The sequence below is a fragment of the Microbacterium sp. ARD31 genome, assembly GCF_031844425.1.
The window spans coordinates 1-48,495 of record NZ_JAUZVE010000051.1; the positions used below are offsets into that span (position 1 = coordinate 1).

54 protein-coding genes are annotated in these 48,495 nt (G+C 72.7%); 31 read left to right on the forward strand and 23 right to left on the reverse strand.

What is annotated here, in order from left to right; all coding sequences use genetic code 11:
* From Q9S36_RS43750 to rsgA, 4 genes are all read left to right on the forward strand, one after another.
* The coding region (locus Q9S36_RS43750) for a hypothetical protein (RefSeq protein WP_311291021.1) at positions 1-384 on the forward strand (384 nt) is incomplete at its 5' end.
* 63 nt (positions 385-447) lie between these two features.
* Positions 448-978 carry a DoxX family membrane protein gene (locus Q9S36_RS43755; RefSeq protein WP_311291022.1) on the forward strand — a complete coding sequence of 177 codons (531 nt, stop codon included), beginning with the start codon at positions 448-450 and terminating at the stop codon, positions 976-978.
* 31 nt (positions 979-1,009) lie between these two features.
* Positions 1,010-2,314: a 3-phosphoshikimate 1-carboxyvinyltransferase gene (gene aroA, locus Q9S36_RS43760; protein ID WP_311291023.1), complete on the forward strand. Its 1,305-nt coding sequence runs from the start codon at positions 1,010-1,012 to the stop codon at positions 2,312-2,314.
* Complete coding sequence (gene rsgA, locus Q9S36_RS43765) at positions 2,311-3,327, forward strand: ribosome small subunit-dependent GTPase A (protein ID WP_311291024.1); 1,017 nt, start codon at positions 2,311-2,313, stop codon at positions 3,325-3,327. Before aroA ends, rsgA begins: the two co-directional genes overlap by 4 nt.
* A 17-nt stretch (positions 3,328-3,344) precedes the next feature.
* On the opposite strand, the gene Q9S36_RS43770 is transcribed toward rsgA, so the two are convergent.
* Positions 3,345-3,806 carry a DUF2231 domain-containing protein gene (locus Q9S36_RS43770; RefSeq protein ID WP_311291025.1) on the reverse strand — a complete coding sequence of 154 codons (462 nt, stop codon included), beginning with the start codon at positions 3,804-3,806 and terminating at the stop codon, positions 3,345-3,347.
* A gap of 41 nt (positions 3,807-3,847) precedes the next feature.
* Between Q9S36_RS43770 and Q9S36_RS43775 the strand changes: the two genes are divergently transcribed.
* From Q9S36_RS43775 to Q9S36_RS43785, 3 genes are all read left to right on the forward strand, one after another.
* Entirely contained in the window at positions 3,848-4,741 is an 894-nt protein-coding gene (locus tag Q9S36_RS43775; protein WP_311291026.1) for an inositol monophosphatase family protein, read from the forward strand.
* A gap of 89 nt (positions 4,742-4,830) precedes the next feature.
* Positions 4,831-5,262, forward strand: coding sequence for a CBS domain-containing protein (locus Q9S36_RS43780; RefSeq protein WP_311291027.1), 432 nt, complete (start codon positions 4,831-4,833; stop codon positions 5,260-5,262).
* A gap of 51 nt (positions 5,263-5,313) precedes the next feature.
* Positions 5,314-5,655: an FKBP-type peptidyl-prolyl cis-trans isomerase gene (locus tag Q9S36_RS43785; protein WP_311291071.1), complete on the forward strand. Its 342-nt coding sequence runs from the start codon at positions 5,314-5,316 to the stop codon at positions 5,653-5,655.
* Between the two features lie 61 nt (positions 5,656-5,716).
* On the opposite strand, the gene Q9S36_RS43790 is transcribed toward Q9S36_RS43785, so the two are convergent.
* Together Q9S36_RS43790 and Q9S36_RS43795 are read right to left on the reverse strand one after the other, a co-directional pair.
* On the reverse strand, positions 5,717-6,442 hold the full coding sequence (locus Q9S36_RS43790) for a response regulator (protein WP_396653960.1): 726 nt from the start codon (positions 6,440-6,442) through the stop codon (positions 5,717-5,719).
* Positions 6,421-7,623: a histidine kinase gene (locus tag Q9S36_RS43795; RefSeq protein ID WP_311291029.1), complete on the reverse strand. Its 1,203-nt coding sequence runs from the start codon at positions 7,621-7,623 to the stop codon at positions 6,421-6,423. Before Q9S36_RS43795 ends, Q9S36_RS43790 begins: the two co-directional genes overlap by 22 nt.
* 141 nt (positions 7,624-7,764) lie before the next feature.
* On the opposite strand from Q9S36_RS43795, the gene Q9S36_RS43800 reads away from it, so the two are divergent.
* On the forward strand, positions 7,765-8,661 hold the full coding sequence (locus tag Q9S36_RS43800; protein WP_311291030.1) for an ABC transporter ATP-binding protein: 897 nt from the start codon (positions 7,765-7,767) through the stop codon (positions 8,659-8,661).
* Positions 8,658-9,467, forward strand: a complete 810-nt coding sequence (locus Q9S36_RS43805) for an ABC transporter permease (protein WP_311291031.1) — start codon at positions 8,658-8,660, stop codon at positions 9,465-9,467. Before Q9S36_RS43800 ends, Q9S36_RS43805 begins: the two co-directional genes overlap by 4 nt.
* 12 nt (positions 9,468-9,479) lie before the next feature.
* Here the strand turns inward: Q9S36_RS43805 and Q9S36_RS43810 are convergent, their stop codons facing one another.
* Positions 9,480-9,734, reverse strand: a complete 255-nt coding sequence (locus tag Q9S36_RS43810) for an RNA-binding S4 domain-containing protein (protein WP_311291032.1) — start codon at positions 9,732-9,734, stop codon at positions 9,480-9,482.
* Positions 9,735-9,828: 94 nt separating this feature from the next.
* On the opposite strand from Q9S36_RS43810, the gene Q9S36_RS43815 reads away from it, so the two are divergent.
* A complete protein-coding gene (locus Q9S36_RS43815; protein ID WP_311291033.1) occupies positions 9,829-11,016 on the forward strand; it encodes a phospholipase D-like domain-containing protein in 1,188 nt (395 codons plus the stop codon).
* Positions 11,017-11,031: 15 nt separating this feature from the next.
* Here Q9S36_RS43815 and Q9S36_RS43820 read toward each other — a convergent pair whose 3' ends face one another.
* Positions 11,032-12,318 (reverse strand): DUF445 domain-containing protein, encoded by a 1,287-nt coding sequence (locus tag Q9S36_RS43820; protein ID WP_311291034.1) that lies wholly within the window; start codon positions 12,316-12,318, stop codon positions 11,032-11,034.
* A 37-nt stretch (positions 12,319-12,355) separates the two neighbouring features.
* On the opposite strand from Q9S36_RS43820, the gene Q9S36_RS43825 reads away from it, so the two are divergent.
* Both Q9S36_RS43825 and Q9S36_RS43830 read left to right on the forward strand, forming a co-directional pair.
* On the forward strand, positions 12,356-12,751 hold the full coding sequence (locus Q9S36_RS43825; protein WP_311291035.1) for an adenylyltransferase/cytidyltransferase family protein: 396 nt from the start codon (positions 12,356-12,358) through the stop codon (positions 12,749-12,751).
* 74 nt (positions 12,752-12,825) lie between these two features.
* Entirely contained in the window at positions 12,826-14,418 is a 1,593-nt protein-coding gene (locus tag Q9S36_RS43830) for an MXAN_6640 family putative metalloprotease (protein ID WP_311291036.1), read from the forward strand.
* A gap of 15 nt (positions 14,419-14,433) precedes the next feature.
* Here Q9S36_RS43830 and Q9S36_RS43835 read toward each other — a convergent pair whose 3' ends face one another.
* Positions 14,434-15,036: a TetR/AcrR family transcriptional regulator gene (locus Q9S36_RS43835; protein ID WP_311291037.1), complete on the reverse strand. Its 603-nt coding sequence runs from the start codon at positions 15,034-15,036 to the stop codon at positions 14,434-14,436.
* Positions 15,037-15,076: 40 nt separating this feature from the next.
* Here Q9S36_RS43835 and Q9S36_RS43840 point away from each other — a divergent pair, with 40 nt between their 5' ends.
* Genes Q9S36_RS43840 through Q9S36_RS43865 form a run of 6 tightly spaced genes read left to right on the forward strand, consistent with a single transcriptional unit; the run spans position 15,077 to position 20,261 of the window.
* The gene (locus Q9S36_RS43840; RefSeq protein WP_311291038.1) at positions 15,077-16,330 is read left to right on the forward strand and encodes an acyl-CoA dehydrogenase family protein; all 1,254 of its coding nucleotides are present in this window, start codon (positions 15,077-15,079) and stop codon (positions 16,328-16,330) included.
* Positions 16,327-17,091: an SDR family NAD(P)-dependent oxidoreductase gene (locus Q9S36_RS43845; RefSeq protein WP_311291039.1), complete on the forward strand. Its 765-nt coding sequence runs from the start codon at positions 16,327-16,329 to the stop codon at positions 17,089-17,091. Before Q9S36_RS43840 ends, Q9S36_RS43845 begins: the two co-directional genes overlap by 4 nt.
* Positions 17,088-18,161 (forward strand): phosphotransferase family protein, encoded by a 1,074-nt coding sequence (locus tag Q9S36_RS43850; protein ID WP_311291040.1) that lies wholly within the window; start codon positions 17,088-17,090, stop codon positions 18,159-18,161. The genes Q9S36_RS43845 and Q9S36_RS43850 overlap by 4 nt, the downstream gene beginning before the upstream one ends.
* On the forward strand, positions 18,158-18,826 hold the full coding sequence (locus tag Q9S36_RS43855) for a histidine phosphatase family protein (RefSeq protein WP_311291041.1): 669 nt from the start codon (positions 18,158-18,160) through the stop codon (positions 18,824-18,826). The genes Q9S36_RS43850 and Q9S36_RS43855 overlap by 4 nt, the downstream gene beginning before the upstream one ends.
* A 9-nt stretch (positions 18,827-18,835) precedes the next feature.
* Complete coding sequence (locus tag Q9S36_RS43860) at positions 18,836-19,579, forward strand: SDR family oxidoreductase (RefSeq protein WP_311291042.1); 744 nt, start codon at positions 18,836-18,838, stop codon at positions 19,577-19,579.
* Position 19,580: 1 nt separating this feature from the next.
* Complete coding sequence (locus Q9S36_RS43865) at positions 19,581-20,261, forward strand: class I SAM-dependent methyltransferase (RefSeq protein ID WP_311291043.1); 681 nt, start codon at positions 19,581-19,583, stop codon at positions 20,259-20,261.
* A 1,017-nt stretch (positions 20,262-21,278) separates the two neighbouring features.
* Here Q9S36_RS43865 and Q9S36_RS43870 read toward each other — a convergent pair.
* Both Q9S36_RS43870 and Q9S36_RS43875 read right to left on the reverse strand, forming a co-directional pair.
* Positions 21,279-22,628: a hypothetical protein gene (locus tag Q9S36_RS43870; RefSeq protein ID WP_311291044.1), complete on the reverse strand. Its 1,350-nt coding sequence runs from the start codon at positions 22,626-22,628 to the stop codon at positions 21,279-21,281.
* Positions 22,629-22,784: 156 nt separating this feature from the next.
* Complete coding sequence (locus Q9S36_RS43875) at positions 22,785-24,083, reverse strand: DUF222 domain-containing protein (protein ID WP_311291045.1); 1,299 nt, start codon at positions 24,081-24,083, stop codon at positions 22,785-22,787.
* A 241-nt stretch (positions 24,084-24,324) separates the two neighbouring features.
* On the opposite strand from Q9S36_RS43875, the gene Q9S36_RS43880 reads away from it, so the two are divergent.
* On the forward strand, positions 24,325-24,768 hold the full coding sequence (locus tag Q9S36_RS43880) for a PA2169 family four-helix-bundle protein (RefSeq protein ID WP_311291046.1): 444 nt from the start codon (positions 24,325-24,327) through the stop codon (positions 24,766-24,768).
* 42 nt (positions 24,769-24,810) lie between these two features.
* Here Q9S36_RS43880 and Q9S36_RS43885 read toward each other — a convergent pair whose 3' ends face one another.
* Entirely contained in the window at positions 24,811-25,638 is an 828-nt protein-coding gene (locus Q9S36_RS43885; protein ID WP_311291047.1) for a SigB/SigF/SigG family RNA polymerase sigma factor, read from the reverse strand.
* A 201-nt stretch (positions 25,639-25,839) separates the two neighbouring features.
* On the opposite strand from Q9S36_RS43885, the gene Q9S36_RS43890 reads away from it, so the two are divergent.
* On the forward strand, positions 25,840-26,532 hold the full coding sequence (locus tag Q9S36_RS43890; RefSeq protein ID WP_311291048.1) for a GAF and ANTAR domain-containing protein: 693 nt from the start codon (positions 25,840-25,842) through the stop codon (positions 26,530-26,532).
* 133 nt (positions 26,533-26,665) lie between these two features.
* On the opposite strand, the gene Q9S36_RS43895 is transcribed toward Q9S36_RS43890, so the two are convergent.
* Together Q9S36_RS43895 and Q9S36_RS43900 are read right to left on the reverse strand one after the other, a co-directional pair.
* The gene (locus tag Q9S36_RS43895) at positions 26,666-27,136 is read right to left on the reverse strand and encodes a DUF5709 domain-containing protein (protein ID WP_311291049.1); all 471 of its coding nucleotides are present in this window, start codon (positions 27,134-27,136) and stop codon (positions 26,666-26,668) included.
* 55 nt (positions 27,137-27,191) lie between these two features.
* Positions 27,192-29,348, reverse strand: a complete 2,157-nt coding sequence (locus Q9S36_RS43900) for a DEAD/DEAH box helicase (RefSeq protein ID WP_396653961.1) — start codon at positions 29,346-29,348, stop codon at positions 27,192-27,194.
* A 198-nt stretch (positions 29,349-29,546) separates the two neighbouring features.
* On the opposite strand from Q9S36_RS43900, the gene Q9S36_RS43905 reads away from it, so the two are divergent.
* Together Q9S36_RS43905 and Q9S36_RS43910 are read left to right on the forward strand one after the other, a co-directional pair.
* A complete protein-coding gene (locus tag Q9S36_RS43905) occupies positions 29,547-30,176 on the forward strand; it encodes a TetR/AcrR family transcriptional regulator (protein ID WP_311291050.1) in 630 nt (209 codons plus the stop codon).
* Positions 30,177-30,228: 52 nt separating this feature from the next.
* Positions 30,229-31,284 carry a hypothetical protein gene (locus Q9S36_RS43910; protein WP_311291051.1) on the forward strand — a complete coding sequence of 352 codons (1,056 nt, stop codon included), beginning with the start codon at positions 30,229-30,231 and terminating at the stop codon, positions 31,282-31,284.
* A gap of 6 nt (positions 31,285-31,290) precedes the next feature.
* On the opposite strand, the gene Q9S36_RS43915 is transcribed toward Q9S36_RS43910, so the two are convergent.
* The 7 genes from Q9S36_RS43915 to paaA form a co-directional block, all read right to left on the reverse strand.
* Positions 31,291-32,208: a hypothetical protein gene (locus Q9S36_RS43915; protein ID WP_311291052.1), complete on the reverse strand. Its 918-nt coding sequence runs from the start codon at positions 32,206-32,208 to the stop codon at positions 31,291-31,293.
* 77 nt (positions 32,209-32,285) lie between these two features.
* On the reverse strand, positions 32,286-32,702 hold the full coding sequence (gene paaI, locus Q9S36_RS43920; protein WP_311291053.1) for a hydroxyphenylacetyl-CoA thioesterase PaaI: 417 nt from the start codon (positions 32,700-32,702) through the stop codon (positions 32,286-32,288).
* On the reverse strand, positions 32,695-33,750 hold the full coding sequence (gene paaE / locus Q9S36_RS43925; protein WP_311291054.1) for a 1,2-phenylacetyl-CoA epoxidase subunit PaaE: 1,056 nt from the start codon (positions 33,748-33,750) through the stop codon (positions 32,695-32,697). The genes paaI and paaE overlap by 8 nt, the downstream gene beginning before the upstream one ends.
* Before the next feature lie 4 nt (positions 33,751-33,754).
* Entirely contained in the window at positions 33,755-34,249 is a 495-nt protein-coding gene (gene paaD, locus Q9S36_RS43930) for a 1,2-phenylacetyl-CoA epoxidase subunit PaaD (protein WP_311291055.1), read from the reverse strand.
* Positions 34,250-34,302: 53 nt separating this feature from the next.
* On the reverse strand, positions 34,303-35,241 hold the full coding sequence (gene paaC / locus Q9S36_RS43935; RefSeq protein ID WP_311291056.1) for a 1,2-phenylacetyl-CoA epoxidase subunit PaaC: 939 nt from the start codon (positions 35,239-35,241) through the stop codon (positions 34,303-34,305).
* Entirely contained in the window at positions 35,241-35,594 is a 354-nt protein-coding gene (paaB, locus tag Q9S36_RS43940) for a 1,2-phenylacetyl-CoA epoxidase subunit PaaB (RefSeq protein ID WP_396653963.1), read from the reverse strand. Before paaB ends, paaC begins: the two co-directional genes overlap by 1 nt.
* A 5-nt stretch (positions 35,595-35,599) precedes the next feature.
* Positions 35,600-36,565, reverse strand: coding sequence for a 1,2-phenylacetyl-CoA epoxidase subunit PaaA (paaA, locus tag Q9S36_RS43945; RefSeq protein ID WP_311291057.1), 966 nt, complete (start codon positions 36,563-36,565; stop codon positions 35,600-35,602).
* Positions 36,566-36,669: 104 nt separating this feature from the next.
* On the opposite strand from paaA, the gene paaZ reads away from it, so the two are divergent.
* From paaZ to Q9S36_RS43970, 5 genes are all read left to right on the forward strand, one after another.
* A complete protein-coding gene (gene paaZ / locus Q9S36_RS43950; RefSeq protein WP_396653962.1) occupies positions 36,670-38,700 on the forward strand; it encodes a phenylacetic acid degradation bifunctional protein PaaZ in 2,031 nt (676 codons plus the stop codon).
* A gap of 16 nt (positions 38,701-38,716) precedes the next feature.
* Positions 38,717-39,016 (forward strand): hypothetical protein, encoded by a 300-nt coding sequence (locus Q9S36_RS43955; protein WP_311291058.1) that lies wholly within the window; start codon positions 38,717-38,719, stop codon positions 39,014-39,016.
* A gap of 21 nt (positions 39,017-39,037) precedes the next feature.
* A complete protein-coding gene (locus Q9S36_RS43960; protein ID WP_311291059.1) occupies positions 39,038-39,259 on the forward strand; it encodes a PLDc N-terminal domain-containing protein in 222 nt (73 codons plus the stop codon).
* A gap of 91 nt (positions 39,260-39,350) precedes the next feature.
* Positions 39,351-39,974 (forward strand): DUF305 domain-containing protein, encoded by a 624-nt coding sequence (locus Q9S36_RS43965; RefSeq protein WP_311291060.1) that lies wholly within the window; start codon positions 39,351-39,353, stop codon positions 39,972-39,974.
* A 53-nt stretch (positions 39,975-40,027) separates the two neighbouring features.
* Positions 40,028-40,342 (forward strand): hypothetical protein, encoded by a 315-nt coding sequence (locus Q9S36_RS43970; protein ID WP_311291061.1) that lies wholly within the window; start codon positions 40,028-40,030, stop codon positions 40,340-40,342.
* Between the two features lie 13 nt (positions 40,343-40,355).
* On the opposite strand, the gene Q9S36_RS43975 is transcribed toward Q9S36_RS43970, so the two are convergent.
* Both Q9S36_RS43975 and Q9S36_RS43980 read right to left on the reverse strand, forming a co-directional pair.
* On the reverse strand, positions 40,356-41,012 hold the full coding sequence (locus Q9S36_RS43975; protein ID WP_311291062.1) for an SDR family oxidoreductase: 657 nt from the start codon (positions 41,010-41,012) through the stop codon (positions 40,356-40,358).
* Positions 41,013-41,052: 40 nt separating this feature from the next.
* Complete coding sequence (locus Q9S36_RS43980; protein WP_311291063.1) at positions 41,053-41,304, reverse strand: hypothetical protein; 252 nt, start codon at positions 41,302-41,304, stop codon at positions 41,053-41,055.
* A 126-nt stretch (positions 41,305-41,430) separates the two neighbouring features.
* On the opposite strand from Q9S36_RS43980, the gene Q9S36_RS43985 reads away from it, so the two are divergent.
* Positions 41,431-42,420 (forward strand): LLM class F420-dependent oxidoreductase, encoded by a 990-nt coding sequence (locus Q9S36_RS43985; RefSeq protein WP_311291064.1) that lies wholly within the window; start codon positions 41,431-41,433, stop codon positions 42,418-42,420.
* 6 nt (positions 42,421-42,426) lie between these two features.
* Here the strand turns inward: Q9S36_RS43985 and Q9S36_RS43990 are convergent, their stop codons facing one another.
* Both Q9S36_RS43990 and Q9S36_RS43995 read right to left on the reverse strand, forming a co-directional pair.
* The gene (locus tag Q9S36_RS43990; RefSeq protein WP_311291065.1) at positions 42,427-43,449 is read right to left on the reverse strand and encodes an LLM class flavin-dependent oxidoreductase; all 1,023 of its coding nucleotides are present in this window, start codon (positions 43,447-43,449) and stop codon (positions 42,427-42,429) included.
* Between the two features lie 7 nt (positions 43,450-43,456).
* The gene (locus Q9S36_RS43995; RefSeq protein ID WP_311291066.1) at positions 43,457-44,179 is read right to left on the reverse strand and encodes an aspartate/glutamate racemase family protein; all 723 of its coding nucleotides are present in this window, start codon (positions 44,177-44,179) and stop codon (positions 43,457-43,459) included.
* 62 nt (positions 44,180-44,241) lie between these two features.
* On the opposite strand from Q9S36_RS43995, the gene Q9S36_RS44000 reads away from it, so the two are divergent.
* The 3 genes from Q9S36_RS44000 to Q9S36_RS44010 all read left to right on the forward strand — a co-directional run bounded on the left by Q9S36_RS44000 (position 44,242) and on the right by Q9S36_RS44010 (position 47,760).
* Entirely contained in the window at positions 44,242-44,844 is a 603-nt protein-coding gene (locus Q9S36_RS44000) for a GNAT family N-acetyltransferase (protein WP_311291067.1), read from the forward strand.
* A gap of 97 nt (positions 44,845-44,941) precedes the next feature.
* Positions 44,942-47,617 (forward strand): FAD/NAD(P)-binding protein, encoded by a 2,676-nt coding sequence (locus Q9S36_RS44005; protein WP_311291068.1) that lies wholly within the window; start codon positions 44,942-44,944, stop codon positions 47,615-47,617.
* Positions 47,614-47,760: a hypothetical protein gene (locus Q9S36_RS44010; protein ID WP_311291069.1), complete on the forward strand. Its 147-nt coding sequence runs from the start codon at positions 47,614-47,616 to the stop codon at positions 47,758-47,760. The genes Q9S36_RS44005 and Q9S36_RS44010 overlap by 4 nt, the downstream gene beginning before the upstream one ends.
* Before the next feature lie 4 nt (positions 47,761-47,764).
* Here Q9S36_RS44010 and Q9S36_RS44015 read toward each other — a convergent pair.
* Positions 47,765-48,495: amidohydrolase family protein (locus Q9S36_RS44015; RefSeq protein WP_311291070.1), on the reverse strand; the 731-nt coding region annotated here is incomplete at its 5' end.

Sequence of the window (48,495 nt, forward strand, 5' to 3'; positions counted from 1 at the left end):
CCCACCCCGGACCCGACACCGGACCCCACCCCGGACCCGACGCCTGATCCCGACCCGGACCCGACACCCGCGGATGCGACCCTGACGGGGTCGGTCACCGGCAGCGAGCCGCTGTACGGCGTGACCCTCCGCCCCGCTGGGCTGGCCACGGGCGACACCGCGACCCTGCAGGTCGAGCTGTCCCGGGTGGTCGTGGCCATCGCGCTCGACGACCGCTGCGAGCGACGGGAGGGCGGCATCACCTGCCGGATCTCCGCGTCCGACACCTCGCCGGTCACCATGATCCTGGTCGCGCCTGCGGGCGGCACGGTCACCGCCACCCTCGTGCCCGGCGCGGACGACCCCGAGCCCGGCAACAACACCTGGCAGACCGTGCTGCGCTGACCGGTGCCACGCGCACCCTTGGGGACGGGGCGCGCGCTCGGCGCGATCGTGTAGACAGGAGTCATGACGATCACCCGGTTGCTCGCCCGTCCGATGCTGGCCTCGATCTTCGTCGTCGGCGGCATCAACGCCCTGCGCAACGCCGAAGCCCACGCCGCCAAGGCGAAGCCGGTCACCGACCGGGTCGTCCCGCTGGCGCAGAAGGCCGTGCCCCAGGCGCCGATCCCGACCGACCCCCAGACGCTCGTGCGCGTCAACGCCGGCGCGCAGCTGCTCGCCGCGGCCGCGCTCGCCACCGGCCGGGCGCCCCGCCTCAGCGCCACCGTCCTCGCGGCCTCGCTGGTCCCCACCACCTTCGCCGGCCACCGCTTCTGGGAGGAGACGGACCCGCAGGCCAAGAACCTGCAGCGCCTGCAGTTCGCCAAGAACGCCTCCGTGCTCGGCGGCCTCCTGCTCGCTGCCGTCGACACCGAGGGCAAGCCGGGTGTGGCCTGGCGGGCCCGCCGCGCGGCCGCCGACGTGCGCCGCGAGGCCAAGCAGGTCGCCAAGGACGCCCGCCGCGAGGCGAAGCTCGCGCGCGCACAGCTCACCTGACCTCGCCTCCCGACCTCGATAGGGTGCGCGGGTGAGTGAGCCCGCGACGCCCGACGAGCCGACCGACCTGTGGCCGGCGCCGCGCCCGCGTGACGCGGTCGACCGGGTCGTATCGCTGCCCGGCAGCAAGTCGCTGACCAACCGCGCCCTCCTGCTCGCCGCCCTCGCCGACGGCCCCAGCGTCGTACGACGTCCGCTGCGCTCGCGCGACACCCTGCTCATGGCCGCCGCTCTCGGCGCCCTCGGCACGGGGCTCGAGGACCAGGACGGCGACTGGGCCGTCACCCCCGCGCCGTGGGAGTCCGACGCCGCCGTCGACTGCGGGCTGGCCGGGACGGTCATGCGGTTCGTGCCGCCGGTGGCGGGCCTCGCCCGGGGCACGGTGGCGTTCGACGGCGACCCGCACATGCGGCTGCGACCGGTCGGTCCGATGCTGTCCGCGCTCGCGGCGCTCGGGGTCCGGATCGACGACGGCGGCCGCGGGGCGCTGCCCTTCGCCGTGCACGGCGCCGGTGAGGTGCCCGGCGGCACCGTGACCATCGACGCGAGCGCGTCCTCGCAGTTCGTGTCCGCGCTGCTGCTCGCCGGCGCCCGCTACGAGCACGGCGTCGACGTCCGGCACGTCGGCAAGCCGGTGCCCTCGCTCCCCCACATCGAGATGACCGTCCAGATGCTGCGGCAGCACGGTGTCGAGGTCGACGACCACGACGCCAACCGGTGGGCGGTCGCCCCCGGGCCGGTCCGCGCGGTCGACCACGACATCGAGCCCGACCTCTCCAACGCGGCGCCGTTCCTCGCGCTCGGCGCCGCGACGGGTGGTCGCGTCACGGTGACCGACTGGCCCGCGGAGACGACCCAGCCCGGCGACGAGCTGCGCGAGATCCTCACCCGGATGGGCTGTGAGGTGACCCTCGCTGACGGCGACCTCACCGTGGTCGGCCCCGAGCGACTCAGCGGGGTGGACCTCGACCTCCACGACGTCGGCGAGCTCACCCCGGCCGTCGCCGCGCTGTGCGCGCTCGCCGACTCCCCCTCGCACCTGCGCGGGATCGCCCACATCCGCGGCCACGAGACCGACCGGCTCGCGGCGCTGGCCACCGAGCTCGGCCGCCTCGGGGCCGACGTCACGGAGCGCGAGGACGGCCTCTCCATCCGGCCGGCCGCACTGCACGGAGGCACCTTCCACACCTACGCCGACCACCGGATGGCCCACGCAGGAGTGATCCTCGGGCTCGCCGTCGACGACGTGCTCGTGGAGGACGTCGCCACCACGTCGAAGACCTTCCCCGACTTCGCGTCCGCCTGGACCCGCGCCGTCCACGGGACCGCCACGTGACGGGCCGCTACTCCGAGCACGACCACGAGCACTACGAGCGCCCGCGGCGCCGCACCCGGCCGCGGACCAAGGACCGGCCGAGCTACGACGACGCCGTCGACGCACGCGTGGTGACGGTCGACCGCGGTCGCTTCACCCTGCTCCTCGACGGACGCCGGGTGATGGCGATGAAGTCCCGCCCGCTGGGCCGCAAGGGCGTCGTCGTCGGCGACCACGTCCGGGTCGTCGGCGACACCAGCGGGACCGACGGCTCGCTGGCCCGGATCGTGGAGGTCGTCGAGCGCACCACGACGCTGCGCCGCACCGCCGACGACGACGACCCCGTGGAGCGCGTGATCGTCTCCAACGCCGACCAGCTCGTGGTGGTGACCGCGCTCGCCGATCCCGAGCCGCGCCCGCGCCTGATCGACCGCGCCCTCGTGGCGGCGTACGACGCCGGGATGGCGCCGCTGCTCTGCCTCACCAAGGCCGACCTCGCCGACCCGGAGACGCTGCTGTCGACCTACCGCTCCCTGGGTGTGCCGTGGGTCGTCACGCAGCTCAAGGGCGAGGGCGCCGGCGACCTGACCGAGCTGCGCGAGCGGCTGCGCGGGCGCACCAGCGTGCTCGTCGGGCACAGCGGCGTCGGCAAGTCGACGCTCGTCAACGCGCTCGTCCCCGACGCGGGTCGCGAGGTGGGCATCGTCAACGCCGTGACCGGTCGCGGCCGCCACACCTCCACCAGCGCCTACCTGCTGGAGCTGCCCAGCGAGGACGGGAGGGGCGACGGCTGGATCATCGACACCCCCGGCATCCGCTCCTTCGGCCTCGCGCACGTCCAGCCCGAGAACCTCATCGAGGCCTTCCCCGACCTCGACGAGATGACCGAGACGTGCCCGCGCGGGTGCACCCACGGCACGGACGAGCCGGAGTGCGGGCTCGACGAGGCGGTCGCCGCCGGCGAGGCCGATCCCGACCGGGTCGAGTCCTTCCGCCGGCTGCTCGCCGCCCGCGAGGGCGCGAGCGACTGGTAGCGCCGACCGCTACGGACTCACCCCCAGACGGCCCTGGCGCCGGAGTCCCCGGCCAGGTAGACCGTCACGAGCAGCGCGACCGCCCCGACGGCCAGCAGCAGCGCGACCGGGACGCCGAACCGCGTCTCGCGCGCACCGCGCCCGGACGCCAGCGCCGAGACGCCACCGAGGGCCCAGGCCGCGAGGGCAGAAAGCCCCGCGTAGCCCAGCGCGACGTTGCGCATCAGCTCGCCGTCCTCCTCGTGGTCCGCCACGATGGGTGCCAGCTCCGGTCGCGACTCGAGCAGTGCCTCGCCCGCCTGGACGGCGAGCACCGACGCGGCAGCAGCCACCACCGCGAGCACCACGAGCGGCCAGCGCAGCAGCCAGCGCCAGCGCGGGACGGCGGCGTACGCCAGTCCGGTGAGGGCGGCGAGCGGTCCGAGGACGACGACGGCGTGGACGACGAGCGGGTGCAGCGGCACACCGTTGAGTTCCATGCGTGCAGGCTAGGGGCGGATGCTGGGAATAGCCTGTGAACATGCCCATCACCGGCGGCACCGCCGACCACACCGACGACCTGCGCCTGGCCCACGTCCTGGCCGACGACGCGGACTCGCTCACCCAGGCCCGGTTCAAGGCCCTTGACCTCCACGTCATGAGCAAGCCCGACCTCACGCCCGTCACCGACGCCGACAAGGCCGTCGAGGAGGGCATCCGCCGCACGCTGTCGCGCGTCCGGTCGCGCGACGCGGTGGTCGGCGAGGAGCAGGGCACCACCGGGCACAGCCAGCGCCGGTGGATCGTCGACCCGATCGACGGCACCAAGAACTACGTCCGCGGCGTGCCGGTCTGGGCGACACTCATCGCGCTGGCGGTCGACGACGAGGTGGTCCTCGGCGTCGTCTCCGCCCCCCAGCTCCAGCGCCGGTGGTGGGCCTCGGCGGGCAACGGCGCCTGGACGGGCCGCTCGCTGCTGAAGGCGACCCGGTGCGAGGTCTCCGACGTACGCCGCCTCGAGGACGCGTCACTGAGCTACTCGTCCCTGTCGGGCTGGGACGAGCGCGACCGCCTCGACGACTTCGTGTCGCTGTCCCGGCGGTGCTGGCGCACCCGCGCCTACGGCGACTTCTGGTCCTACATGCTGCTCGCCGAGGGTGCGGTCGACCTGGCCGCCGAGCCCGAGCTCGAGCTCTACGACATGGCCGCGCTCGACGTCATCGTCCGCGAGGCCGGCGGACGCTTCACCGCCCTCGACGGCACCGACGGACCCTGGGGCGGGAACGCGCTCGCCAGCAACGGCCACCTCCACGACGCCGCGCTGTCCTTCCTCGGCGCGCTCCCCGACGACGACCTCGACCCCGACGTCCCGCGGCGCGGCCCCGGCTCGGTGAGCAACCTGCGCGACCGCCAGAGCCCGCCCGTCCTGGACTGAACGTCCGCACGGGCGCGGGGCCTGTCCCTCACGCCGCGGCTTGGCTACGGTGACTCATCCGTAGTGCCGCCGGACGAGAGGTCGAGACCATGAGGATCAAGGACGTCATCCAGCACAAGGCCAGCCAGGACGTGGTGACCATCGGCCCCGACGCCACGGTCCGCGAGCTGATCGCGCTGCTGGCCGAGCACAACGTGGGCGCCCTCGTCGTGAGCGACGACGGCGAGCGCGTGTCCGGCATCGTGAGCGAGCGCGACGTCGTACGCCGCCTGCACGCCGACGAGGCCGTGCTCGACAGCGCCGTGAGCACGATCATGACCGCCGAGGTGCGCACCTGCACGGGCGAGGACGGCCTCACCGACCTCATGCAGACGATGACCGAGCACCGCATCCGGCACGTCCCGGTGGTGGCCGACGGGAGGCTGACCGGCATCATCAGCATCGGTGACGTGGTGAAGAACCGCATCGGCGAGCTCGAGTTCGAGCGCGACCAGCTCGACAGCTACGTCCACCAGACCTGACCCAGACCTGAAGGAGCAATTGTGAGCGAGAAGCCCGACGTCGACCCGCACATGGGCGAGGTGCCCGCCGACCTCGAGGTCACCGACCTCGTCGAGGGCGAGGGCGCCGAGGCCACGTCCGGCTCGACGGTCTCGGTCCACTACGTGGGCGTCGCCCACTCCACGGGCGAGGAGTTCGACGCGTCCTACAACCGCGGCACGCCGCTGCAGTTCCGCCTCGGCATCGGCCAGGTCATCTCCGGCTGGGACACCGGCGTGCAGGGCATGAAGGTCGGCGGTCGCCGCCGGCTCGTGATCCCCCCGCACCTCGGCTACGGCGACCGCGGAGCGGGCGGCGTGATCAAGCCGGGCGAGACGCTGATCTTCGTGGTGGACCTGCTCGAGGTCCGCTGACCCCCAGCAACCACCCGCACCACCCCGCACGACCCCGACGCCGGGCGGCCCTTCACCGTCCTCAGGCCTGGGCGTCGTGGACCAGGATCGCGACCTGCACCCGGTTCTCGACACTCAGCTTGGTGAAGAGCCGCCCGACGTGCGTCTTCACCGTCGGCACGCCCATGAAGAGGTCCGCGGCGATCTCGGCGTTGCTCTGGCCGCGCGCCACGCCCTCGGCCACGTCGCGCTCGCGCTCGGTCAGCCCGGCCAGTGCCGCGCGGGCGGCGCGGGCGCGCTCGCCCGCCCCGGGCTCCGCGTCGTCGCGCGTGACGGCGGCGATCAGCTGCGCGGTCACGCTGGGCGAGAGCATCGGCTGGCCCGACGCGACGGTCCGGACGGCCTCGACGAGCCGTGCGGGCGGGGTGTCCTTGAGCAGGAAGCCGGCCGCGCCCGCGCGCAGCGCGCGGAGCACCATGTCGTCGGTGTCGAAGGTCGTCAGCACGATGATCCGCAGACCGGGGTGCTGGGCCAGGAGCGTCTCGGTCGCGCTGAGCCCGTCGCGCACCGGCATCCGGATGTCCATCAGCACCACGTCGGCGCCCGACCGCGGCACGACGGTCAGGGCCTCCTCGCCGTCGCCGGCCTCGGCGACCACGCTGATCCCGGACGCCCCGCCCAGCATCATCCCCAGCGCCGCGCGGACCATCGGGTCGTCGTCGACGACCGCGAGCGAGATCTGCGGGGGCGCGGTCGCGATGCCCTCCCCAGCGCTCGTCCCCCCGGTCACGAGTCCCACGGTATCCATGCCCGCACGGCGTACCCGCCACTGGCATCGACGCCGTGGTTGATCCGCCCGCCGGCGAGCGCGGCGCGCTCCGCGAGGCCGATCAGGCCGAGCCCCGAGGCCGGAAGCGACGGACGGCCCGGGCCGGAGCCGACCGGAGCCGCGTTGCGCACGGCGACCACCAGCCCGTCGTCGGGTGAGCCCGCCAGGTCGACGGTGACGGCGGTGCCCCGGGCGTGCTTGCGCGCGTTGGTGAGCGCCTCCTGCACGATGCGGTACGCCGTCCGGCCGGTGCTCGCGGGCAGCTCTCCCCCGACCCGGTCCGAGAGCCGTACCCGCATCCCGCCCGCGCGCTCCTCGGCCACCAGCGCGGCGACGTCGTCGAGCCCGGGCTGCGGCCGCTCGGGGGCGGTCCCGGTGGGCCGGGTCGGGTCGCGGAGCACGCCGAGCACGGCCCGGAGGTCGGAGAGTGCCCGGTGGGCGTTCTCCTCGATCGACTTCGCGGCGCTCGCCTGCTCCTGCGCGCTCAGGTCGGTCCGGTAGCCCAGCGCACCGGCGTTCATCGCGACCAGGGAGATCCGGTGGGCCAGCACGTCGTGCATCTCGCGGGCGATCCGCGTCCGCTCGGCGGCCTGCGCCTGGGCGACGCGCGCCCGCTGCTCGCGCTCGGCCGTCTCAGCACGGTCCCGGTAGGAGTCGACGAGCTGGCGCTGCGAGCCCATGGCGTAGCCGGTGGCGATGAGGATGCCCACGACAAGGACCCCGAAGGCGATCGACACCCACAGCGGCAGCGCGTCCTCGGAGAGCCCGATGCGTTCCTGCACCACGCCGCCCAGGACGCTGAGGGGCGCGACAACGGCCAGCAGCCGCCACCGGCGGCGCGAGGCGATCGAGCCGACGATCCACGACGCCGGACCGGCGCTTGAGACGGAGACGAACGAGAAGGCCGTCAGCAGCAGGGCGACCGCTGCGGGGCGACGGTGCCGCCAGCGGATGAGCACGAAGGAGAGCAGGCCCAGGAGGGGGTCGCCGACGAGGAACCACATCACCCTCGGGTCGCCGGCCGGCCGCTCGGCCGCGGTCACCACCATGACGCCCCAGGTCCCCAGGCTGATCACGAGGGCGAGGGCGTAGCGCCACGTCGACGCCCAGCGGGTCGGACGCTCCCCGGTGACCACTGAGTCGTCCTCGGGCACTGGCATGGGCCAGAGGCTAGAGGACCCCGGACGTCCCGGGCGTCCGACCAAGGTGTCGGCCAGGAGGCCCGGTTCGATACCTGGGTCGGATGCCGTGGACCCCTGCGTCCGATGCCGGGCGCCTGCTGTGACCGCGAGGCTGGAGCCATGATCACAGTGGAGAACCTCACCAAGCGCTACGGCGGCTTCACCGCCGTGGACGACATCTCGTTCGAGGTGCGTCCCGGCAGCGTGGTCGGCTTCCTCGGCCCGAACGGCGCCGGGAAGTCGACCGCGATGAGGATGATGACCGGGCTGACCCCGGCCACCTCGGGCCGGGCGACCATCCTCGGCCAGACCTACCGCGAGCTGCACAACCCCGCCCGCCAGGTCGGCGTGATGCTCGACGCCTCGGCCCAGCACCCCGGCCGCACCGGCCGCGAGGTGCTCCTCGTCGCCGCGATCTCCATCGGCGTCCCCCGCACCCGCGTCGAGGAGGTCCTCGCGCTCGTCGGCCTGACCGAGGACGAGGCCGGGCGCCGGGTCCGCAACTACTCCCTCGGCATGCGCCAGCGCCTAGGACTGGCCGCAGCCTTGCTCGGCGAGCCGCAGGTCCTGGTCCTCGACGAGCCGGCCAACGGCCTCGACCCGCAGGGCATCCACTGGATGCGCGGGCTGCTGCGGCGCTTCGCCGACGGCGGCGGCACCGTGCTGCTCTCCAGCCACCTGCTCCACGAGGTGCAGATCGTCGCCGACGACCTGGTCATGATCGGCCGCGGCCGCATCGTGGCCATGGGCTCCAAGGAGGAGCTGCTCGCCCGCGGCGGCACCACCGTCCACTCGACCGACGACGCCCGCCTCTCCGGCCTGCTGGAGGCGGCCGGCGTGCCGGTGACGCGGACCGGCTCCGGGCTCGTCGTCGACGCCGAGCCCGGCGTGGTCGGCCGGATCGCCGCCGACGAGCGCGTCGTGCTCCTCGAGCTGCGCTCCGGCGGCTCCGAGGGCCTCGAAGAGATGTTCCTCGGCCTCACCGCCGCCACCTCGCGCGAAGGAGACGCAGCATGAGCCGCCTCGACACCGACCCGACGACCCCCGCCGTCGGCGGCCACACGGACGGCGTGCGCATCCCGGAGCCGCTGCCCGGCCGACCGGGCGTGCCCTTCGGGCGGACCCTGCACGCCGAGCTGCGCAAGATGGTCGACACCCGCGCCGGTCGCTGGATGGTCATCGTGATGGCGGCGGTCGCCGCGATCATCCTGGCGGCGTTCCTCATCTGGGGTCCTGCGGAGGACGCCTCGTTCCGCGGCCTGCTGGAGCTCTCCACGCTGCCCCTGGCGATGCTCCTGCCGGTCCTCGGCATCATGGCCGCGACCGCCGAGTGGTCGCAGCGCACCGGCCTGGTCACCTTCACCCTCGAGCCCCGCCGCGGCCGGGTGGTGCTGGCCAAGGTGCTGGCCGCCCTGCTGCTCGCGCTGGTCGTGCTCGCGGTCGCGGTCGTCGCGTCGGCGCTGGCCAACGTCGTGGGCGGCACCGGCGAGTGGGACCTGTCCGGAGCGGCCGCCTCCGGCCTCGTGCTCGCCCTGATGATCTACGTCCTGCAAGGCGTCGCGTTCGGGCTGCTGTTCCTCAACACGCCCGTCGCGATCGTCTCGGTGCTGGTGCTGCCGACCGTCTGGTCGATCGCCACCATGGCCATCTCGGCCCTCGCGGACGCCGGCCGGTGGCTCAACCTCGACGCGGTGACCCAGCCGCTCTTCGCCGGCGAGATGGCCGGCCGTGACTGGGCCCAGCTCGGGACCGCCACCGCGGTGTGGGTGCTGCTCCCCCTGGCGGTCGGGACCTACCGGGTGCTGCACCGCGAGGTGAAGTAGACCGCTCCCCCGTCACCAGGGGACGTCGATCTCGGCCTCTCCCGTCGCGACCCGGGCCGCCAGCCCGCCCAGCGTGACCACGTCACCGGGGACGAGCTGGCGGCCCCGCCGCGTCTCCACCTCGCCGTTGACCAGGACGGCGCCGTCGGCGATCACCGGCTTGGCCTCGGCGCCGCTCTCCACGAGGTTCGCCAGCTTGAGGAACTGCCCCAGCCGGATCGACTCGTCACGGATCGGCACGTCCATCGGCTCGGGCTCGCGGGTCATGGGGCCAGTCAACACCGTCCGCGCACGCGGCGGGACGTCCCCGTGCGAGGGTGGGGCCGACCACCGACAGCCACGCCGTACCCCGGGGAGATCCATGCGCCGTCCGCTCCTGCTCATCGTGCTGCTCGTCCTCGTGGCGGTCGGCCTGCCCGCAGCGGCGTACGACACCGCGCCGGCGGCGCGCGCGGGGAAGTCCGGCTGCCAGGCGTCCGGTGGCATCGAGGTGTGCTTCTCCTCCCCGCCCACGCGGCCGGGCGACCCGACGGTGCTGGCGCGGCCGAGCGCGCTCTTCGACGCCGCGGGCCCCGGCGACAGCATCCGCGTCGCGATGTTCCGCTGGGACATCGAGCCACCGACGAAGGCGCTGATCGCGGCCCAGCGGCGCGGCGCGGAGGTCTACCTCGTCGGTGACGACGACCTGCGGCTCAACTCGCGGGGACGGCGACTCATCGAGAAGCTGGAGGCCCAGGACCCCGCCCGGAAGAACGTCACGATCTGCCGCGGCGCGTGCCTGCCGTGGCGGGCACCCGGGCCGTTCCCCGACAGCCAGAACGTGCAGCACCTGAAGTTCTACGTCACCGACATCGGCGGGGTGCAGTCGTTCATCACCAGCTCGGCCAACCTCGAGGACCGGCAGTACCGCCAGTACAACTCCTTGCTCAAGATCGACGACCCCGCGCTGTACCGCTTCGGCACGGAGTACTTCGCGCGGCTGTTCGACCAGAGCCTCACGGTCGGCGGACGCACCTGGGACGACCGGCGCAAGACCTTCGACTCCGGGACGGTCAGCGCCACGGTCTACCCGACGCGCCGCGACCTGTTGCTCGCGACCCTGCGCGACGTCTCGTGCCGGCCCGGGGCGCGCGACGTGAACGCCATGTTCGCGGTGATCCAGCGTGCCGACGTGCGCGCCGAGCTGGCCCGCCTGTCCAGCCGGGGCTGCCGGGTGCGGGTCATCACCACGCGCGACACCGTCGAGAACTGGATGGAGGCCAGGCTGCCCCAGGGGCGCCTGCCGCGCTCCGCCGTCCGGACGACGCTGACCCACGACAAGATGCTGACGGTCCACGCACGGTTCCGGGGCCGCCCGACCTTCCTCACCGTCACGGGCACCTCGAACACCACCTGCGGCGGCCTGCTCTACAACGACGAGGTGATGGTGCGCATCCTCGACAACCGCTGGCTGCACGACCAGTACGCCGCTCACTTCGACGACGCGTGGCGCCACTCCCACCAGAGCCGGTCGCCGGTCATGCCCGTGATGAAGCCCTGCCGGCGCTGACGGGCCCGGCGCCCGTCAGGGCACCAACAAGCTGACCGCGTGGATCAGCACGCCGACGAGCCCGCCGACGATCGTGCCGTTGATCCGGATGAACTGCAGGTCGCGTCCGACGTGGAGCTCGATGCGGCGGGCCGCCTCCTTGCCGTCCCAGCGCTCGATGGTGTGGGTGATCACCGTCGTCACCTCGGCGCCGTAGCGCTCCACCATGAACACGGTCAGGTCGGCAGCCATCCGGTCCAGGCGCTCGCGCAGGGCAGCGTCGTCGCGCAGCCGCTCCGCGAACAGGTTCAGCTCGGCGAGCAGCCGCTGGCGCACCGCACCGTCGCGGTCCTGGATCGACCCCAGCAGGGCCGAGCGCATCGCCTTCCACAGCGAGATGGCCGTGGTGACCACCTGGGGGTGCTCCAGCAGCCGGTTCTTGAACGCCTCGGCCCGCTCCTGGGTCTCCACGTCGTTGAGCAGGTCGTGGGCCAGCTGGCCCAGCATCGAGTCGAGCGCCTCGCGGGCCCGGTGGTGCGGGTCGTCGCGGATGTCCTCCAGCCAGGCCAGCGCCTGCACGTGCAGGCGCGAGGTGACCGCGTCGTTGAGCCGCGGCGGGGCCCACCACGGCGCCCGCTCCTCCAGCACGCGCGAGAACGTCTCGGGGTTGTCGACGAGCCAGCGGTGCATCTCGTCGACCGCAAGGTCCACGACCCCGTGGTGCAGGTCGTCGCGCAGCACCTCCATGAGGGTCGACCCCAGGAGCGGCGAGATCGGCTCCTCGCGGAACCGCGGCACGAGCGCCTGGGTGACGAGGTCGGCGACGTGGTCGTCGCGCACCTTGCCCAGCGCGATCGCCGCCACGTCGGACGCCTCGTCGACCACCCGGCGGGCGTTGGCGGGTTCGGCCAGCCACTCACCGACCCGGGCCGAGATCGTCGCGGCGGCCACCCGGTCACGGATGATGTCCTCCTGGAGGAAGTTCTCACCGACGAACTCCTCGAGCCCCTTGCCGAGCTCGTCCTTGCGCTTCGGCACCAGCGCGGTGTGCGGGATCGGCAGGCCGAGCGGGTGCTTGAAGAGGGCGGTGACCGCGAACCAGTCGGCGATCGCACCGACCATCGACGCCTCGGCGCCCGCGTTGACGAAGCCCCAGAACCCGTCGCGGCCGAGCGTGGCGACGTACACGCAGGCGGCGAGGAGCAGCAGCCCCACGGCGACCGTACGCATCCGCCTCAGGCCGCGGCGGCGCGCCTCGTCGGCCCCGGGATCGGGCGTGATGAGGGAGATCGTCGGGGCGACCGTCGGGGGCGTGGCGGGCATGCCAGCCATCGTGCCCGACCGTGCCAGAATGCGGCGCATGCCTCGCACCGTGATCACCTTCGGAACGTTCGACGTGTTCCACGTCGGGCACCTGCGCGTGCTCGAGCGCGCGGCGGCGCTGGGCGACCGGCTCGTGGTCGGCGTGTCCGCCGACGCGCTCAACGAGCGCAAGAAGGGCCGCGTGCCGGTGTTCACCCAGCGCGAGCGGCTGGCCATCGTCGGCGCGCTCAAGGTGGTCGACGAGGTCTTCGTCGAGGAGAGCCTGGAGCAGAAGCGCGACTACATCCTCGAGCACGGCGCCGACGTGCTCGTGATGGGCGACGACTGGGCCGGGAAGTTCGACGAGCTCTCCGACGTGTGCGAGGTGGTCTACCTCGAGCGGACCCCGGCCATCTCCACCACCGCGATCATCGAGCACATCGCCGATCTCTGAGGCCGTCCGGCGTCCCGTCGGCGGCCCGGCGCTGGGTTAGGGTCACACCCGAGATGACAACCACGAGGGGAAACATGCGCAGAATCGTCACCACCGCTGTTGCTCTGGCACTGATGGGTGGCGCGGCGCTGTCCGCCCCGGCCGTCGCTGCCGACCAGGGCGGCGCCGACCACCGCCCGTCGGGCCCCGGCCGCACCCACGTGCCGTCGCCGGCCGAGGCCCTCGAGCTCGCCCCCGAGCCGGCCCTGCCGGAGTTCGGCGAGGCCACCCCGTCCGAGATGCTCGACACGGCGCGCCGGGTGATGACGGGCAAGGCGCTCCCGCGCGACCCCTCCGCCACGCTCGCGCTGCGCGACCTCTGGCTCAACAAGACCAAGCTCCGCGGCACCGAGCGTCGCCTCGCCGACCGCCTCCTCGCCCGCCCGACCGACGGCGTCGGCGACCCGCAGGGCTTCGGCTACACCGTCCCCGAGGCCGCCCCGGTCTGCAACACGCGGCTGTGCATCCACTACGTCCCGACCGGCTCCGACGCCCCGCCGTCGCCGGACTGGCCGGCCACCAACCTGGCCGTCATGGACGCCGTGTGGAGCCAGGAGGTCGACGGCCTCGGCTACCGCGCGCCGCTGACCGACGGCGCCAAGGGCGGCAACGCGCTCTTCGACGTCTACCTCAAGGACCTCGGTGGCGACATCTACGGCTTCTGCGCCGGCGAGGACGTCGTCAAGAAGCGCACCGGCTCGGGCTACTGCGTGCTCGACAACGACTTCGCGGCCGCGCAGTTCCCCAACGGCACCCCGACCGACAACCTGACGGTCACCGCGGCCCACGAGTTCTTCCACGCCATCCAGTACGCCTACGACTTCAACGAGGACCCCTGGATGATGGAGTCCACGGCGACGTGGATGGAGGAGCGGATCGCGACCGCGGTCAACGACAACCGCCAGTACTTCCCGTGGAGCCAGATCTACGCCCCGTACCTCCCGCTCGACCTGTTCAGCCGCAACGAGGGCTACCAGTACGGCAACTGGGTGTTCTGGGAGTACCTCTCCACCAAGTACGGCGTCGGCGTCGTCAAGAAGGTGTGGGACCAGGCCGGCTCCCTGAAGAGCGACGGTGGCAAGAACAGCATCGCCGCGCTCCAGAAGGTGCTGAAGAAGAAGGGCGGCTTCGGCAAGGTCTACGCCCAGTTCGCCGCCGGCAACCTCACCCCGGCCGCCAACTACCCCGAGGGCGCCGAGTACCCGTTCCCCAAGGTCCGCGGCGGCAAGAAGCTCAGCAAGGGCAAGCGCGCCAAGCGCTTCGCGGTGAAGGTCAACCACCTCGCCTCGGCGTCCTACGTCTACGTCCCCGGCAAGGGGCTCGGCAGCAAGAAGTGGAAGCTGTCGGTCGCGGTCAACGGCCCGGTGAAGGCCACCTCCCCCTACGCCGTGGTCGTCGTGCACCTCACCAACGGCAAGCGCCAGACCAAGCTGGTGAAGCTGAACCGGCGCGGTGACGGTCACAAGAAGGTCGCCTTCAGCAACAAGCGCGTCGCCGCCGTCTCCGTGACGCTGGTCAACGCCTCGACCCGCTACAAGTGCGGCCGGGACACCGTCCTGGCGTGCGAGGGCGTGCCGCTGGACGACAAGGCCCGCTTCTCGGTGAAGGGCAAGGTCGTCAAGCGCTGACGAACCGGCCGGTCCTCACGAGCTGAGGGCCAGCAGGGCGTGGAGCGCGGCGACGCACTCCGCGACCAGACCAGACAACGGGACCGGGCGCTCGCCGGTCGGCACAGCCGACCAGCTGAGCGCCCGGTCCTCCGTGTAGGCCCACCAGGCGCGTACGACGTCGTGCTGGCGCGCCGGCACCCCGAGCGCCGCGACCACCCGGTCGGTGCTGCCCTGGCGCACCGAGTCCATGACCTCGCTGACCCGCGGGTCGGCGACGCCGTGCCCGTGGACGAGCGCGAGGTAGAAGTCGCGCCGTCGTTCGATCTGCTCCACCATCAGCCGGGTCGTCATCTCGACCTGCTGCTCCCCCGGCAGGTCCTCGTCCGGCGCGGTGGTGCGCAGCATCCGGCGACCCGCCGCGGCGATGCAGGCGAGGTAGAAGTCGGTCTTGGTCGGGAAGTAGTGGAAGAGCAGGCCGCGCGAGATGCCCGCCTCGGTGGCGATGTCGTCCATGGACAGGTCCTGGATGGGCGTCTCGACGATCTTGGCGAGCCCGATGGCCACCAGCTGCCGGCGGCGCTCGTCGGCGCTCAGCCGTCGGCGTACGGGGGCGGCGGCCTCGCTGTGGTCGGACACACTGTTGAGCATTGCTCAACAGTGTGCGAAGGTCAACGCCATGGACTTCTCCCTCTCCCCGCGTGCCGCCGACCTGCGCGATCGGGTGCGCGCGTTCGTCTCCGACGAGATCGAGCCGATCGAGGCCGAGGCGCACCAGCGGATCACCCGGCTGCGCGAGTCGGGCGGGGACAGCTGGACCCCGGACCCGGTCATCGCCGAGCTGCAGGCCAAGGCGCGCGCCCAGGGGCTCTGGAACCTCTTCCTCCCGGCCGCGCACGCGGGCCGGTACGCCGCCGACTTCGGCACCGACGGCGGCGAGGGGCTCTCCAACGTCGACTACGCGCCGGTGGCCGAGGCGATGGGCCGGTCCTTCCTCGCGCCCCTGGTCTTCAACTCCAACGCCCCCGACACCGGCAACATGGAGGTGCTGCTGAAGTACGGCACCGAGGAGCAGAAGCAGCAGTGGCTCGAGCCCCTGCTGCGCGGCGAGATCCGCAGCGCCTTCTGCATGACCGAGCCCGAGGTCGCCTCCTCCGACGCCACCAACATGGCGGCCACCGCCCGCGTCGAGGGCGACGAGGTCGTCATCAACGGTCGCAAGTGGTGGTCGACCGGCATCGGCAACCCCGACTGCAAGGTCCTGGTCTTCATGGGCCTCTCCGACCCCGACGCCGACCGGCACTCCCGGCACACGATGGTGCTGGTCCCCCGCGACGCCCCCGGCGTCGAGGTCCAGCGGATGCTCACCACGATGGGCTACTACGACGAGCCGCTCGGTCACGGCGAGGTGTCCTTCGACGACGTCCGGGTGCCGCTCTCGAACGTGCTCCTCGGTCCCGGCCGCGCCTTCGAGATCGCCCAGGGCCGGCTCGGCCCGGGCCGCGTGCACCACTGCATGCGCGCGATCGGCCTCGCCGAGCGCGCCCTCGAGCTCGCGTGCGCCCGCGCCAACTCGCGCACCGCGTTCGGCAAGCCCCTCGCCAACCTCGGCGGCAACCGGGAGCGGATCGCGGACGCCCGCATCGCGATCAACCGCTCGCGGCTGCTCGTGCTGCACGCCGCGTGGCTGCTCGACCAGGGCATGAGCCGGGAGGCGTACTCCGCCGTCAGCGAGATCAAGGTCGAGGTCCCGAACATGGCCCTCGACGTGATCGACATGGCGATCCAGCTCCACGGCGGCGCCGGCGTCTCCGACGACTTCCCGCTCGCCGCGGCCTGGGTCGGCGCCCGCACCCTGCGGCTGGCCGACGGTCCGGACGAGGTGCACCGCAACGTCGTCGCCAAGATCGAGCTCGGGAAGCACGCCTCGTGAACCGCGTGCTGGTCACCGGCGCCGCGTCCGGCCTCGGTGCCGCGCTGGTCGCTGCCTTCCGGGCCCGTGGCGACGAGGTGCTGGCCACCGACCGCGTCCGGGCGGACGGCGTCGACCTGGCCCTCGACATCACCTCCGACGACGACTGGGCGCGCGCGGTCGACGCGGTGCGCGAGCGCTGGGGCGGCCTCGACGTGCTCGTCAACAACGCCGGCGTCGCCGGTGGTGGGCGCGTCGACCGCTGCACGCTCGAGGAGTGGCAGTGGATCACCGACATCAACCTCTTCGGCGCGGTCCGCGGCACGCGGGCATTCGTGCCGATGCTCAAGCAGCAGCGCTCCGGGCACCTGGTCAACGTCGCCTCGCTCGCCGGCCTCGTCCACCCGGGCGGGATGGGCTCCTACAACGCCGTGAAGGCCGCCGTGGTGGCGTTCACCGAGACCTGCGGCCACGAGCTGGCGTCGTACGGCATCCGGGCGAGCGTGGTGTGCCCGTCCTACTTCCGCACCAACCTGATGGACTCCATGCAGGGCAGTGACGAGGTCGTCGGCACTGTCGTCGCCGGGCTGGTCGAGCGCTCGCAGGTCACCGCCGACGACATTGCCGCAGCCGTCCTCGCCGGCATGGACGCGGGCGAGGACGTGATCGTGCCCGACGAGGCCGCGCGCCAGGCGTACTTCCTGAAGTGGGCCGACCGGCCGGCCTACGACGCGGTCATGCGCGACCAGGCCGCCAAGCTCGACGCGCTGGACGCGTCGTGACCGCCGTGCCGGGCGCCCGCGAGGTGCGCGAGGAGGACGCCTTCGACGTGGCCCGTGTGGCGGCCTGGATCCGCGCGCACGCCGCGACCCCCGAGGGCCTCGACGGCAAGCCCGAGGTCCGGCAGTTCACCGGCGGCGCCTCGAACCTCACCTATCTGCTGCGCTACCCCTCCGGCCGCGACCTCATCGTGCGGCGCGCACCGAAGGGCACCAAGGCCCGGGGCGCGCACGACATGCGCCGCGAGTACGTCATCCAGTCGGCACTGGCGCCGGTCTTCGACTACGTCGCGCCGATGGTCGCCTTCTGCGACGACCCGGACGTCGTCGGTGGCGACTTCTACGCCATGGACCGCATCGCCGGCGTCATCCCCCGCAGCGAGTGGCCGGCGGACGTGCCGCTGTCCCCCGAGCAGGCCCGCGCGCTGTGCCTCGACGCCGTGGACGTGCTGGCCGAGCTGCACGGCATCGACCCGTCAGCGGCGGGCCTGGACGACCTCGGCAAGGGCGCCGGCTACGTCCGCCGCCAGGTCGAGGGCTGGTCCACTCGCTACCGCAACGCCCGCACCGAGGACGTGCCCGACCTCGAGTCGGTGATGGCGTGGCTCGACGAGCGCCAGCCCGACGACGTGGCCACCTGTGTCATCCACAACGACTTCAAGCTCGACAACCTGGTGCTGTCGGCCGACGACGTGACGAAGGTCGTCGGGGTCCTGGACTGGGAGATGGCGACGCTCGGCGACCCCCTGATGGACCTCGCCGGCTCGATGGCGTACTGGGTCCAGGCCGACGACACCGAGGAGTTCCAGATGATGCGTCGGGTGCCCACACACCTGCCCGGCATGCTGACCCGCGAGGAGTTCGTGACGGCGTACGGCGAGCGCACCGGTCGCACGGTCACCCCCGCGCAGTGGCGGTTCTACGAGGTGTTCGGCCTGTTCCGGATGGCGGTGATCGCGCAGCAGATCTACTACCGCTGGTTCCACGGCCAGACGACCAACGAGATGTACGCCCTCTTCGGGCCGGCCGTGCAGATCATCGGCCGCCGGCTCGACGGGCTGATCGCCGAGTGAGCAGCATCCTGCTGGTGCGGCACGGCCAGGCGTCGTTCGGCGCCGCCGACTACGACAACCTCTCCGACGTCGGCCACGAGCAGTCGCGCGTGCTCGGGGCCGCCCTCGCCGCCCGCGGCGTCGCCCCCGACGTCGTGGTGGCGGGCGAGATGAGGCGGCACGCGCAGACCGCGGCGGGCGTGCTGGAGGGTGCCGGCTGGACCGCCGACGTCGCCGTCGACCCCGGCTGGAACGAGTTCGACCACCTCCAGGTCCTCGCCGTCCACGACCAGCCCACCACCGTCGAGGGCGAGTCGGAGAAGGCGGCGTTCCAGCGGTGGTTCGAGGAGGCGACCCTGCGCTGGACGTCGGGCGCCCACGACGAGGCGTATGACGAGTCCTTCGCTGCCTTCACCTCGCGCGTCGAGGCCGCGCTGGGCCGCCTCGTCGCGGCCCTTCCGCGGAAGGGGACCGCCGTCGTCCTCACCAGCGGCGGGCCGGTCGCGTGGGCGTGCGCCACGCTGCTCGCCGACGCCGCGGACGCGCGGACCGACCTGTGGCTGCGGCTGAACCCGGTCTCGGTCAACACCGGCGCCTCCACCGTCGTGTGCGGTGCGCGCGGCACGACCCTGGTCAGCTTCAACGCCCACGACCACCTCTCCCCCGACCTGCTCACCTACCGCTAGGAGCCGACCGTGACCACCATCCTCATCACCGGGGCGAGCAGCGGGCTCGGCGCCGAGATGGCCCGGCAGTTCGCCGCGCTCGGCCACGACCTCGCCCTCTGCGCCCGGCGGACCGAGCGCCTCGACGCCCTCTCGGCCGAGGTCGCCGCCGCCCACCCCGGCGTCCGGGTCTCGGTCAAGGCGCTCGACGTCAACGACCACGACGCCGTCTTCCGGGTCTTCGAGGAGTTCGCCGAGGAGCTCGGCGGGCTCGACCGGGTCGTGGTCAACGCCGGGCTCGGCAAGGGCCAGCCGCTCGGCACCGGCCGCTTCGACGCCAACAAGCAGACCGCGGAGACGAACTTCATCGGCGCGCTCGCCCAGACCGAGGCCGCGGCCGCGATCTTCCGCCGGCAGGGGCGCGGGCACCTGGTGATGGTCTCGTCGTTCTCCGCCCTGCGTGGGATGCCGAAGAACATCACGACGTACGCCGCCACCAAGGCCGCGGTCGCGCACCTCGCCGAGGGCTTCCGCGCCGACGTGCACGGCACGGCCATCAAGGTCACCGTGCTCTATCCCGGCTACATCGTCTCCGAGATGTCCGGCACGTCCGCCAGGACGCCGCTGATGACCTCCACCGAGAAGGGCGTGCGCGCCATGGTCGACGCGATCGAGAAGGAGAAGAAGTCAGCCCGCGTCCCCGCCTGGCCATGGGCGCCGCTCGGCGTCGTGGTCAAGCGCGCGCCCGCCGGCCTGCTGCGCCGGATGAGCTGACGTGCTCGACGTCCGCAGCATCACCCGTTCGCGGTGGGGCGGACGTGCGTCGCGCGCGATGGCGCGCCTCAACGCGCGGCACCCGTGGAGCCACAACGACCACTTCCACGGCTGGATCCTGTCCCGCCTGCCGGACCGGCGGCGGCGCGCGCTCGACGTCGGCTGCGGCCAGGGCGCGCTCCTCGCCGCGCTGGGCTCGTCCCTCGACGAGGCCGTCGGCATCGACACCGACGCCGGGATGCGTGCGGCCGCGGCGGCGCGCTGCTCTCGTCTGCCCTCCGTCCGCGTCTCCGACACCCCGCTCGCCGCAGTCGAGGGTCCCTTCGACGTCGTCACCATGGTCGCGGTCCTGCACCACCTCGACGTCGGGGCCGCCCTCCACGACGTACGCCGCCTCCTCGCCCCAGGCGGCCGCTTCCTCTGCGTCGGCCTCGCCCCGCCTGACTCCCCACTCGACCTCGCGTGGGACCTCGCGTCGATCGTCACCAACCCGCTGATCGGCTTCGTGAAGCACCCCCGACCGTCCCTCGCGCCTGCGGCTCCCCCGCCCTACCCGGTCGCGGACCCGGTGCTCTCCTTCTCCGAGATCCAGGCTCTCGCCGAGGCAGTCCTGCCGGGAGCGCGGATGCGACACCGCCTCGGCTTCCGCCACACGCTCGAGTGGACGGCGCCGGGGCGCTGATGCGCGGTGGGGTTGACGGGGGCGTCGATGGCGGCGGAATGCCGCTCCTCGACAAACAAGTGGTGCTTGGCGGGCGACCGCTGGCGATATCGGACATCTCTCGATCCCCAGGCCGAGCTGTGGTCGCCATGGCTGACAGACAAGCGGCCCATCCATACGCTGGTGAGGTGGACGTCGGAAGTCTGCTGTCCAATCTGGGTGAGCTCAGCCCCTCGGCGTGGGCGGCGTGGATCGCGGCCGCGGGCCTCCTCGTAACAGCACCGACTTCAATCGTTTCGTTGCGGCACGCGCGGGGGTCGAGGAAGGCAGCGGAAGGGTCGGCGACGGCGGCTGCGGAAGCGACCAGATTGGCTGGATTGGCGGAGGAACGCGCCGGCCGCGCGGAGGCGCTAGCCATGGAGTCGATGGACGTTGAGTGGCAGCAGGGTTGGCGCAGAGAAAGGGACGCGATCGTCTTTCGCAACGTAGGCACGGACATCGCCCGCCAAGTTCAGCTCGCAGTAACCGGACCTGACGGGGCGCGCGCGGAAAGCGGGCCGGCAGATGTTGGCCCTCATGACAACCTTGAACTCTCGTTGGCCTCGATGGTGCAGCCGCTTGTCGACGCCACGTCGGCACCTGGAGGACCAATCACGCCGGAACTCCTCACGGTGACGGCAGCCCTAAATTGGAAGTCCGATCTCGGAAAGCCATTTGCGCGGCATTGGACGGATATCCACCTGGAGGTGAGGTACCACTAAGCAGTTTGGCTGCGCCGCCGCCACCACCCTCGCGTGCCTAGGTCAGGTCGTCTCAACGATCTCACCCCAACGGTCGTCATAGAAGATCGACTGCATTCGCGCCGCCGGAGACAGCGGCGCCTGCCCGATTCTGACGACGGTGTCGTCAGGCCGTGTCTCCAAAGATGTGTGTCAACTCGCCATCGCCTTCAGGGGCGGCTCGAATCGGGGCTGGTACGCGGCCCAAGGACCAGCCAGTTAAGTAGAAAGCAGACTCTTGGGCTGTGAGCGCGCGGCTTCAGGACTCGCAGCGTGTCACTTCTTCGCTCTCGCAGCGATCTGAGCCGCCTCGACCGTCGACGACATCAGCGCCTCGGCCTCCGATGAGCACATCGTCTCCCGCGCCGCCGCGCATTACGTCGTCGCCCCGTCTCCCGCGGACGGTCATGGAGCCGACTGGCTTGCTCGCTCTCGAGGCAATCGTGTTTGGGCCGTCGGTCCCCAGAAGGGTGACGTCGGTGTCCGTCCACCATCTCACATCTTCGAAGTTGAGGACGGAAGTCGCGGTCGGGCGCCCGCCGGCACGGGTGTATCTCAGGTGTCCGGTGGCCAGGTCGAGAAAGGCGTCCTTCGGCCGGGCCGAGGAGGTCGCGTTCAAGCCCCTTGCGAAGGAGAACCGGTCGGTGCCCAGTCCGCCGTCAAAGTGGCTTCGCCGCCCGCCACGGAGGTACACGAAGACGTCGTCACCGCCCCGCATCTCAAGAATCATCGTCCAGAGCCTGTTCCTGGCACTCAAGAGCTCCTCGGGGGGCAAGCCGGACGCGGTGACAGTCTCGGCTACGTCGGAGCCGATGAACCGGAACGGTCCCTTGACGTGCCCGTCGAAGTAGGAGAAGCCGGTCATCTGGGCGACGGCGGCCCCGTCGCGCATCAGTTGACCGTTCTGGTTGTCCATCCGCCATCGATGAACCTCATTCGGATGCCTGAAGGGTGTCCACAGGCTGAATTGAAGAGTGTTCGACCCAGTTCCTCCGCTCCAGGTGCCGCCAAGAGAACCACCTTCGTTGGCGATCGCCAGGGTGTCGTCGCCGCCAGCCAGGTCCACGACATCTTGAACCCCCGCTTCGACCTCGTCAGGGCCGGTTCCGGTGCGAATGACGTCGGTGTCGGCACCCGCCTCATTGCCGCGACTTGTCCTCTCACGTGCATGGACCATGACTCCGAACTCGTGGTCGATTCGCTGCGCGAGGACCTCGTCCTTGCCCGGTCCCGGAATGACTTGAAGGGAGCACGGAACATGCCCACCGGTGGCATCGATCCGGTCATCGCCGGCGCCCGCGTCCAGTCGTGGACAGCCCATCTGACCTACGTCCGCCGCACTCGTGACGCCCGTGACGCACACGAGGTCGTCCCCGCCGAGCGCCGCGACAGCGATGCTGCCGTTGCTGAGTACGACGTCCGGGCCTTCAGTGCCCACAACTTCTGCACCGGGCGTACCGACGATGGTGGGGGGACGGCCGAGGCACGCCTCCGCCGCGGACCCTCCCCGGGCGGATGGCGTCTGGTCGACCAACTGTCCGACGGCACCCGGGGACAAGGCGAACACCGCCGCTATCAGCGCAGCCGTGACGCCGACGAAGCTGCTCATCTCGTCAGTTTCGGCGCTTGAGGATCGCTACGACACTCCGTCTAGACCAGCTCCAGGCTCATCGTCGACCAGAGGTATGTGAGCGGATCGTCCGCGACTGAGGTCAGACGCTCGCCAGCCGCATCACCGGGCCCCGCTCGCGGCGGTTCGCCGCCCTCACGTCCGCCGGACGTAGCTCACCTTGTTGTCGGCGTGGACGGTCATCGCGTAGCGGGAGTCGTGGGCGAGGCGGTGGTGGCGGGGGCACAGGAGCCGGCCGTTGGCGAGGTCGGTGCGGCCGCCGCGGGACCAGGGGTCGTCGTGGTGAGCGTGGCAGCCCGACGCGGTGGTCTCGCAGCCGCGGGCGGTGCAGCCGCCGTCGCGCAGGCCGAGGGCGATGCGCTGGGCCTTGGTGAACAGCCGCCGGGTCCGGCCCATGTCCAGCACTCGGCCCTCACCATCAAGGACGACGGGGATGATCCCGGCCTCGCACGCCAGCCGCCGCGCCTGGCCGGCCGACATCCGCGAGCCGTCGTCGAGCAGCGCAGTGGCGTGCTCGCCCAGCAGCTGCTCCAGCGTCATCGTCACCACCACCGTGGCGCTCACCCCTGCGGTCTGCGGGGTGGAGTCGGACGGGTAGCGCTCGACGTACTCCACGAGTGCCTCGCCGAGGCGTCGCCGCAACGGCTTCCACTCCCCCGACTCGTCACGGAGCTCGGCCTCGGTGTGACGGGCCGGGTTGGCGAGGGCGAGGAGGTGGCGCTTGAGCATCGCGCCGACGTGGGACGGGATCGTGAAACGACCGTGGCAACGCCCCTCACCGTCGTCGACCATGGTGAGGTCCACGCTCGCGGCCGCGCGGGACTCCTCCGCCTCCAGCACCTCCCCCTCGTGGCACTCCCCCACCTCGGGAGCCACGACGTCGAGGATGCGCTTGCCGATCCGCCTCAGGTCGCGGGCGTGGTGCTGCGTGGCGAGGTCGAGCAGCGTCGCCTCCGCCCGGGCGCGGATCGTGGGGTCCACCTGCGTCGGGAGCGCGTCGACCGCATCGACGATCGCCCGCGCCTGCTCGACGCGCAGCACGCCGTCGGCCAGCTGCCGAGAAACGGGCGCGTGGATCTCGCGCTCGAGCGCGAGCCCGAGCCGGGACACCCGGCCGGCGTCGGCGTGGGTCTGGCCGCTCCGCCCCGCCCACCACTGGTGGGTGTGCCGCGCCCCGACCTCGTCGCCCAGACGCCTCGGGTCCGCCTCCGCCACGACGCGACCCTGCTGCGCCGCCATTCGGCTTGACGCGACCGTCGCGCCGTCCAGCAGCCGCACCACGTCGGCGTCGCTCAGCGCACCGAGCGCCACCTCGCCGAGCTCGTCCAGCACGCGGTCGAGCCGCCGCAGCAGCGCCTCGACCAGTGGCGACGCCGAGGCGTCGACACCGGGGGCACGCCACGAGGCGTCGTGCTCGGACGGGATGGCACTCACCGGACCGGACCCTTCCACGCCGCAGCGGCGCGTCGACAACAGGAGGGGCCAGTGACAGGAGGTGGGTTCAGCCGGACGTGCGGCCATCAGAGGGGCCCGAGCTCGCTCGCTCGAATCTGGTCAGAGTCTAGGGACGACCACCGACAACGCCCCGCGCCCGAGGCCGTCGCCTCCCCACGGGTGGTTCGTGAGGGCGACGAGTCCGCAACGGTAGGGGCTTCCCACCAACGAAGGAGCAGAGATGTCTGATGACGCCAAGACCGCCAAGGAGCTGGTCGAGACGCTGAAGGACGGCGAGCGGGGTTACGCCGACGCCGCCGAGAAGCTCCGGGACGGCGAGCACCCCGAGTGGGCCACGGTCCTGCAGCGCTTCTCCGAGCAGCGCGCCGGCTTCTGGCGCGAGATCGTCGACATGGGCCACGACTACGGCGACGACGTCGACGAGAGCGGCACCGTCGCCGCGGCGGTCCACCGCGGCTGGATCGCGCTGAAGGACGCCCTCACCGGCGACGACCCCGAGGCCGTGCTCAAGGCAGCCCTGACGGGCGAGGACCACGCGGTCTCCGAGTACGAGGACGCCCTGAAGATGGACCTGAGCGCAGGCTTCCGGCAGGTCGTCGTACGCCAGCAGGCTGCCGTGGTCGCTGCCCGCGACGAGGTGAAGGCACTCCAGCAGGCCAGCTGATCGCCCGCGCTCGGCGTCGCCGCTCCCGGCGACGCCGAGCGGTCAGGCGGCGGGCCGAGGACCGGACAGGTCGGAGCGCAGCCGCGTGAGGATGCGCGTGAGGACCCGCGAGACCTGCGCCTGCGTCAGCCCGACCAGGTCGGCGATCTCCTGCTGGGTCCGCTCGTCGACGAAGCGCCAGTGGAGGATCCGCCGGTCGCGCTCGGGGAGCCGGCTCACGACGGTCTCGAGCACGATCCGGGCCTCCAGCGACTCCAGGCCACGGTCGGTCCATCCCAGCACGTCGGCGAGCGTGCTGTCGCCGTCGGTGACGCTGGTGTCGATCGACGTCGGCCGGAAGCAGCCGTCGACGGCGAGCGCCTCGACGACGTCGTCGACGTCGACCTCGAGGCGCAGCGCGATCTCCGACGGTCGAGGAGATCGCCCGAGCTCGGCCTGCAGCTCGTCCTGCGCGGCGCCGATGCGCGCCTGCAGCTCCTGCACGCGGCGGGGCACCCGGATCATCCAACCCGCGTCACGGAAGTGCCTCCGCAGCTCGCCGCGGATCGTCGGGACGGCGTAGGCGAGGAAGTCGTTGCCCGAGCCTGCGTCGAAGCGTTGGGCGGCCTTGGTGAGGCCCACCAGCGCGACCTGCTCGAGGTCGTCGAGGTCGATCCCCCGGTTCTTGTAGCGCGCCGCCATCGACCTGGCCATCGCGACGTTGGCCTCGATGAGCTCGTCCACGAGGTGCTGTCGCTCACCCTGCTCCAGCGTCTCGCGCAGGCCGCGGACGACGGCCTGCGTGCGCTCGCTGCGCTCGGCGCGCGCCGCGGAGCGGTCGTAGCGGTCGGATGAGGCGGATCGCGAGGTGTCGAGCGTCAGGGTGGTCACGAGGATCTCCTTGGTGCGCGGCGCCCGGCGGGGCGCGGTCGGTGCGTCAGCACCACCCTGTCCAGCCTTTGTCCACGACAACAGCCGGAATGCGAAAAAGAGTGGACAAACCTTGGACAAAAACGCGGTTCGGGCTGGCCGTGACATGTCTCGGTCCCTACGATCCAGTCCTGTGGGTCGTGGCCTTGGGAGAGGACGAGCGTGAGCAGCAGCACCAACCAGCGCATGGGGGAGTTCAGCCGACTGGCACAGGACCTCGCCGCCACCGAGGACGAGACGGCGCGGTTGCAGCTCGCCGTGGACTCCGCCGTCCGCCTCGTGGAGCGGTGCGACCACGCGGGCTTCACCGTCAACGAGAAGGGCGGGGTCGTCACCCGGGTGGGCAGCGACGCGCTCGTGCGTCGGGCCAACGAGCTCCAGTACGAGGTCGGCGAGGGGCCGTGCCTCGACGTCCGCCGTGAGCAGGTCACGCTCGTCTGCGTCGACCTGCCGTCCGAGCACCGCTACCCCACCTGGGCCGACCGCGTGGTGTCCGAGCTGGGCGTCGGGTCGATGATGTCGCTGCTCGTCTACACCGACGAGACGTCGTACGGCTGCCTGAGCCTGTACGCCGACCGCGGCCAGCGCTTCGATGCCGACGACGTGGCGGTGGGCGAGACGATCGCCGCCCACCTCGCGGTCACCCTGGCGACCGGCAGGCGCATCCACGGCCTCGGCCTGGCCCTGCACGGCAGGCTCGCGATCGGGCGCGCCGAGGGCATCCTCATGGAGCGGCTCGACATCGACGAGCACCAGGCCTTCGACTACCTGCGACGTGTCTCGTCGCACACCAACCGCAAGCTGGTCGCGGTGTGCGAGGAGATCGCGCGGACCCGCACCCTGCCCGAGCTCTGACGCTCAGGACGGCCCGGGCGGCCGCTTCTGGACCGCCCGGGCCTCGTCAGCATCAGGTCCATGGCCCCCATGCAGACGTGCCGTGGGGGTACCCCTCGAGCCGCCGTCGATCCCCCCAACCACCCCTTTGGTTTCAGTAGTCCTCGCCGGCGTCGGGGTCGGGACCGCGCGTGATGTGCATCGCCGCCTCCTCCGCCGAGGCCCCGGCGCCGTCGATGCCGACGTCGAGGGCGACCTCCTGCTTGTCGCGGTCCTCGCCGAGGCCCTGGTCGGGCTGCACCAGGCGCCCGGTGCGCGGGTCGGGCTCGTCGAGCCCCAGCTCCTCGTCGAGGGCGTTCTCGTCCTCGTGGTCGTCGTCCCCGTCGTCGTCGGCGTAGGGGTCGACGTCGGGCACCTCCTCCGACAGCCGCTCGTCGAGCGACTCACCGCGCCGCATCTCGGCCTCGGTCGGGTAGTCGTCGTAGCCCCGCGGCGGCCGGTCGGGCGGTGAGTAGCCGCGGTCCAGCACGTCGTCGAGGTCCCCGTCGTCGAGGGTGTCCTCGGGCTGGAGCTGGTCCTCGTCGTCCACGGACATGTCGAGGTAGTTCTCGCGGTCCTCACTCATGCCCCTTTCGTACCGACCGGGGCGCGTGAGGACAAGGGCCGGAGGGCCCGGCGTGTCAGCCGAGCTCGCGCTCCAGCGCGTCGGTGAGCAGCGCGACCAGCGCCTCGGTCTGGATGTTGGCCGAGGACGAGACCTCCTCGTCGGACCCGTCGAGCGCCCGCGCGGCGAGCCCGGCCTTGGAGTCGATGAGCTCCGCGATCCGGGTGTCGATGGTCTGCGCGGCGATGATGCGCCACGCCGTCACCGGGTCGCTCTGGCCGATGCGGTGGACCCGGTCGATCGCCTGCGTCTGCTCGGCGTCGGTCCACGACAGCTCCGAGAGCACCACGTTGGAGGCGACCTGGAGGTTCACGCCCACGCCGGCCGCGGCCAGCGAGCAGACGATGACCTGCACGTCGGGGTCGTTGACGAAGCCCTGGATGGCCTTCTCGCGCGCCTTCGGCGTCTGGTCGCCGCGGATCGAGGTGTGCTTGAGCCCGCGGCGGGTGAAGGTCTCCTCCGCGATGTCCATGACGTCGACGTGGCGGGCGAAGAAGACCACCTTGCCGACGTTGCGCGCGAGCTGGGCGGCGTAGTCGGCGGCGAGCCCGGCCTTGGCCTGGCCGATGCGGCGGAACATCGAGAAGACGTTCTCGCCCGACGTGCCGGAGTCCATCTCCTCGCGCTCCCACGTCGCCACGCGGCGTACGAGCTCGTGGTCGATGCCGTCGACGACCGAGCCGGTACGACGGGTCTCGAGGGCGGCCTTGTAGCGCTGGACCAGCCGGCGGGCGAGGTCCTGCTCGGCGGCGCGGATGGACCGGGTGTCCTCGTCGTCGAGCTCGACAGGGATGTCGGCGATCCGGCGGGCCGGGATGTCCTCGGCGACGTCGACCTTGCGGCGGCGCACGATGCCCATGTCGATGACCGCCTTGCGGGCGGCGGGGTAGAACGCGTGGTCGGCGGGGGTGAGCTCGGTCTCCTCGAGCTTCTCCATCAGGCGCGCCAACGGCTTCGTGTCGTCGATCCAGCCGAGGAACTGCCAGATCGCGCGGAAGTCCTCGATGTCGTTGATGAGCGGGGTGCCGGTCAGCGCCATGAGCAGGGGCCGCGCCGTGCGCGTGCGCAACCGCTCCGAGAGCTCGAGCACGTGGCGCGAGCGCTGCGAGGTCTTGTTCTTGATGAAGTGCGCCTCGTCCACGACCATGCCGCGGAAACCGAAGTCCCCGAGCCAGCCGACGTGGCGGTCGAGGATCTCGTAGTTGACGACGATGACGTCGGCGAAGGCGTCGACCTGGTCGCCGTCGCCGTGGATCACGGTCGCACGGCGGCGCGGGGTCCAGCGCTCGGTCTCGCGGGCCCAGTTGGTCTTGACCACGTTGGGGCACACCACGAGCAGCGGGAACGCGTTGGCGGCCTGCGCGGCGAGCAGCGCCTGCGCGGTCTTGCCGAGACCGGGCTCGTCGGCGAGCAGGAAGGTGCGGTGCCCCTCCGCGGCTGCGGCGATCAGGCGGGCCTGGTGGGGCATCAGCTCGAGCGAGCCGGGCGCGTCGAGCGTGGTCGCCTCGGGCAGGTCCATGCAGGAGGACGAGCCGCCCAGCTCGAAGGAGCGGAACAGCGGTCCGAGCAGCTCCCAGGTCGTGAGCCGGCCGTAGACCGCGCGGCGCTCGCGGCCGATCTCGAAGTCGGGCACGAGGAAGGGGTTCGCGAGCTGGTGCTGGACGACCGACTGCGGGATGACGCGGCGCTCGAGCAGGCCCGGGCCGGCCTCGTCGTCGGGCTTGGGCTCCTCGACCGGAGCCTCGATGCCGGCCTTGCGGAGCATCTCCAGGCGCAGCTCGCGGGCGCTGTCGGTGACGACCGCCTCCTCGGACAGCAGCCCGAAGAGGGAGGGGTCGCGGGTGGCGGTCTTGGCCAGGATCGTCGCGATGCCGTCGAGGCGCTTGAGCTCGTCGGCCTTCTGGGCGTCGGTGAGCTCGGCCGAGGCGCGTACGTCGGTGCGGTGCTCGCGCGCCAGCAGCGCGACGACCTGGAAGCGCACCCGCTGACCGGGGGCGAGCGGCCCGCGCTGGACGGCCGACTCGAGCTCGCGCACCGCGCGGGCGAGGACCGGCACGATGCCCTCGTTGTCCTTGTGACGGGCGTGCGCGGGGGTGCGGCGACTGCCGCGCTGGCGCTGGCGCTGGGCCAAGATGTCCTCCCGGACTGGGGTACGCGTCGCCAAGTGGGTCATGCGCAGGCGAGCCTGGGTCGGCGCTGACCTGCACACCACGGCGTGGAGGTTGGAGCGAGGCGTCGCGCTGCGGGGCCCTGGGGATCGGTGGTGATCAGTCGGGCACGGCGCGGGACGCTGGAGCCATCCTAGCCCCCGCCTGCCCCGAGCCGGTAACTGTTCCCCACATCGGCGTGGCCGGCGTGAGACGGTGTCCCCATGGCGGGCACGCGGGCAAGCGCCGGGACGGGCACCGGGACCGGCCCGCGGCGCGGCCGTCCCGGCCACGACCAGCGAGCGGTGCTGCGGGTGGCGGTCGACCTCTTCAACCGCCAGGGGTACGACGCCACGAGCGTCGGCGACGTCGCGCGTGAGCTCGGGCTCACCAAGTCGGCGATCTACCACCACGTCCCGAGCAAGGAGCACCTGCTCCGCAGCGCCATCGACGAGGCGCTCGACGCCCTGACCGCGGCGCTCGACGAGGTCGCGTCGGCCGACGACCTCGACGCGGGCGAGCGGCTGCGCGCCGCCGTACGCAGCAGCGTCACGGTGCTCGTCGCCCACCTGCCGGCGGTGACGCTGCTGCTGCGCGTGCACGGCAACACGCCCGTCGAGCAGGCCGCGCTGTCGCGCCGCCGCGCGATCGACCAGCGGCTGGCCGACATGGTCCGGCTCGCGGTCGACGAGGGCGTGGTGCGAGACGACCTCGACCCCCTCCTGATCAGCCGGCTGCTCTTCGGCATGGTGAACTCGCTGACCGAGTGGGTCCGCGCCGACCTCGACGCCGAGGCGCTCGCCGACGACGTCACCGCGCTGGCCTTCGGCGGGCTCGCGCGCCAGAGCCGCTAGGCTCCGGGCCAGCCGTCCCGGGGGGTTCGGGGCGACGACCCAGGGGGAACCGATGACGCGCTGCGCGCACGCGCTCGTGAGGCTCGTGGCCGGCATGGCGCTGGCCGCCGCTGCGGTGGTGACGACGGGGGCCCCGTCCTCCGCGGCGGGGACGTTCACCGCGTCGGTCGACGGCGTGCTCTCCCCCGCGCCCGGCCAGCTGCGGTTCTACGGCTGGATGTTCGACGACGACGCACCCTCGGTGTCGATCAGCTACCACGTGTACGTCGGCGGCAGCGGCCCCGGCGACTCCTCGTCCTGGGGGTACGACATGGGCCCGGCCGCCGCGTACCGGCCGGACGTCGACGCGGTCTACGGCTCGGGTCCCTACCACGGCTTCGACGCCACCATCTCGGTCCCGGTGCACGGCACCCAGCCCGTCTACGTCTTCGCCATCAACGCGGGTGGCACTCCCGGCGGCAACGCCCTCGTGTGGAGCGGCAGCGTCGTGATCGACAACCCGCCGCCGGAGACGACCATCACGTCGCACCCGCCCGCGTCCGGCACCAACCGGAGCGTGTCCTTCGGCTTCGCGGCGGACGAGGCGAGCACCTTCACGTGCCGCTGGGACCAGGGTGCGTGGCAGCCGTGCAGCAGCCCGGCAGGTGCCACCGTCGCGGTCGGCGCACACTCCTTCGCCGTGCGGGCGACCGACACCGCGGGCGCCACCGACCCGACCCCGGCGACGTACTCGTTCAGCGTCACGGCTCCCCCGACGCCCACCCCTCCCCCGACACCCACGCCGACGACCCCGGTCCCGCCACCTCCGCCGCAGACGCTGCCGACGCCACCGACGCCGCAGGCCGCGCCGCAGATCGCGCTGCGGCTGACCGCGGTCCGGAAGGGGTCGAGGTTGCGCGTCGACATCGACCCCGACCTGAACCCGTCCAACTACCGCTTCACGGTCCAGAAGCGTCGGGGCGGGGCGTGGCGCACGGTCCGCCGGACGCAGACCCTCGGGCCGCAGGACCTCATGGTCATCGACCTCCCGCGCGGCAGGTACCGCGTGGTCGTGCCGCGCCAGCACGACCTCTCCGGCACGGAGGCGACCGTCCGGCTGCGCCGCTAGGCGTGCTCAGGGCTCGAGGCAGGCCGGCGTGGAGTCGCCCGTCCCGTCGGGGTCCAGGGTGCCTCCGGCCGCGTCGCGCAGGACCACCCGGTCGACCGTCGCGAGCTGCTTGAGGGTCGGCAGCACCTCGCCGGCGACGGTCACGGTGGAGCCCCCACTGCGGCATCGCCCGGTGAGGCGGAGGTCGGCGGTGCCGCCCGACACCGTCAGGTCGTCGTAGCCGGTGGCCCCCGAGCGCAGCAGGCGCAGGCCGCGGGCGCGCTCCCGGGGCAGGGGCCCGGCGAAGAGGCGGTCCAGGAGGCCGCTCGCGGGCGTGCCGGGGCGCACCAGCCGTCGCACCGGGACGAAGAACGGCTCCTGGTTGTCGACGAAGCGGTCGCGGTCGAGGAACCACACCTTCCGGCTCACGGTCGCGAATCCCGCCCCGACCTCGACGACCACGCGGGGCGGCGACTGCAGGGTCGTCACCCGCACGGGGGTGCGCTTCGCCAGCCCGATGCCGTACGTCGTCACCGCCTCGAAGTCGCCCGCGCGCACCGCGGTCAGCACGTTGGGCAGGGGGAAGGCCACGCGGCGGGGCGCGTCGGTCGGCCTCCCGTCGTCGGTGTGGGCCTGGGCGCGCTCGAACCGCACCTGCAGGAGGGCCTGCCCGGCGACGTGCACCCGGCGGCCCGACCCGTCGGCGAACAGGCGGTCGACGTAGTCGACCTCGCGGTCGGCCGGCAGGCCGCCGCGGAACTCGAAGACGACGCGGTCGACGTCGCCGCGGTGGGCCGCCCGGACGGCGACGAGGACGGGCGTGGCCGGCGCGGCCCGCTCGGGCGCGGAGGCGGCGCGGCCGGCTCCCGTGCCGACCAGCGCCGGCGTCAGTGCGAGCGCCAGCAGCGAGCAGAGCGTGCGGCGGATCCCCGTGCGAGTCCCCATGGCGTACCTCCCGGTCCGGTCCCTGGTCCGACGCTAGGCAGTCGGAGGCCACGCGGGAAGACCCGAGGCTGCCCGGTTCAGTCCGGCTGGATGGCGCGGCCCAGCGACCGGCTGCGGCCCCGGAAGACGGCGACCACCTCGCCGGCCTCGGGGTCGTCGGCGCGCACGGTGACGTCGTAGACGCCCGACCGGCCGCGCAGCGACACCTCGCGGGCGTCGGCGTACAGCGTCTGGCCGAGTCGCGCCGGGGCGACGAAGTCGATGGTGAACCCGGCGGCGACCGTGACCGTGCCGTGGGAGTTGCACGCCAGCGCGAAGGCCGAGTCGGCGAGGCTCGCGATCAGGCCGCCGTGGCACAGGTCGTGGCCGTTGACCATGCCGGAGTGCACGAGCATCGAGACCCGCGCGGTTCCGGGCCCGGTCGCGACGACCTGCATGCCGAGCATCGCGCTCGCGCGGTCGGTGGCCCACATGACCAGCGCGGGGTCAGGCATCGAAGTCGACCGTGACCGCGTCGCTCACCGGGAAGCTCTGGCAGGTGAGCACGAACTGCTGCGCCACCTCGTCGGGCTCGAGCGCGTAGTTGCGGACCATGTCGACCTCGCCGTCGGTCACCTTGGCGCGGCAGGTGCCGCAGACGCCGCCCTTGCAGGCGAACGGCAGGTCGCTGCGCACCGCCTGGGCGGAGTCGAGGAGCGTGGTGTCCCGCGGCATCGGCGTGGTCGTCGTACGCCCGTCGAGGACCACGGTGACGTCGCTGGTGACCCCCTCGACCACCCGGTCGGCGTGGCGCAGCGCCGGCGGCGGCTCGTCGACGAAGAACAGCTCGAAGTGGACCTTCTCCTTCGGCACGCCGAGCTCCTCGAGGACGGTGCGGGCGTCCTGGATGAGGCCGAGCGGGCCGCAGAGCCACACGTGGTCCACGGCCGCGAGCGGGACCTTGAGCGGCAGCAGCCGGCGCAGCCGGTCTGCGTCGAGGCGCCCGGAGAACAGCTCGACGTCGCGTGGCTCCCGCGAGAGGACGTGGACGAGGTCGAAGCGCGGCCCGTGGAGGTTCTTCAGGTCGCTGAGCTCCTCGGCGAACATGACCGACGTGGTCTCGCGGTTGCCGTAGAGCATCGTCACCGAGCTCGCCGGGTTGGCCAGCACGGACGCGGCGATCGACAGCATCGGGGTGATGCCGGAGCCGGCCGCGATGCACAGGTGCCGTCCGGGGCTGGCCGGGTCGGCGCGGAAGCTGCCGGACGGCTCCGCCACCTCGACCGTCTCGCCGGGACCGGCCTCGTGGATCAGCCACGACGAGAACAGCCCGCCCGGGATCTCGCGCACGCCGATGCGCGGCGCCGCGCCCGCCGGGGCGCAGATCGAGTAGGTGCGCCGGTGCTCGACGCCGTCGACGACGCGGCGCAGGGTCAGCGACTCCCCCGGCTCGAAGGCGAACAGCTCGCGGAGGTCGTCGGGCACGTCGAAGGTGACCGCCGCGGAGTCTTCGGTCAGCGGCTCGACGTCGCGGATCGTCAGCTGGTGGAAGGTCGTCGCCACGGCCCTAGATCTCCTTGAGGTGGTCGAAGGGCTCGAGGCAGGAGGTGCAGCGGTACTGCGCCTTGCAGGCCGTGGAGCCGAACTCGGACACCAGCTCGGTCGCGGGCGAGTCGCACTGCGGGCAGAGGACCTGGCGCGCGGTCGGCAGCAGGGTGAGCGGGATCGGCCCGTCGTGGCGGGGCGCCGGCCCCGGCGGCGAGATGCCCGCGGCGGCGAGCGCGGCCCGTCCGCGCGGCGAGATCCAGTCGGTGGTCCACGCCGGGTCGAGGCTGACGCGCACCTCGACGCGGTCGAAGCCGGCTCCGCCGAGCTCGCGCACGAGGTCGTCGCGCATGGCGGCCATGGCCGGGCACCCGGAGTAGGTCGGGGTGATGTCGACGACGACGTGGGAGTCACCGACGACGTCGACGTCGCGCAGCACGCCGAGGTCGGCGAGGGTGAGCATCGGCAGCTCGGGGTCGGTGACCCGCTCGGCGACGGCCCTGGCCCGCTCGGTCACCCGGCGACCCGGTGATCGAGTAGCCCGTGAGGAACGAGCGGGCATATCGAGATTCACCACTGACCCCTCGGGTGGGCCCGGGCGACCGACTGCATCTCGGCCAGCATCCGGCTCAGCGGCTCGCCGTGCATGCCGTCGCGACCGGTCCGGCCCAGCACCCCGGCGCGGCGCTTCGCGCCCGAGCGGGGCACGTCGGCGGCGGTGAGCACCTGGTCGAGCGTCGCCTCCGCCGCCTCGCGGACCGACGCCGGGTCGACACCGACGCCGGCCTCGGCGGCGGCCGCCTCCACGGGATGGGTGTCGAACAGCTCGGGCCACAGCGGCCACAGCGCGTCGAGGGCCGCGACGAGCCTGGCGCGCGACACCTCCGTGCCCTGGGCGAGGGTGACGAACCACCGGGCGGCGTAGTCGCGGTGGTAGGCCAGCTCCTTGACGCCCTTGACGGCGACGGCCGCGAGCACGTGGTCGCGGCTCGAGCGCAGCCGCTCGAACGTCGCGAGCCGCCAGGTCGAGAACAGCAGCACCCGCACGGTCGCCTCGGCGAAGTCGCCGTTGACGAGCTCGGCGAGCCGCACGTTGCGGAAGTCGTGGGCCTCGCGGAAGAACGCCAGCGCGTCCTCCGGCGGGGCCGGCGACCCCTCGGGCAGCGCGGGCACGACCGACTCGTCGGCCTTCGCGGCCCGCGCGAGCAGCAGCCGCGCCTGGCCGAGCAGGTCGAGCGCGATGTTGGACAGCGCGATGTCGTCCTCGAGGTCGGGCGCGTTGCTGGTCCACTCCGAGAGCCGGTGAGACATCACCAGCGCGTCGTCGCCGAGCATGAGGGCGTACGTCGCCAGCGTGGGCGCGTCGACGCCGTCGGGGATGGTCGTGTCGACGCCGGCGAGGGGGTCCTCGAAGTCGGTGCCGAAGGCCCAGTGGGCGTCGTTGACGAGGAGGCCGGAGTAGGCGCTCTCGTGCTCGTCCTCGTCGTGGGTGTGGATGTGGTCAGTCATCACATGTGGGGGACGTTGTCGGGGATGTCGTAGAAGGTGGGGTGGCGGTAGACCTTGTCGCCGCTCGGGGCGAACATCGGGTCCTTCTCGTCCGGGCTGGACGCGGTGATGGCGTCGGCACGGACCACCCAGATGCTCACGCCCTCGTTGCGGCGGGTGTAGACGTCGCGGGCGTGCAGCAGCGCCATCCGGTCGTCGGCGGCGTGCAGCGAGCCGACGTGGACGTGGTTGAGCCCGCGCTTGCCACGGACGAAGACCTCCCACAACGGCCATTCGGGCTCGGGCGGGGTGACCCCCTCCCCCGTGGGCACGCCCTGGAGCGGGACGGCGCCGTGGCCGCCCTCGGCGGACAGGTCGCTCATGCGGTCGCCGCCTTCTGCTTCGCGGCGTACGCCGTCGCGGCCTCGCGCACCCAGGCGCCGTCCTCGTGGGCGCGGCGACGGTGGGCCATGCGTTGCGCGTTGCACGGGCCGTTGCCCTTCACGCCCTCCATGAACTCCTCCCAGTCGGGCTGGCCGAAGTCGTAGTGGCCACGCTCCTCGTTCCACCGGAGCTCGGGGTCGGGGAAGGTCACGCCGAGCGCCTCGGCCTGCGGGACCGACATGTCGACGAACTTCTGGCGCAGCTCGTCGTTGGTGTGGCGCTTGATGCCCCACGCCATCGACTGGGCGGTGTTCGGGGAGTCGGCGTCGGGCGGGCCGAACATCATCAGCGCCGGCCACCAGAAGCGGTCGACCGACTCCTGCACCATCGCGCGCTGCTCGTCAGTGCCGCGCATCATCGTGGCGAGCAGCTCGTAGCCCTGGCGCTGGTGGAAGGACTCCTCCTTGCAGACCCGGATCATGGCGCGGCCGTAGGGGCCGTAGGAGGTGCGGCACAGCGGCACCTGGTTGCAGATCGCCGCCCCGTCGACCAGCCAGCCGATCGTGCCGACGTCGGCGTAGGACAGGGTCGGGTAGTTGAAGATCGAGGAGTACTTCTGCCGCCCCGCCAGCAGCAGCTCGGTGAGCTCGAGGCGGGAGACGCCGAGGGTCTCGGCGGCGGAGTAGAGGTACAGGCCGTGGCCCGCCTCGTCCTGCACCTTGGCCAGCAGGATCGCCTTGCGGCGCAGGCTCGGGGCGCGGGTGATCCAGTTGCCCTCGGGCTGCATCCCGATGATCTCGCTGTGCGCGTGCTGGGCGATCTGGCGCACGAGGGTCTTGCGGTAGCCCTCCGGCATCCAGTCGCGGGGCTCGATCCGGTCGTTGCGCGCGATGGTCGCCTCGAAGTGGGCCTGGAGCGACTCCTCCGACGGCGAGTCGAGCGCGGTCTCCGTGAGCGTCATGGGCAGCCCTCCACCAGATTTACTGACCGATCGGTCTGGTATTAGTGTGTCACCAGTCACTCTGGCACGCAAACAGCGTCCTGCCCACACAGAGGGAGACCCCCGTGACCCGTCTGCTCGAGAGCTACGCCGCCGGCCGCTGGTACGCCGCCTCTGCCGAGGGCGACCCGCTCCTCGACGCGGCCACCGGGGAGGAGGTCGCGCGGATCTCCAGCGCGGGGCTCGACATCGGGGCGATGACCCACCACGCCCGCACGGTGGGCGGCCCCGCCATCCGAGAGCTGACCTTCCACGAGCGCGCGCTGCTGCTCAAGGAGCTGGCGACCCACCTGACCTCGCTCAAGGACGAGCTCTACGACGTCTCGCTGCGCACCGGCGCGACGCGCCGCGACTCGATGATCGACATCGACGGCGGCTTCGGCACCGTCTTCAGCTACTCCTCCAAGGGCCGGCGCGAGCTGCCCAACGCCCACGTCGTGTGCGACGGCGACCTCGAGCAGCTCGGCCGCACCGGCGTCTTCCTCGGCCAGCACGTGTACACCTCGCGCCCGGGCGTCGCGGTCCAGATCAACGCCTTCAACTTCCCCGTGTGGGGCATGCTCGAGAAGCTCGCGCCGGCCTTCATCGCGGGCCTGCCCACGATCGTCAAGCCCGCCAGCCAGACGGCGTACCTCACCGAGCTCGTGGTGCGGCGCATCGTCGAGTCGAGGATCCTGCCCGAGGGGTCGCTCCAGCTGCTCGCCGGATCGGCCGGCGACCTGCTCGACCACCTCGGCGTCCAGGACTCCGTGGCCTTCACCGGCTCGGCGCACACGGCCGGGATCCTCCGCCAGCACCCGTCCGTGCTGCACGGCGGCGTCGCGCTCCAGGTCGAGGCCGACTCGCTCAACTGCTCCGTGCTGGGTCCCGACGTGACCTCGAGCGACCCCGAGTGGGACCTGTTCGTCAAGGGTGTCGTCACCGAGATGACCGCGAAGGCCGGCCAGAAGTGCACCGCGATCCGCCGCGTGATCGTCCCGGCCGCGGTGGCCGCGGAGATGACCGACGCGATCGCCGCGAAGCTGGCGACCATCACGGTCGGTGACCCGGGTGACGACGCCGTCCGGATGGGTCCGCTGGCGTCGCTGGGCCAGCGCGAGGAGGTGCGCAAGGCCGTCGAGGCGCTGCGCTCCTCCGCCGACGTCGTCCTCGGCGACCCCGCCGCCACCACGGGCTTCGCCGGCGACGGCGAGCGCGGTGCCTTCATGCAGCCGGTACTGCTCCGGGCCCGCGCCGGAGCCGTGGAGCCGCACGACGTGGAGCCGTTCGGCCCCGTCTCGACGGTGATGTCCTACGACTCCCTCGACGAGGCGGTGGCCCTGGCCGCTCGTGGCAAGGGCTCGCTGGCCGGCTCCGTCGTCACCCACGACCCCGAGGTGGCGCGCACCCTGGTGCTCGGCCTCGCGCCGTGGCACGGCCGCATCCTCGTGCTCGACCGCGACGACGCCCCGGAGAGCACCGGGCACGGCTCGCCCCTGCCGATGCTCGTGCACGGCGGGCCCGGTCGCGCCGGCGGCGGCGAGGAGCTCGGCGGCGTGCGCGGCGTGCTTCACCACATGCAGCGCTCGGCGATCCAGGCCTCCCCCGACATGCTCACCGCGATCACCGGACGGTGGACCCGCGGCTCGCAGCGCACCGTGACCCCCGAGCACCCGTTCCGCCACTCGCTCGCGACGCTCAGGGTCGGAGACACCATCGCCTCGGAGCCGCGGGTGATCTCCCGCGAGGACATCGACCACTTCTCCGACTTCACCGGCGACACCTTCTACGCCCACACCGACCCGGAGGCGGCCGCGCAGAACCCGCTGTTCGGCGGCATCGTCGCCCACGGCTACCTCATCGTCTCGATGGCCGCCGGGCTGTTCGTGGACCCCGCTCCCGGACCGGTGCTGGCCAACTTCGGGGTCGACAACCTGCGCTTCCTCACCCCGGTCAAGGCCGGCGACTCGATCCGCGTGACGCTGACCGTCAAGCAGATCACCCCGCGCTCCTCGGCCGACTACGGCGAGGTCCGCTGGGACGCGCTGGTCACCAACGGCGACGACGAGCCGGTGGCGACGTACGACGTGCTGACGCTGGTGGCCAAGGAGGCCTGACCACTACCTTCTCGCCATGAGCCCAGCAGCACAGCGCGTCGTCGGCATCGTCGTCCTCCTCGTCCTGGGAGTGCTGACGCTGCCGATCGTGGCCTTCTTCGTCGACAGCGACGGCTCGGAGAACTGGATCATCGTGGTCGCTATCGTCGCCATGGCCGCGATCGGTGCGGCGCTCGCGATCGCGCTGCCGGGGATGGCGCGGGAGGATGCGAGCACGGGGCGGCGTGCCCTCGCCGGAGTGTGGTGGGGACTGCTCGGCCTGACCGTCGGGCTGGTCGTCTTCTGGTTCCTCCTCAACGGCCTCGGCGGCGCCTGAGTCACCCGATACGGTGCCGCCATGGCGCAGCAGAAGAAGACCTGGTCGGACCTCACCCCCACCCAGCGCAAGGTCGTCGTCGCGGCCGGCATCGTCGAGGTGGCCGTCACCACGTGGTGCCTGCGTGACCTGAAGCGGCGACCGGCCTCGCTGGTCCGCGGGCCGAAGGCGCTCTGGACACCGGCCCTGTCGATCCAGCCCGTCGGCCCGATCGCCTACCTGGTGTGGGGTCGAAAGCGCTGACGCCCGGGACCGTGGACCCGCGAGGGCGGGACCACCGCCCCTGACGCCCGGCCGCCTCCCGGCGCAGGCTGGTGGGGAGGAGGCGAGCGACATGGGACGGACGGCGGTGTTGGCGGTGGCCGCGGCCGCCGTGCTGGGCGTGGGCACGGGCGCGGCGGTGACGGCGTACGACGGTGTCGACGCGCACCGTCACCTGGCGGCGGCGTCGTCCGGCGGGCACCACGGGCACGGCGACGGCTGGTCCGGCGGCCCCGGCATGGGCATGGGCCTGATGCAGCACGCCGTCACGAGCGAGCAGGAGTTCCTGGCCGAGATGGTGGCCCACCACCGGGAGGCGATCCGCGCCGCCCGCGAGCTGGCGCGCTCGGACCGGGCGACGATGCGCGACTTCGGCGAGCGGATCGTCGAGGTGCAGTCGGCCCAGGTCGCGCAGATGGAGGGCTGGCTGGCGACGTGGTACGCCGACGAGCCGGTGGACGCGGACTACGAGCCGATGATGCGCGACCTGTCCGGGCTGCGCGGTGACCGGCTCGACCGGACCTTCCTCGCGGACATGGTGTGGCACCACATGGCCGCGGTGATGATGGCGCAGCGCCTACTCGTCTCCGGACTGGTCGAGCACGACGAGGTGGGTGCGCTCGCGCGCGACGTGCGCGACGAGCAGCGGGCCGAGATCGTGCAGATGCGGCGCTGGCTGGCCGACTGGTTCGCCTGACCTCTGGTCTGGAGCACGAGGCGCACGGGGGCCGGGCGACCGTACGCTGCCCCATGACCCCCGCGCGCCTCACCCGGACGGCGACCCTGTCGCTCGGCCTGCTCTACGTCGCGGCGGGGATCGCGGGCCCGGCCCGGGAGACGTCGTCCGCCGACGGTGGACGTGCGCTCTGGGCGGGAACGCTGGTCGGCGGCGGGGTGCTGGTGCTCCTCGGTCTCGCGCTGACCACCCGCCGGCCCCACGTCGCCCGCGGCCTAGTCTGCGTCGGCAGCCTGCTCGGCATCCTGGTCACGACGTGGACCGTCGTGGTGCCGGTGCTCGCCGTGGCGGTGGTCTTCCTGACGCTCCGGGAGACGACCTCGGCCTGACCCGTCGACGGGGTCAGCCGGTGTAGGGCACCTCGCTGCGCCACGCGGACTCCTCGGTCGTGACCGCGTCCCAGATGGCGTCGGCTACCCGGTCGGGGGTGAAGGCGCCCTCGCGGGACAGCGTGCCCCGCACCGTCACCGACACCGCGCGGATGCCGTCGCCGGCGAGCGCCTTGTCGATGCTGTGGACGAGGTTGCGCACCCCGGCCTTCTGCACGCCGAGCGACGCCGCCTTCTCCCACGGCTGGTCCGCGGCCATGCTGCCGGTGACGCTGACCCGCCCGCCGGCCGACATGTAGGGCCGCGCGGCCTGCAGGACCGTGAGCAGCGCCCCGACGCCGAGCGCGACGTCCTCGAGCAGCTCGGCCACGGTCAACGACAGCGGGTCCTTCTCGCGGAAGGCGCTGGGGTTGAAGTGGAGCACGTCGATGCGACCGGTGTGCTCGCCCATCCGGCGTACGGCGTCGCGCGCGGCGGCCTCGTCGGTGACGTCCACGACCGTGTGGCCGACGGTGGCGCCGCGACCCTCCAGGTCGCCGACCAGCTCGTCGAGCACCGCCTGGTCCTGGCCCAGCAGGCCGACGTCGTACCCCTCGTCGGCGAACCGGCGCGCCACCGACCCGCTGACGCCGGGACCGGCGCCCACCACCACGATCACTGGTCTGGTCATGGGTCCGTTCTACCGGAGCACGGACCTGCGACGCAGGGTCTCAGCGGCCCCACTTGTTGTCGTCCTGCGGCGGGTCGTGCACGGGGGCGGCGTTCGGCCCCTGGTTGCCTTCCTGCGTCTCGCCGGACTCGCCGTCGGGCTGGGCCGCGACGGAGTCGCCGGGGCTGATGGGCGTCGGCTCGTCGCCGTCGGGGGCGAGCTCGGAGACCTGGCCCTCGTTGCCGTCCTGGTCGGCCGGGGTCCGGTCGCGGTCCTCGGTGTCCTTGTCGTCATGGGTGTCGTCGTGCGTCATGGGCACCTCCTCTCCGGGGCAGTGCCCGCGCAGGCACCCGGGCATGCGCGCGCCCCCACCTGACCTCCCATCTGACTCACCTCACTGGGTGGAGGCGGACGGTCGTGTGCTGGCTAACGTCGCAGGATGACGCGATTCGGATACACCCTGATGACCGAGCAGAGCGGACCGCGGGAGCTGGTGGACTACGCCGTCGCCGCCGAGCGGACCGGCTTCGACTTCGAGGTGATGAGCGACCACTTCTCGCCGTGGCTCACCGAGCAGGGCCACGCGCCCTACGCGTGGACGACGCTCGGCGCGGTCGCGCACGCGACCGAGCGGGTCGGGCTGATGACCTACGTGACCTGCCCGACGCTGCGCTACCACCCGGCCGTCGTGGCCCAGAAGGCCGCCACCCTGCAGATCCTCGCCGAGGGCAGGTTCGTCCTCGGGCTGGGCAGCGGCGAGAACCTCAACGAGCACGTGGTCGGCGAGGGCTGGCCCGCGATCGCGGAGCGCCAGGAGCTGCTCGCCGAGGCGATCGAGGTGATCCGGGCGCTGCACACCGGCGAGCTCGTCGACCACCGCGGCGACTTCTTCCAGGTCGACTCCGCGCGCATCTGGGACCTGCCCGAGCAGGGCGTCGAGATCGGGGTCGCGGTGGCCGGCGACCGGGCGATCGAGCAGTTCGCACCGCTGGCCGACCACTGCATCGCCGTCGAGCCCAAGGCGGACATCATCGAGTCGTGGAACGACGTCGACGGGGCGCCCCGCATCGGCTCCGCCGCGCGCGCGATCGGCCAGATCCCGATCTGCTGGGACCCCGACGAGGACGCCGCGGTCGCCCGGGCGCACGAGCAGTTCCGCTGGTTCGGTGGGGGCTGGTCGGTGAACGCCGACCTGCCCACCCCGGCGGGCTTCGCGGGCGCGACGACCTACGTCCGGCCCGAGGACGTCGCGGAGTCGATCCCGTGCGGCCCCGACCTCGACAAGATCGTGGAGGCGGTGTCGGCCTACTGGGACGCCGGCTTCACCGACGTGGCGCTCGTCCAGATCGGCGACGAGGGCCAGCAGCGCTTCCTCGACGAGGCGGCCGGACCGCTGCTCGAGAAGCTGCGGTCGGCCGCCCCGTCCTGAGCCGGGTCAGCGCCAGCCGAGGTCGGGTGCGACCTGGGTGAGGACCGACTCGAGGACGTGCGCGTTGTAGTCGACGCCGAGCTGGTTGGGCACCGTGAGCAGCAGGGTGTCCGCGGCGGCGATCGCCTCGTCGTCGGCGAGCTCCTTGACCAGCACGTCCGGCTCGGCGGCGTACGTCCGGCCGAAGACCGCCCGCAGGTTGGCCTCGATCTGGCCGAACTGGTCGGTGCTGGCACCCTCGTGGCCGAAGTACATCCGGTCCAGGTCGGTGGTGATGGGCATGATCGAACGGCTCACCGACACGCGCGGCTCGCCCTCGTGACCGGCCGCGCGCCAGGCCTCGCGGAAGACCTCGATCTGCTTGCGCTGCTGGACGTGGAACGGCTCGCCCGTCTCGTCGGCCTTGAGCGTCGAGCTCATCAGGTGCATGCCCTTCTCGGCGGCCCAGCGGGCCGTCGCGTCGGACGCCGCGCCCCACCAGATCCGCTCGCGCAGCCCCTCCGAGTGCGGCTCGATGCGCAGCAGGCCGGGCGGGTTGGGGAACATCGGCCGCGGGCTGGGCTGCGCGAAGCCCTCGCCCTCGAGCACCTGCAGGAAGACCTCGGTGTGGCGGCGGGCCATGTCGGCCTGGTCCTCGCCGTCGGCGGGCTGGTAGCCGAAGTAGCGCCAGCCGTCGACGACCTGCTCCGGTGATCCCCGGCTGATGCCGAGCTGGAGCCGGCCGCCCGAGATCAGGTCGGCCGAGCCGGCGTCCTCCGCCATGTAGAGCGGGTTCTCGTAGCGCATGTCGATCACGCCGGTGCCGATCTCGATGCGACTCGTGCGCGCCCCCACTGCGGCGAGCAGCGGGAACGGCGAGGCGAGCTGCCGGGCGAAGTGGTGCACGCGGAAGTACGCGCCGTCGGCGCCGAGCTCCTCGGCCGCGACGGCGAGGTCGATCGACTGCAGCAGCGTGTCGGAGGCGGTCCGCACCGCCGACTGCGGCGAGTCGGTCCAGTGGCCGAAGTTCAGGAACCCGATCTTCTTCATACCTGGTTCAACGCTCAACCACCTGGGTTGTTCCCGCCAGCGCGAAGTCGACGGCGGCGCGGGCATGGAGCGCGGTGGTGGCGAACACGGGTACGTCGACGTCGCCGGGGCCGAGCAGCAGCTCGATCTCGGTGCAGCCGAGCACCACTCCCCCGGCGCCCCGGTCGACCAGGCGCCGCACCACGTCGACGTACGCCTCGCGGGACTCGTCGCGGACCACGCCGAGCACCAGCTCGTCGTAGATCACGTCGTGGACGAGGGTGAGGTCGTCGCCAGCGGGGACCAGGACCTCCAGGCCGTGGGACCGCAGCCGGTCGGCGTAGAAGGGCTGCTCCATCGTGAAGCGGGTGCCGAGCAGGGCGACCGTGCCGACACCGGCGTCCCGGACCGCGGCCGCGGTGACGTCGGCCAGGTGGATCAGCGGGATGCCCACGGCCGCCTCGATCGCATCGGCCACCCTGTGCATGGTGTTGGTGCAGAGCACCACGCAGTCGGCACCGGCGGCCTCCAGCGCGCGGGCCTCGTCGGCGAGGAGGGCGCCGGCCGCCTCCCAGTCGCCGGCGACCTGCATCGCCTCGACCTCGGCGAAGTCCACCGACGACATCACCAGCCGGGCGGAGTGGAAGCCCCCTAGCCGCTCGCGGACGTCCTCGTTGAGGAGCCGGTAGTACAGCGCGGTGCTCTCCCAGCTCATGCCGCCCAGCAGACCGATCCTGCGCATCGCCTCCATGGCGCCATTCAACGGCGCCCGCCCAACCCGCGGTGTCCGAGGGCCCCTCTAGCGTGGTGCCCATGGCCAGCCCTCCGCTCGTCACGCAGGCCCCCTTTCGCGTCTTCCCGGCGACCCACGCGCGCTTCGGCGACGTGCGCACGATGGTCGGCCCGAAGAACCCCGACGCGAGCGTGTGCTGGTGCCTGAGCCACCGCCTGCCCGCCAAGGACAACCGAGCGCTCGTCGGGCCCGAGCGCGGCGCCCACGTCGAGGCGCTGACCCGCCGGCGCACCAAGCCGGGCGTGCTCGCCTACGACGGCGACGAGGTGGTCGGCTGGGCAGCGGTGGCCCCGCGTGCCGACCTGCCCTTCGCGCGGTCGACGAAGATCCCGCCCGTCGACGACCAGCCCGCCTGGTCCGTGTGGTGCATCCGGGTCCGGCCGGGCCACCGGGGCCGGGGCATCTCCCACGTCCTCCTCGCCGGGGCCGTGGCCTACGCCGCCCAGCAGGGCGCGCCGGTCGTCGAGGGCTACCCCGTCGACAACGACGGGGCGAAGGTCGACCTCACCATGGCCTACGTCGGCACCCGGAAGCTCTTCGAGGACGCCGGATTCGAGCTCGCAGCTCGCACCGACGCGACGTCGGCGGGCTTCCCGCGGGTGGTCATGCGCCTGCGCACCTGACACGCCGGCACCCGGCTCGTGCTCCGGGCACGGTCCTTGCTACCTTTAGTCGAGTAACTCACTTGACTATTGGGTCCGTACCGAGGGGAGCCGCGCGATGGGGACGAACGAAGGTGACTGCCGGGTCGTGGTGGTCGGAGCAGGCGCCGGCGGGACCCTCGTCGCGACGCACCTGGTCACCGCGCTCTCCTCGCGCTTCCGCGTCGAGCTCGTCGACCCCGACCCCGCCACGGGTCGCGGACCGGCGTACTCCACCACCGACGAGCGGCACCTCCTCAACGTCCCCGCCTCCGGGATGAGCGCGTTCCCCCGCGACCCCGAGCACTTCCTGCGCTGGCTGCGCCGCCACCACGACCCCGGCTTCCAGCCGCACGACTTCGCACCCCGCGCCGTGTTCGGCCGCTACGTCGAGAGCCTGCTCACCACCGCAGCCGAGTTCCCCGGCAACGCCCGGCTCGTACGACGCCACGCCGAGGTCGTCGACATCGCCGGGTCCGGCACCGGCTTCGTCGTCGAGCTCGCCGACGGCGAGCGGGTCGAGGCGCGCGCCGTGGTGCTGGCCACCGGCAGCCGGCCGGGCACCCACTGGGCGCCCGAGGAGCTCGCCACAGACCCCCGGCTCGTGGCCGACCCGTGGACGCAGGGCATCCCCGAGGACGGCGACGTCCTCATGCTCGGCTCCGGGCTCACCATGGTCGACCTGGCGATCAGCGCCGACCGTCCCGGCCGCACCGTCCACGTCGTCTCGCGCACCGACGCCGTCCCGCAGCGCCACGTGCTGCCCACGACGCCGCCGGTCCCGCCCCCGCCGGGCGTCACCCGGGTCCAGGGTGTCGACCGGCTGCGCTCCACGCTGCTCCGCCACGTCGAGGAGACGGTGGCCTCGACCGGCGACTGGCGAGCCGCGATCGACGGCCTGCGCCCGGTCACCGCCCAGCTGTGGCGTGGCCTGCCCGAGGCCGACAAGCGCCGCTTCCTCGCCGAGGACGCCCGCACCTGGGACGTCCACCGCCACCGGATGGCGCCCGCCACCCACGCCCGCTTCGAGGCCGTCGCCTCCTCCGGCCGGCTCCAGCGCCACCGCGGCACGATCGCGGCCGTCCGCGCGTCCGAGGAGTCGCTCCACGTCACGCTGGACGACGGCACCGAGCTGGCCGTGGCCGCCGTGGTCAACTGCACCGGCCCCGTCGGCTCGATCGCCGCCGACCCGCTGCTCACCCGGCTGGCGCGCGCAGGCCTGGTGCGCCCCGGGCCGGCGGGGCTCGGGATCGACACTTCCGACGACGGCCGCGTCCTCGGCACCCTGCCCGAGACCCGTCCGTTCCTCGCCATCGGGTCCCTGCGCCGCGGCAACCTGTGGGAGTCCACGGCGATGCCGGAGATCCGCGAGCAGGCCTACGACGTGGCCCGGGTGGTGACCCGCTCGCTGCACGGCGAGTCGCGCCGTCGTCCGGTCGATCCCTACGGCCTCACCCTCTCCACCCACCGCCGCGCCGCCCGGCGCTACAACGCCGCGCTCGGCCGGCTGCTCCGGCTGCAGGACGGGGTCGAGGAGGGGCTCACCGAGGCCGTCGCCGCCGACCCGGGCTTCGTCCAGGCCCACGCCGCGCTGGCCCTCCTCGGCCACGAGTGGGGCGCCACCACGCACTGGCGGGCTTCGCTGCGCGCGGCCCACCGGGCGGCCTCCGAGCGGCACCTCGACGACCGCGAGTCCAGCTTCCTCGACGCCGTCACCACCCGGCTGCGCTCCGACGAGCCGACCGGCGCCGCGGCCCTGCTCCGGCACGTGCGGCTGTTCCCGCGCGACGCGCTCGCGGTCAGCGTGGCGGTGCCGACCGTCGCCTTCGGCGGGCTCACGAGCGGCAGCCAGACCGCCGAGCTCGTCGAGTCGCTCGGCCGCTCCTACGGCGACGACTGGTGGTACGCCGGCCAGCTGGCGTTCGTCCGCCAGGACCAGGAGCGGTGGGGCGAGGCCGAGGAGCTGTCCTCCTACGCCCTCTCGGTCGAGCCCTCCTCCGGCCACGCCGTCCACGCACGCGCCCACGTCTTCTACGAGACGGGCGAGCACGCCGCCGGCCTCTCCTGGCTCGACGAGTGGATCCGCACCCGCGGCCCCGAGGCCAACCACCGCTCGCACTTCTCCTGGCACGCCGCCCTGCACGAGCTGATGCAGGACGACGTCGAGGCGGTGCGCCGCCGCTACCACCGCGAGCTCGCGCCGTCGGTGGTCGGCGGCAGCCGGGTCGTCGTCGACAGCGGGGCGCTGCTCTGGCGAGGGCGGGTCACCGGCACCTGGACCGACGACCTGCCCGTCGGTGAGGTCCGCGCTGCGGCGCCGCGGGAGTGGCTCGCGGCCCCGCCGACCCCGTTCGCGGCGATGCACGGTGCGGTCCTGCTGGCCGCCGACGGCGACGCCGCCGCCCTCGCCGGGCTGGCCCGCCACGCCTCGCGCAGCGAGGACCCGGTCTTCCGTGACGTCGTCGCGCCGCTCTGCGCCGGCCTGGTGTCAGTCGTGGAGGAGCGGTGGGACGTCGCCGCGGCGACCCTCGCCCGCGTGGTCGCCACGATGGACCCGCTCGGCGGCAGCAAGGCGCAGCGCGAGGTCGTGGAGGACACGCTCGTCCACGCCCTCGCGATGGCTGGTCGCGGGGCCGAGGCGGCCACGGTGCTCGACGCCCGGCTCTCGCGCCGCTCCTCGGCCCTCGACGCGCGCCGGCGCGCGGTCGTGGTCGGCGCCTCGGCCGGCACGTCGACCGGGCGCGTGTCCCGGTGACCACCCCCGCCGCCTTCGGCTCCACGGCGCTGACGTCCCTGGTCGCCTTGTCGCTCACCGAGCTGTACGTCGAGCTGCTCGCCGGCGCCGCCGCCTGGGCGGTGGGCTGGTGGCTGCTGCGCGAGCCCGCTCCGGACGCCTGACCCGTCAGGGCAGGGGCGCAGCCGGTGTCCTGGCCACGACGGCGGCCGCGGCGACGAGGTCCCAGCCCGGGGTGAACGTGTTGCGCCGCAGGAGCCGCTCGCGGTGCTCCTCGTAGAGGTCGAGGAAACGGAGGACCGACGCGAGGACCGGCGCGTCGGGGTCGTCGCCCGCGACGTCGCAGGCGTGCCGGGCCACCGTGAGCGGCACCTCGGGGTCGAGGCCGCGCTGCATCGCCTCCAGCGCGGCGAGCAGGTTGGTGGACGCCGCCTCGAGGAACGGCCCCACCTCCCGTGCCTGCTCCGCGGGCGGCGGGCCGAGGTCGAGCGGCTCCTCCCCGTCGAGGATCCGGGCCGCCTGGCCGCCGAGCACCGAGGCGACGTGGTCCGGCGGCAGCCCTGCCTGCCAGGCGCACCGGCCCGTCGCCATCAGTGCCGACACCGGCGTGCTGAAGGGCAGGTCGCTCGCTGCCAGGACCCGCCCCGGCGGGACGAGTCGGAACAGGGCCATGAGGTGTGCGGGCGTCCACCACGACGTGTCGAAGAAGAGGTTGGGGACCTCGGTGACCTGGCGGTGGAGGTGCCCGAGGTCGGCGAGCGCGCAGTGGGCGAGCACCATGCGGAGGCCGTTCCACCTCCTGCAGGCATCGAGCACGGGCGTGCGGACCGAGCTGACCTCCGGGCCGGCGTGCACGACCACCGGGAGCCGTCGTTCGTCGGCGATCGCGAAGACCGGCT

Coding starts and splice junctions, on each gene's coding strand:
- Q9S36_RS43775 (WP_311291026.1), top strand. CDS start 3,848: ATGCCCATCACCGGCGGCACCGCCGACCACACCGACGACCTGCGCCTG.
- paaI (WP_311291053.1), bottom strand. CDS start 32,702: ATGCCTGACCCCGCGCTGGTCATGTGGGCCACCGACCGCGCGAGCGCG.
- Q9S36_RS44000 (WP_311291067.1), top strand. CDS start 44,242: ATGGCCAGCCCTCCGCTCGTCACGCAGGCCCCCTTTCGCGTCTTCCCG.
- paaC (WP_311291056.1), bottom strand. CDS start 35,241: ATGACTGACCACATCCACACCCACGACGAGGACGAGCACGAGAGCGCC.
- Q9S36_RS44005 (WP_311291068.1), top strand. CDS start 44,942: ATGGGGACGAACGAAGGTGACTGCCGGGTCGTGGTGGTCGGAGCAGGC.
- Q9S36_RS43815 (WP_311291033.1), top strand. CDS start 9,829: ATGCGCCGTCCGCTCCTGCTCATCGTGCTGCTCGTCCTCGTGGCGGTC.
- Q9S36_RS43780 (WP_311291027.1), top strand. CDS start 4,831: ATGAGGATCAAGGACGTCATCCAGCACAAGGCCAGCCAGGACGTGGTG.
- Q9S36_RS43955 (WP_311291058.1), top strand. CDS start 38,717: ATGAGCCCAGCAGCACAGCGCGTCGTCGGCATCGTCGTCCTCCTCGTC.
- Q9S36_RS43880 (WP_311291046.1), top strand. CDS start 24,325: ATGTCTGATGACGCCAAGACCGCCAAGGAGCTGGTCGAGACGCTGAAG.
- Q9S36_RS43840 (WP_311291038.1), top strand. CDS start 15,077: ATGGACTTCTCCCTCTCCCCGCGTGCCGCCGACCTGCGCGATCGGGTG.
- Q9S36_RS43870 (WP_311291044.1), bottom strand. CDS start 22,628: ATGAGCAGCTTCGTCGGCGTCACGGCTGCGCTGATAGCGGCGGTGTTC.
- Q9S36_RS43990 (WP_311291065.1), bottom strand. CDS start 43,449: ATGAAGAAGATCGGGTTCCTGAACTTCGGCCACTGGACCGACTCGCCG.
- Q9S36_RS43790 (WP_396653960.1), bottom strand. CDS start 6,442: ATGGATACCGTGGGACTCGTGACCGGGGGGACGAGCGCTGGGGAGGGC.
- Q9S36_RS43755 (WP_311291022.1), top strand. CDS start 448: ATGACGATCACCCGGTTGCTCGCCCGTCCGATGCTGGCCTCGATCTTC.
- Q9S36_RS43995 (WP_311291066.1), bottom strand. CDS start 44,179: ATGGAGGCGATGCGCAGGATCGGTCTGCTGGGCGGCATGAGCTGGGAG.
- Q9S36_RS43770 (WP_311291025.1), bottom strand. CDS start 3,806: ATGGAACTCAACGGTGTGCCGCTGCACCCGCTCGTCGTCCACGCCGTC.
- Q9S36_RS43985 (WP_311291064.1), top strand. CDS start 41,431: ATGACGCGATTCGGATACACCCTGATGACCGAGCAGAGCGGACCGCGG.
- Q9S36_RS43910 (WP_311291051.1), top strand. CDS start 30,229: ATGACGCGCTGCGCGCACGCGCTCGTGAGGCTCGTGGCCGGCATGGCG.
- Q9S36_RS43800 (WP_311291030.1), top strand. CDS start 7,765: ATGATCACAGTGGAGAACCTCACCAAGCGCTACGGCGGCTTCACCGCC.
- Q9S36_RS43905 (WP_311291050.1), top strand. CDS start 29,547: ATGGCGGGCACGCGGGCAAGCGCCGGGACGGGCACCGGGACCGGCCCG.
- Q9S36_RS43980 (WP_311291063.1), bottom strand. CDS start 41,304: ATGACGCACGACGACACCCATGACGACAAGGACACCGAGGACCGCGAC.
- Q9S36_RS43960 (WP_311291059.1), top strand. CDS start 39,038: ATGGCGCAGCAGAAGAAGACCTGGTCGGACCTCACCCCCACCCAGCGC.
- Q9S36_RS43915 (WP_311291052.1), bottom strand. CDS start 32,208: ATGGGGACTCGCACGGGGATCCGCCGCACGCTCTGCTCGCTGCTGGCG.
- Q9S36_RS43895 (WP_311291049.1), bottom strand. CDS start 27,136: ATGAGTGAGGACCGCGAGAACTACCTCGACATGTCCGTGGACGACGAG.
- Q9S36_RS43975 (WP_311291062.1), bottom strand. CDS start 41,012: ATGACCAGACCAGTGATCGTGGTGGTGGGCGCCGGTCCCGGCGTCAGC.
- Q9S36_RS43825 (WP_311291035.1), top strand. CDS start 12,356: ATGCCTCGCACCGTGATCACCTTCGGAACGTTCGACGTGTTCCACGTC.
- Q9S36_RS43830 (WP_311291036.1), top strand. CDS start 12,826: ATGCGCAGAATCGTCACCACCGCTGTTGCTCTGGCACTGATGGGTGGC.
- Q9S36_RS43795 (WP_311291029.1), bottom strand. CDS start 7,623: ATGCCAGTGCCCGAGGACGACTCAGTGGTCACCGGGGAGCGTCCGACC.
- Q9S36_RS43820 (WP_311291034.1), bottom strand. CDS start 12,318: ATGCCCGCCACGCCCCCGACGGTCGCCCCGACGATCTCCCTCATCACG.
- Q9S36_RS43785 (WP_311291071.1), top strand. CDS start 5,314: ATGGGCGAGGTGCCCGCCGACCTCGAGGTCACCGACCTCGTCGAGGGC.
- Q9S36_RS43810 (WP_311291032.1), bottom strand. CDS start 9,734: ATGACCCGCGAGCCCGAGCCGATGGACGTGCCGATCCGTGACGAGTCG.
- Q9S36_RS43965 (WP_311291060.1), top strand. CDS start 39,351: ATGGGACGGACGGCGGTGTTGGCGGTGGCCGCGGCCGCCGTGCTGGGC.
- paaA (WP_311291057.1), bottom strand. CDS start 36,565: ATGACGCTCACGGAGACCGCGCTCGACTCGCCGTCGGAGGAGTCGCTC.
- Q9S36_RS43805 (WP_311291031.1), top strand. CDS start 8,658: ATGAGCCGCCTCGACACCGACCCGACGACCCCCGCCGTCGGCGGCCAC.
- Q9S36_RS43900 (WP_396653961.1), bottom strand. CDS start 29,348: ATGACCCACTTGGCGACGCGTACCCCAGTCCGGGAGGACATCTTGGCC.
- Q9S36_RS43970 (WP_311291061.1), top strand. CDS start 40,028: ATGACCCCCGCGCGCCTCACCCGGACGGCGACCCTGTCGCTCGGCCTG.